The organism is Salinarimonas sp. (genome assembly GCF_040111675.1).
Lineage (GTDB): Bacteria > Pseudomonadota > Alphaproteobacteria > Rhizobiales > Beijerinckiaceae > Salinarimonas.
Genome location: NZ_CP157794.1, coordinates 170,745 through 225,089, shown reverse-complemented (window position 1 = coordinate 225,089; position 54,345 = coordinate 170,745). Strand labels below are relative to the sequence as shown.

Genomic DNA, 54,345 nt, shown 5'->3' with positions numbered 1-54,345 from the left:
GCGCCAATCCGGGCATGGTGTCCTGGTTCGTCAAGCAGGGGCTCGTCAACGTCGCCACCGATCTCGGCCTCGACTTCGCCGAGCCGACCAGCCGCGCCGAATGGGGCGACCTGATGCGCCGCGTCGGCGTCAAGGGCGTCCACATCGCCGAGCGAGACACCCAGCGCGCGCGCAACCCGAAGCCGCAGGGCGTGTTCATCAACACCTGGTCGGTCGAGGGTTTCGTCTCCGAGGGGCTGCAGCCCTCCGAGCTCGGCTGGGGCACGCACGAGACCTGGACGCCGGACAACGCCCGCACGCATACGAGCGGCTGCGGCGCGGCGATCTTCCTGCTCCAGCCCGGCGCGAACACCCGCGTGCGCTCCTGGACGCCGACCGCGCAGGCCCAGTACGGCTTCCTCGTCACGCACAACGAGTCGATCTCGATCGCGGACTATTTCACCGTGCGTGAGGGCGACGAGGTCGTCTACCGCCCGACCTGCCATTACGCCTACCACCCCGCCAACGACGCGGTGCTGTCGCTGCACGAGATGTTCGGCGCGGGCGGCGTGGCGCAGGAGACGTTCCACATCCTCGACGAGCACGAGATCGTCGACGGGATCGACGAGCTCGGCGTGCTGCTCTTCGGCCACGGCAAGAACGCCTATTGGTACGGCTCGCAGCTCTCCATCGAGGAGACGCGCCGGATCGCGCCCTACCAGAACGCGACGGGCCTGCAGGTCTCCTCGGCGGTCCTCGCCGGCATGGTCTGGGCGCTGGAGAACCCGAACGCCGGCATCGTCGAGGCGGACGAGATGGACTACAGGCGCTGCCTCGAGGTGCAGACGCCCTATCTCGGCCCCGTGGTCGGCGTCTACACCGACTGGACGCCGCTCGACGGCCGCCCGGGCCTCTTCCCCGAGGACATCGACACGAGCGATCCCTGGCAGTTCCGGAACATCCTGGTGCGCTGACGCGCATCCGGCGGACGGCGCGCGCCGCGCCTCGACGCGGGGCGCGCTTGCCCCGATAGTGCGCGGGAGAGACGGGCGCGACGAGGAGGGCCGGCCATGATGGAGCTTTGGGGACGCACGAACTCGGTCAACGTGCAGAAGGTGATCTGGCTGCTCGAGGAGCTCGCCCTGCCCTACCGGCGCATCGACGCCGGCGGCGCCTTCGGGGTCGTCGACACGCCGGCCTACCGCACGCTCAACCCGAACGGCAGGGTCCCGACCCTGGTCGACGGCGAGGTCGTGCTGTGGGAATCCAACGCGATCCTGCGCTATCTCGCCCTGAAGACGGCGGCGCACGGCCTCTACCCCGAGGATCCGGCCGATCGCGGCCGCATCGAGCGCTGGATGGACTGGACGCTCTCGACCGTCGGCGGCGCGATGCACGGGATGTTCTGGGGTCTCGTGCGCACGCCACCCGAGAAGCGCGACCCGGATGCGATCGAGCGCTCCCGCGCCGCGTCCGAGAGCTGCTGGCGGCTTCTCGACGCGCATCTGACCGGCCGCGAGCACCTGGAAGCCGGCCGCTTCACCCTCGCCGACATCCCGCTCGGGTGCTACGTCCACCGCTGGTACGCGATGCCGGAGATCGAGCGGCCCGACCTGCCCTACCTCCGCGCCTGGTACGAGGGCCTCCTCGCCCGGCCGGCCTATGCCCAGCACGTGGCGCAGCCGCTGACCTGAAGGGCGCGGGCGGCGCCACCCGTCTCCCCCCTTGCCCCCGGCCGCGCGTTTCGTCACAAGGCTCCCCAACGCAACGAACGAACCGGATCGACACGCCATGGCCACGCACAAGCTCCTCCTCCTCCCCGGCGACGGGATCGGCCCCGAGGTGATGGCGGAGGTCGAGAAGATCGTGGCGTGGTTCGGCCGCGCGGGCCTCGCCTCCTTCGAGACCGAGCGCGACCTCGTCGGCGGCGCCGCCTACGACGCCCACGGCAAGGCGATCTCCGAGGACGCCATGGCGCGCGCCCAGGCCGCGGACGCCGTCCTGTTCGGCGCGGTGGGCGGGCCGAAATGGGCGGACGTGCCCTACGAAGCCCGCCCAGAGGCGGGACTCCTGCGGCTTCGCAAGGATCTCGGCCTGTTCGCCAACCTGCGCCCGGCGATCTGCTACCCGGCGCTCGCCGATGCTTCGGCGCTCAAGCGCGAGCTCGTCGAGGGCCTCGACCTGATGATCGTGCGCGAGCTCACCGGCGGCGTCTATTTCGGCGAGCCGAAGGAGATCGTCACGCTCGAGAACGGCCAGAAGCGCGCCGTCGACACCCAGCTCTACACGACGGGCGAGATCGAGCGGATCGCGCGCGTCGCCTTCGAGCTGGCCAAGAAGCGCCGCAACAAGGTCTCCTCGGCCGAGAAGCACAACGTGATGAAGTCCGGCGTCCTCTGGAAGCAGGTCGTCACCGCCGTGCACAAGGCCGAGTATCCGGAGGTCGAGCTCGAGCACGTGCTCGCCGACAATTGTGCCATGCAGCTCGTACGCTTTCCGAAGCAGTACGACGTCATCGTCTGCGACAACCTGTTCGGCGACATCCTCTCCGACGTCGCGGCCATGCTGACGGGCTCGCTCGGCATGCTGCCCTCGGCGTCGCTCGGCGCCGAGGATCCCGCGACCGGCAAGCGCAAGGCGCTCTACGAGCCCGTGCACGGCTCGGCGCCGGACATCGCGGGCCGCGGCCTCGCCAACCCGCTCGCCATGATCGGCTCGCTCGCCATGTGCCTGCGCTATTCCTTCGGCCTCGGCGAGGCGGCGGATCGGCTCGAGGGCGCGATCACCGACGTGCTGGCGTCGGGCGTGCGCACCAAGGACCTCGCCGCCCCGGGCGCCAATGCCGTCTCCACCGCCGATATGGGCGACGCCATCGTGAGCGCCCTCGAACGGATGTGACATGCCGCATTTCGACCCGTTCTACGCCGACAAGCTGAGGGGCGCCCGCGGCGTCGCCGACGCCGATTCCGTGCTCGACCTGCGCCTCTCGACCCGCGACGCGGCGGAGCGCGCGGTGGCGGATCTCGTCGCGGCGGCGGGGACGGGCAAGCCCCGCTCGGTCGCCGTGCGGCTCGCCGCGCCGATCCCCGGCGCGGGCGAGACGGCGTTCCAGCCGGTGGGGCGGGCGCTGCTCGAGGCGAAGAAGGCGGGCGTGGTCGAGAGCCTCGCGCCGCTGCCGGGGCCGGACGGTCTCGGTTTCTTCGTGCAGCTCGGAGGCGGCCCGGCGCAGTGACGCGGGCTCAGGCGTCCTCGCTCCGCCAGGTCTTGAACGGCCCCGTTCCCGTTGCGTCGCGCCGCTTGGCGAGGCGCGCGCGGACCATGGCCGCGCCCTTGCGGCCGGCATGCTTCGTGCCCTTGGCCGCGCCGAAGGTGAGGAGCCACAGCAGAGCGAAACCGAGACCCGCGGCGAGGAGGCCCTCCGAGGTCACCGGCACGGCCGGCCTGTAGGCGAGGTAGGCGTTTCGGGCGATCTCCGCATCCGCCACGCGCATGAGGGTGATCACCCGATCGAAGTCTCCGGCCTCATCGAGCCGCGCCGCGTCGGCGCGCAGCCGCTCCAGCCGCGCGGCGGCGAGGCTCGCGCTCTCGCCCTGGCTGCGCACGAGACGCTCCGGGTTCTCGGCGAGGCGGGCCAGCGCCTCCTCGCGCGCGAGGCCGGCCTTGGCCGCGCTCTCGTCGAAGCGCGCGACCACGGTCTCGAGCTCGTCGATGGCGCCGCCGAGGCGCTGGGCGTATTGCTGCGCGAATTCCGGCCCCTGCGAGGCCGCGAGAGCGCCGGCGAGGCCCATGCCCATGGCGGCGATGCGCGCGAGCGCCATCAGCCCGGCTCCGCCGCCGCCGCGCGGATGTCCTGCGGCGTCACCTCCGCGAGCGGCTTTCCGATCTTGAGCGCCCGCGTGCGCCGCCCCGGCGCCATCACCAGGATCACGGTCTCGAGGCCAGGGCAGGCCGGGTCGGCGCAGACGATCTCGTTGGCGGCGAGGGCGACGTCGTCGGAGAGGGCGAGCGCCTCGCGCGCGAGCGTCTTGAGGCGCCCGTGCGCCTCGGGCTCCGGTCGGTCCCGCCCGAAGCGGCGGGCGAAGGCGGAGAGCAGTCCCGCCATGCCGGCCTCAGGGCAGCGCCAGGACGCCGCCGGCGCCGTCCTTGGCGCCGAAGGCGAGCTGCCGGCCCTTGGCGTCCCAGGCGAGCGCCGTGATCCCGGACCCCTTCACCGCCGGGCGCACCAGGAGCTCGGAGGCGTCCGAGAGCCGGATCAGCAGGATCGCCCCGTCCTGGAAGCCCGCCGCCACCACCGGCGCCTCGGGATGGCAGGCCACGCGGGAGACCTGGGCCGGGCGCACGCCGCATTCGCGCGGCTGCTTGCCGGTCGGGCCCTCCTTCGAATCGAAGGGCCAGAGGATCACGGCGTCGGCCCCGGAGGTGGCGAGCCACTTGCCGTCGTGCGTCCACGACAGCGAGCGCGTCTTGCCGGGATAGCCCGACATCCGCATGTGGCCCTTGTCCGGCTGCAACCGCCAGCCGTGCAGCGCGTTCTCCTGCATCGAGGTGACGACGAAGCGCCCGTCCGGCGACCAGACGACGTCGAGATGCGCGCCCTTCCATTCGAGCCTCTCGGGCGCGGTCTCCAGATTGGGAAACCAGAGCGTCGCGCCGTCGACATGCGCGACGGCGAGCCGGTAGCCCTTCGGCGCGAAGGCGAGGCCGCGCACGGTGGAGGGCGTCTCGAGCGTCTTCTCCTTGCCCTTCGGGTCGCGGGCGAAGACGCGTCTCCCCGCCGACCAGGCGACGCCGCCGTCCTTGTGCAGCGCGAGCGCGTCGATCCAGGCGAAGGCGCCGGCTTCGGCGAAGGTGCGCGTCGAGCCGTCCGGCCCGGTGACCGCGACGCGCCCGTCGTCGCCGCCGGTGACGAGGCGCTCGCCGTCGCAGGCCGCCGAGAGCACGGAGCCGTCCGGATGCGCCTCGACGCGGTGGCTCTCGCCCCCTCTCCAGAGATGCACGCCGCCGTCCCCCAGCGCGAAGGCGGCGACCTCGCCCAAAAAGGCGATTGCGGTGACGTGCGCGCCGGTCTCGACCGGCCGCACGAGATCGACGAGGGAGGGCGCGGCGTCTGTCATGGCCCCTGTGTAGGCGAGCGGGCGGCCGGGGGGAAGGGGTCTAGGGCCGCGCAGGGTGGAGGGAGACGACGCAGCGGGCGATGAGATCGCCGACGAGGTCCTTGTCGAGGTCGCTCTCGGCGGGGACGTTCGTCAGGAGCGCATGCGAGGGATCGGCCGGCCAGTCCCCCTCGGGCTCCAGCGGGTCGTGGACGACGTCGACGGGCCAGCCCGGCGGCCCGAACGCGGCGACCTCGCGGCGCACGCGGCCGGCGTTCAGCCGCGCGAGCCGATCCCTGCCGCCGTAACGGAGACGGGTGACCGCGCGCACGCCTGCGATCGCCGTCTCGACGTCGGCCGAGAGGACCTCCAGCCAGTTCACCGACGGCGAATTGTCTTCCATCGGACGGGAGATGAAGGCTGCGCCGATCACGACCTCGATCCCGTCCGCGCGCCGGTCGACATATCGAGCGCGCGCATGGCGGAGGACGTGATCCGCATCCGGGACTCGCGGTTTCGTCATCCCCGCAGCAGCGCACCCAGCCCGAGCGTTTCGATCAGCGGCATCATCCGGCCCGCCTCCTCCACGCCGTGGGATCGCACGAGATCGGCGCAGCCCTCCCGCTGTGCGAGGCAGACATAGGCGATGCGCCCGTCGGGCATGAAGCGCAGGCCCACCTGGTCCTCGCCCGACTGCCAGAGCGCACGCAGTTCCCCGCTGTCGAGCAGCGCGAGCGCCGGCCGAACGGTGACCCCCTCCCCGGCGAGAAAGCGCACGAGCCCTTCCTCGGATCGCGTCTCGATCGCGATCTCGTCCTCGGCCGCGAGTTCCCGCAGCTCGAAAAGACGCCCTCGGACGAGCGCGCGCGCACGGACGGCGCCACCGCCCTCCACCCTGATCCAAGGCGCTCCGTCCTCCCGCATGCCGTGCGGGCGCGTCGTCTCCGGCTCCTGCGGCGGCACCGGCCCCTCCCGTTTCCGGTTCGTACCTGAATTCAGCATATCCTCGCGCGCATGGCAAGCGGAAAAGCAATCCGAGTCGCGAAACCGTCGCCCGCCGACCTACACCGCCGTCCTTCGCTTCAGCGCCGCCGACAGCGTCCCCTCGTCGAGATAATCGAGCTCGCCGCCCACCGGCACGCCGTGGGCGAGGCGGGTGACCTTGACGGGCAGGCCGGAGAGCGCCTCGCCGAGGTAGTGCGCGGTCGTCTGCCCGTCGACGGTGGCGGGCAGCGCGATGATCACCTCGCGCACGGTCGCGTCCTGCGCGCGGGCGAGGAGGCCCGCGACGGTCAGCTGCTCCGGGCCGATCCCGTCCAGCGCCGAGAGCACGCCGCCGAGCACGTGGTATCGGGCGTGCAGCGCGCCGGCGCGCTCCAGCGCCCAGAGATCCGAGACGTCCTCCACCACCACGATGATGGACGGGTCGCGGCTGGGGTCGGCGCAGATGGCGCAGGGGTCGGTGGTGTCGATGTTGCCGCAGGTCGAGCAGGCGACGACGCGCTCGGCGGCGACGCGCATCGCCTCGGCGAGGGGCGCGAGGAGACCCTCGCGCTTCTGCAGGAGGCCGAGCGCGGCGCGGCGCGCCGACCGGGGCCCGAGCCCCGGCAGGCGTGCGAGAAGCTGGATCAGCCGCTCGATCTCGGGGCCGGCGACGCCACGGGCCATGATGTCGGACTAAGCTCCCGGCCTGCCTCAGAACAGCTTCATGCCGGGCGGCAGCGGCAGGCCCTTGGTGAGCTCGGACATGCGCTCCTGGGTCTCGCGCTCGGACTTGGCGCGGGCGTCGTTCGCCGCGGCGACGATGAGGTCCTCGAGGATCTCCTTCTCGTCGGGCACCATCAGCGAGGGGTCGATGGTCACGCCCTTGAGCGCGCCCTTGCCGGAGAGGCGCACGACGACGGCGCCGCCGCCAGCCTGCCCCTCGACCACCATTTCCTCCAGCTCGGCCTGCACGGCCTGCATCTTCTCCTGCATGGCCTGGGCCTGCTTCATGAGCCCCATCAGATCCTTCATGACGTCGTGTCCTCTCGCTCGCTCGCCTTTGCGTCGCGCCGGCGCTCGCGCGCGACGGCGTCGCGGATCGCCGCCTCCTCGGCGGCCTCCTCGTCCATGTGGCGACGCCGCAGCCGCCGCACCAGGAGGAGGATGCCGATCAGCACCAGCGGCACCGCGATCGCCGCGCCGACATACGGGTTCAGCCACGCGACGCCGCCTTCCTTCAAGCCCCGCAGGACGTAGAAGATCAGCCCGGTGATGTAGTACGTGATGGCCGCCGCGGACAGCCCCTCGACGGTCTGCTGGAGGCGCAGCTGGATGCGCGCGCGCTCGTTCATGGCGCGCAGGAGGTCGCGGTTCTGGCTCTCCAGCTCGATGTCGATGCGCGTGCGCAGCAGCTGCGCGGCGCGGGTGAGCTTGCGCGAGAGGTTGGCCTGGCGCTCCTCCATGGAGGAACAGGTGCGGATCGCCGGCTGCAGGCGCCGATCGAGGAATTCCGACCAGGAATCGAAGCCCGGCAGCGCCTTTTCCTCCAGCGCGGCGAGGCGGATGCGCACGAGCTCCGAATAGGCTCGCGTCGCGCCGAAGCGGAACAGCGCGCCGGCGGCGCCGGTCTCGAGCTCGGCCGCGAGCCGGGTGATCCGGTCGAGGAGCTGGCGGTTGTTCTCCAGCCCGTCCGAGCGCTCCATCGCGTCCATCACGCGCGGCAGCTCGGTCTCGATCCTGCGGACCGAGGGGCCGATCGCCTGCGCCTCCGGCAGGCCGAGCAGGGTGAGCGTGCGGTAGGTCTCGATTTCGAGCACGCGCTGGATGATCGCGCCGGCCTGGGCGCGCTCCATGCGGTCGTCGACGACGAGGATGCGCACGAAGCCGTGGGCGTCGGTGCGGAAGTCGGTCGCCACCGTGGCGACGCCGTTCTCCACGGTGGAGGCGGCGAGGTGCGTCTCGGCGAAGATCGCCTGCGGCCCGTTCGGGACACTGGCGGCCGGGACGAGATGCAGGTCGATCGAGACCATCAGGGGCCCCGGCTGGGGCACGAGGCTCATCACCCCCTGGAGGCCGTCCGCCGCGGGCCGGAAGGGCTGCGGCGTCGGCGCGTCGGAGACGCTCGCGTCGCCGAACTCCCAGGAATAGGTGGTGAACTCGGAATGGCTCTCCCAGCGCAGCAGCGTGCCTGAGAACGCCACCCGGTGGTGCTTGGCGTTGGCCGGCGGGCCCTCGAGCCCGAGCGAGGCGCAGAAGGCGGACAGCGCCTCGCGGTCGCGCTGCGCCGCCTCGCCGTCGGTCATGAAGGCGTAGTGCAGGATGCGCTTGGGGGTCTCGACGGGCGCGAACGGGCGCGCATGCACCTCCGCCAGCACCCGCGCGCGCAAGGGATGGGCCTCGAGCTCCCCGTTCATGCGCCCCATGCAAGCTCCTCTCGACCCGCGCCGCGCCGCACCCGCGCGACGGCGCGCCACGATGGTCGAAGCGAGGCCGCAGCGCAATGGGGAAGTCGCGAGACGCGGCGCGGGGACGGGCGGGGGAGGGGTGCGGCGAAAGTGCTGGACGGACGACGGCGGGCGCGCCAATTTAAGCGCCTGTTTGCGGATTTTCCGCAAAGTCGACCTGAAAACCGCATTCGGGGCATCCGAGGAGGAACGGGCCATGTTGATCCGCTTCGGCGTCGCCAACCACAAGTCGATCCGCGACTGGCAGGAGATCTCCTTCGTCGCCTCCTCCCTGAAGGGCGGCGCCAGCCAGACGATCGAGGCGCCCGGCCTGAAGCAGCGGCTCCTGCCCGCCGCCCTGATCTACGGCGCGAACGCCTCGGGGAAGTCGAACGTGCTCGACGCGCTCTCGGAGATGCGCCGGCACGTTGTGGACTCGTTCCGCAAGAACGAGCCGAACGGGAAGATCGCCCGCGCCCCCTTCGCGCTGACGGAGCGCAACGACGCGCCGACGACCTTCGAGGTGGATCTGCTGCTCGCGGGCGTGCGCTACACCTACGGCTTCGACGTCGGCGACCGCGCCTTCACCCGCGAATGGCTCCACGCCTACCCGCACGGCCACCGGCAGGTCTGGTTCGAGCGCGACGCCGAGGGGCCGATGCGCTTCGGCAAGGGGATGAAGGGCGCGAACCGGGCGATCGAGGGGTTCCTGCGGCCGAACGCGTTGTTCTTGTCGACGGCGGCGCAGCATGGGCATTGGCCCACCCTGAGCATCTCCGACTTCTTCCACGACCAGGTTGAGATCGACTTCAATGACGACGAGCCTGGGTGGCTCGACCATGGCCTCCGCAAAGACCAGGCTGAGCGGGTTATCGAGTTCCTCTCGCATGCGGACCTCGGCATCGACGGCTTCGAGAGCGCGCCGAATCCAAGCTTCGATCCAACTGTTGTTGGCTTGATGCCGCGCAAGGAGCTGATCAGGTTCTCGCACCGAGGGAGAGACGGGGCGCGTTTCGCTCTAGGACTTGACCAGGAGAGCCGAGGAACACGTCAGATGATCTCGCTCGGCTTGGACGCCCTCCGAGCCATTAAGCGAGGCTGCTTGATGGTCCTGGATGAGCTCGACGCCAGCCTCCACACCGACCTCGCGCTCCGCATCGTCTCGCTCTTCACCGATCCGCGCATCAACACGACGGGCGCCCAGCTCATCGCCACCACCCACGACACCAACCTTCTGTCCTCCGGCGTCCTGCGCCGCGACCAGGTCTGGTTCACCGAGAAGGACCGGGAGGGTGCGACGACGCTGTTCCCGCTGACCGACTTCCGCACGCGGCGGGAGGACAACATCGAGCGCGGCTATCTCGACGGCCGCTTCGGCGCGGTGCCCTATCTCGCGCCGCTGGAGGCCTTCGCCCGCGGACACGAGGAGGAGGCGGATGGCTAGGGGCGGCGCGCGCTCGCTGTCGCGTCGGCCGCCACGCCGCGAGCCGCGGGTCAAGATCATGATCTTCTGCGAGGGCGCGGTGACGGAGCCCGATTATCTCGGTCGATTCGCCGCGGAGGTCGGGATCAAGCTCCTGTTCGGGCAGAAGGGCGGCAAGCCCGCCGAGCTGGTCGAGGCGGCGATCGCGGCCCGCCGGGCGGCGCGAACCGACGGCTTCGCCGGCGCGCACGAGATCTGGGCCGTGTTCGACCGCGACGACCACCCGCACATCCCCGAGCTGCGCCGCCGGGCGGCGGAGAACGACGTCCGCGTCGCCTTTTCGGAGCCTTGCTTCGAGGTCTGGGCGCTGCTGCACTTCGTCGACGGCGCCGGGCCGATGACCTCGCCCGAGGCGATCGAGCGCATCTGCGCGCACCAGCCGAGCTATCGCCGGGAAAAGCGTCTCGACTACGACACGCTCCGCCCGAACCACGACGCCGCCGTCATCCGCGCCGAGCGCCTGCGCGCCGCCCGCGCGCAGGACGGCGGCACGAACCCCTACACAGATGTCGACGTCCTCCTCGATCTCATCCGCAAGAACGGCCGGCGCTGACCCGCCCCCGGGCAAACCGCCGCGCCCGGCTTGACGCGGGGCTCCCGCGGGGGAAGATGCGCGTCCCGCAGAGAGGACGTCGCGTATGCCCGCCGAGACCGCTCCCGCCGAGACGAAGCCCGCACCCAAGGCGAGGCCCGCGCGCCCGCCGCGGGTCGGCCTGTTCGCCACCTGCCTCGTCGACCTGATGCGGCCCTCCGTCGGCTTCGCGGCGGTGAAGCTCTTGGAGGACGCCGGCTGCACGGTGGAGGTTCCCTCCCAGACCTGCTGCGGCCAGCCGGCCTTCAATTCGGGCGATCGCGCCACGGCGCGGGCCCTGGCGGAGCAGACGATCCGGGAATTCGCGCGCTTCGACTACGTCGTCGCGCCGTCGGGCTCCTGCGCCGGGCAGATCAAGCGGCACTTCCCCGAGCTCTTCGCCGACGACCCGAACTGGGCGCCCAAGGCGCATGCGCTGGCGGCGAAGACGCACGAGCTCGTCTCCTTCCTCACCGACGTGATGTTCGTCTCGCAGGTCGACGCGACGTTCGAGGGCAAGGTGACCTATCACGACAGTTGCGCGGGCCTGCGCGAGCTCGGCGTGCGGGCTCAGCCCCGCAAGCTGCTCGCCAGCGTCGACGGCCTCGAGCTCGTCGAGATGGCCGAGACCGACGTCTGCTGCGGCTTCGGCGGCACCTTCGCGGTGAAGTACGGCGAGATCTCCGACGCCATCGTCGACAAGAAGGCGCAGAACATCGTCGCCTCGGGCGCGCCGACGCTGCTCGCCGGCGATCTCGGCTGCCTGATGAACATGGCGGGCAAGCTCCAGCGCGAGGGCCGGGAGGTGAAGGTCCGCCACGTCGCCGAGGTGCTCGCCGGCATGACCGACGAGCCCCCCATCGGCGAGCGCTGAGGCGCGGCCCGCGCGATCAGGCGCGGATGCGCTCGATCTGCGCGCCGCAGCGGCCGAGCTTGGTCTCCAGCGCCTCGAAGCCGCGGTCGAGGTGGTAGACGCGGTTGATCGTGGTCTCGCCCTCGGCGACGAGGCCGGCGATGACGAGGGAGACCGAGGCGCGCAGGTCGGTCGCCATCACCGGCGCGCCGCGCAGGCGCTCGACGCCCTCGACGGTCGCGAGGTCGCCGTCGAGGCGGATGCGGGCGCCGAGCCGCGCGAGCTCCTGGACATGCATGAAGCGGTTCTCGAAGATGGTCTCGCGAATGCGCGAGGAGCCCGTCGCCCGCGTCATCAGCGCCATCAGCTGCGCCTGGAGATCGGTGGGGAAGCCCGGGAAGGGCTCGGTCGTCACGTCGACGGGTGCGAGGCCGGCGCCGTTGCGGGCGATGCGCACGCCCGTATTCGTCGGCTCCACCGTGACGCCCGCCCGCACCAGCGTGTCGAGCGCGCTCTGCAGGAGCGGCGCGCGGGCGTTCTCGAGCAGCACGTCGCCGCCGGCCATGGCCACCGCCATGGCGTAGGTGCCGGTCTCGATGCGGTCGGGCACCACCTCGTGGCGGGCCCCGCCGAGGCGCGGCACGCCCTCCACCACGATCTGCGACGTGCCGTGGCCGGAGATCTTCGCGCCCATCTTGATCAGGCACTCGGCGACGTCGACGATTTCGGGCTCGCGCGCGGCGTTCTCGATCACCGTCGTGCCGTGGGCGAGCGTCGCCGCCATCAGCGCGACGTGGGTGCCGGACACGGTCACCTTCGGGAAGACGATCTCCGCGCCCTTCAGCCCCCTGGGCGTCTTCGCCACGACGTAGCCGGCCTCGATGTCGATCTGCGCGCCGAGCCGCTCCAGCGCCTCGATCAGCAGGTCCACCGGCCGCGTGCCGATGGCGCAGCCGCCCGGCAGCGAGACCCGCGCCTCGCCGAAGCGGGCGAGCAGCGGCGCGATCACCCAGAACGAGGCGCGCATCCGCGAGACCAGCTCGTAGGGCGCCGTCGTGTCGATGACGGTGGAGGCGCACAGGCGCAGCGTCTGCCCGGTCTCGGCGGTCTCGCCGGGGCGGCGGCCCACCACCGTGTGATCGACGCCGTGATTGCCGAGGATGCGCAGGAGCAGCTGCACGTCGGCGAGCCGCGGCACGTTGGCGAGCTCGAGCGTGTCTCCCGTCAGCAGGCTCGCGATCATCAGCGGCAGCGCGGCGTTCTTCGCCCCCGAGATCGGCAGGGTCCCGGAAAGCGGCGCGCCGCCTGTGATGAGGATGCGATCCATCGAACAATCCCTATGCGTACTCGCGCGGAGGGCGCGGCGTGCGAGACCCGGAGGCGGGCCGGTCGAGAGGTGGTACGCGAAACCGTGTCAGCTTTTGGACGGCGGCCCCGGCGCGTCGTCGGCGGCGGGCTCCGAGACGCCGTCGTCCGGGCGGTCCGCGACGGCGCGGCCGCGGCTCTGGGCCTTACGACGCTTGAGGTTCTCGCGCAAGGCCGCCTTCAGGCGGGCGGCGCGCAGATCGTCTGCCATGGATCTCCTCGGGGCTCCTCGGGCGTGATGCGGACGGGTCGGAACGCGGCCGCCGGCGGCGCCGTTCGCCCGGCATCCGTGCGCGACGCGTCGTCGCTCGTGCCGATTCCGGGCGGTCGTGGGCGTGCCTCGGCGCGCGCTGCGGCTATATTAGCGGTGGACGGTTTGATCAACGTCAAGGCAAAAAGCCGTTCGAACAGGCTCGATGCGCACGGGCGCGCCCCCGACGCCCGCATGTCCCCCGGTGAGGTCATGGACTACACACGCTATTTCGAGACGGCCGTCGAGGCCCTCAAGACCGAGCGGCGCTACCGCGTCTTCGCGGATCTCGAGCGCATCGCCGGCCGCTTCCCGCGGGCCACCTGGCACGGCGCGCCCGGCGGCCCGCGCGAGATCACGGTCTGGTGCTCCAACGACTATCTCGGCATGGGCCAGCACGCGGACGTGATCGCGGCGATGACCGCGACGGCCGAGCGCTGCGGCACCGGCGCCGGCGGCACCCGCAACATCTCCGGCAACAGCCACCCGATCGTGGAGCTCGAGCGCGAGCTCGCCGACCTCCACGGCAAGGAGGCGGCGCTGGTCTTCACCTCCGGCTACATCTCCAACCAGGCCGGCATCTCGACGATCGCCAAGCTGATCCCGAACTGCCTGATCCTGTCGGACGCGCTCAACCACAATTCCATGATCGAGGGCGTGCGCCAGTCCGGCTGCGAGAAGAAGATCTGGCGCCACAACGACCTCGCCCATCTGGAGGAGCTCCTCCGGGCGGCCGGGGACCGGCCCAAGCTGATCGTCTTCGAGAGCGTCTACTCGATGGACGGCGACGTCGCCCCGATCGGGCGCATCTGCGACCTCGCGGAGCGCTACGGCGCCATGACCTATCTCGACGAGGTGCATGCGGTGGGCATGTACGGCGCGCGCGGCGCCGGCATCGCCGAGCGCGACGGCGTGATGGGCCGCGTGGACGTGATCGAGGGGACGCTCGGCAAGGCCTTCGGCGTGCTCGGCGGCTACGTGACGGCGAAGAGCGCCGTGATCGACGCCGTGCGCTCCTACGCGCAGGGCTTCATCTTCACCACCGCCCTGCCGCCGGCGATCTGCGCCGCGGCGGCGGCCTCGGTGCGCCACCTGAAGCAGTCGCGCGTCGAGCGAGAGGGCCAGCAGCGCCAGGCGGCGCGTACGAAGGCGGTGCTGATGGCCGCCGGCATCCCGGTGATGCCGACGCCCACCCACATCGTCCCGGTGATGGTGCGCGACCCCGAGGCCTGCAAGGCCGCATCCGATCGGCTGCTGGAGCGCCACGGCATCTACATCCAGCCGATCAACTACCCCACCGTCCCGCGCGGGACGGAGCGGCTTCGCGTCACGCCCACCCCGCTGCATACGGAGGCCGACATCCAGCGCCTGCGCGACGCGCTGGTCGAGGTCTGGAGCACGCTGGGGCTGGCCTTCGAGCCGCAGGCGCAGGCCGCCGAATAGGCGCCGCGCCGCGCCGCCCGGGGGCGGGACGGAGCGGGCACATTTCGCCTTGCGTCCCCGCCCGCGATCCTCTATGCACCCGGTCACCGCGCGCCGCGCCCCTCGGGAACGCCGGCGCCCGCATCCGCTGCCGTAGCTCAGTGGTAGAGCACTCCCTTGGTAAGGGAGAGGTCGAGAGTTCAATCCTCTCCGGCAGCACCAGCCTGAAACCCTTCGTTCAGGCCAAATCCAAGCAGGACCTCGGCTTTCCACGCCGCCCTCCTCGGGCGTCTCACTACCTGTGACATCTATCATCGCTGCGCACCTTAGAAGGGGCGGGTCTGACGACTGAGGCCGCGGAGCGGCGCCGGAAAGCTCGGAAATAACGGTCACGGCGCGCCGGCGGAGGTCCGGCCGCACGCGCAAGATCCTGATCGACTGCGGCTCGGTGAAGACGGGGCGGAACGATTTGGACGACGTCGTCGGGCGGCTCATCGACGACTTCGGCGCGCCCGGCCGTCCGGTCGTCGAGGCCGGCGCCGACCTCGCACAGGACGTAGACGACGTCCTCGACGCCGCACCCGCCGACGCGATCGACGGCCCCGAGCCGCGGGACGTCGGGGCGGCGCGGCGCAGCCCCTACCTCGAGGACGTCTGCTCGCCCGACGAGCTCGGGCCCGGGGTTCGCCGGATCTTCGCCCTTCACGACGTCTGCACGGCGAAGATCCACGGCCGCCGTCCGCGCGCCTCGAGCCTCCGTGCGCTGCCGTCGGAGCTGCGCGCCTGGGCGCTGGCGCTGACGGTCGAGCAGGCCCGCACAGTGCTGGACGACGCACCGGACGTGATCCTCGCCCATGTGGACGGCGAGCGGGCGCATCCCCGCCTGCTGCCGATGACGCGGGCGGCGATCCGCGATCGCCGCGAGGAGATCCGCTACGCCATGCCGGCGGCGATGATCGCAGATCCGGCGTCCTCGGTCAGCGACGCGCCGCGGCTGCACTGAGCCGGAGGGCTCGCCGCAGCTTCGCATTCTCGGCCTCGATGCTCTCGATCCGGGCGCTCAGCGCCCGGGTCTTCTCGCGCTCGGCGGTAAGCGCGTCGACGAGGCGCTGGGTGGAACGCACGAGGCGCGGCGACGTCCGCACGATCGGCGCCTGCGCCTGCCGCTGGCGTGCGGCGAGGCCCACCGCCATGACCGCACCGAAGAGGCCGCCGGCCAGGTTCTGCGCGTGATTTGACATGGATCGCTCCCGTTCGTCCGAGCCGAGTCCTGTAGGCTAGAGCAGATCGCTTCCTGATGGAATCGCGCGGGGGATTCCCTTCGAGGCCAGTTCGTGATTCACGGTAGAGGCTGGCGGAGGAGGCCAGCCGCCATGACGAAGCCCCTCTCGATGGATCTGAGGCAGCGCGTCCTCGCTGCGGTCGATGCCGGCATGAGCCGCCGGGCCGCGGCGGACCGCTTCGGGATCGCGCCGTCCGCGGCGGTGAAGTGGTTCAACCTTCGGCGCGAGACGGGCTCGGTCGCGCCGCGGGCGCAAGGCGGCGACACGCGGTCCGGGCGGATCGAGGCGCTCGGCCCGGTCATCCTCGCGATGGTGGAGGAGGCGCCGGATCTCACCCTCGTCGAGATCGCCGAGCGGCTCGAGCGCGAGCACGGCGAGCGCTTCGCGCCCTCGACGGTGCACCGCTTCTTCGGCCGCCACGGCCTGACGTTCAAAAAAAGTCCGGCCACGCCAGCGAGTAGGACCGCGCCGACGTCGCCGCGGCCCGCGAGGCCTGGTTCGAGGAGCAGCCCGAGCTCGACCCGCAGCGGCTGATCTTCATCGACGAGACCTGGCTCAACACCAAGATGGCGCGGTTGCGGGGCCGCGCCCCCGAAGGCGAGCGCCTGCGCGCCGGCATCCCTCACGGCCATTGGCGCACCACGACCTTCGTGGCCGGGCTCAGGATCGGCGGGATCGACGCGCCGATGCTGATCGACGGCGCGATCAACGCGGCGAGCTTCCTCGCCTACGTCCAGCAGGTCCTGGTTCCGACGCTGAGCCCCGGCGACGTGGTGATCATGGACAACCTCGCCAGCCACAAGACCCCCGCCGTGCGCGAGGCCATCGAGGCGGCCGGAGCCGAGCTGCGCTTCCTGCCGCCCTACAGCCCGGACTTCAACCCCATCGAGAACGCCTTCGCCAAGCTGAAGGCCCTGCTCAGGAAGGTCGCCGCCCGGACGCGCGACGCCCTCTGGAGCGCCGTCGCCGACGCCATCGAAGCCTTCCCGCCAGAGGAATGCGCGAACTTCTTCACCGCAGCAGGATATGAACCCGAGTGGTGAGAATCTGCTCTAGGCCTCGACTCGACGCGCGGCGCCCTTCCGGGGGCCGGCGTTACGTATAGGGAGGATGATAATGACCGGCCTCGAGTTCGAGTTGCTGGCGATCCTGTTCGCGGTCGCGATCGGTGCAGCCGTCATCGATTCGATCGGCGGCGGCGGCGGGCTGGTCACCGTGCCCGTTCTGATGCTGGCCGGCCTCGATCCCCTGTCGGCGATCGCCACGAACAAGGTCCTCGCAACGGCGGCGACCGTCTCGTCCGCCTCCGCGTACGGCCGCAAGGGACTGATCGACTGGCGAAGGGCGGCCCCGGCCGCGGCGATCGCCGGGGCCGCGTCCCTGCTCGGCGCGCTATGCGCGACCCTTCTGCCGCGCGCGGCCCTGGAGGCCATCGTGCCCATCCTGTTGATCGCCATCGCGGTCTATTTCGGCTTCGCCCGGCGCATCGGCGATGCGGACGTGAAGGCGCGGATGTCGCAGCGGCGCTTCTCGGCGACGGTCGTGCCGGCGGTGGGCTTCTACGACGGCCTGTTCGGCCCCGGCGCAGGGTCGTTCTACATGGCGGGCTTCGTCGCCGCTCGCGGCTACGGGCTCGTGAAGGCGACCGCGCTGACCAAGACGGCCAACGCCGCGAGCAACTTCGCCGGGCTCGTCTTCTTCGTCGCGGCCGGCGCGGTCGTCTGGAGCGCCGGGCTCGTGATGGCGCTCGGATCCATCATCGGCGCGCAGATCGGCGCTCGTCTCGCGATGGCGCACGGCGCACGGCTGATTCGTCCGCTCATCGTCCTGACCTCCTGCGCCATGGCGCTGAGGCTCCTCGCCGACCCCTCGACGAGCGTCGGCGGCGCTATCGCGCGTGTCCTGTCGCCCTGACGCGCTGTTTTCCCGCGGCGCGCACGCCGACTTGACGCCGTGTTCCCGCCCATTTCCACGCGGACGTGAAAGCGTTCGCTCCGGACCTACCGTCCGCATGGGAGCTGAACGCAATGGAACAGACCGTCTTTCTCGGACTCGGGGCGGCGTGGATCGCCTTCGGCCTCGCCGCCTTGTCGCCGGGACCCAACATGGTCGCCGTCGCCTCGACCGCGCTGGGCGCGGGCCGCGGGCCGAGCCTCGCGGTGGCGTGCGGCATCGCCTTCGGGGCATTCTTCTGGTCGCTGAGCATGTCCTTCGGAATGGCCACGCTGTTCGACACCTATCCGCAAGCGCTGCGCGTCCTCAGCATCCTCGGCGGCATGTACCTCCTGTTCCTCGGCTACAAGAGCGTTCGGTCCGTGCTGAAGGCGGGGAGCGCCGACATCGCCGCGAGCGGCGATATCCGCAGCGGGCGTGCTTTTCTCAAGGGCCTCGCCGTAACGGCTACGAACCCGAAGGTGGCGCTCTTCTGGGCCTCGATCGCGACCTACGTCACCTCCGTGACGACCTCGAACCTGCTGCTGGTGCTCTTCGCGGTTGCGATCGCCCTTGAGGCGCTGCTCATCTACGGCGGATACGGGCTCGTCTTCTCCTCCGAGCATCCCCGCCGCTTCTACGGGCGGGCGCGCGTCGTCGTCGACGGCGGCTTCGGCCTCGTCTTCGCGGGGCTCGGTGCGGCCGTGCTCGGTCACGCCTTCTGAGGCTTCACGCGGGCTTCAATCGGGCAGCCCGAGCGCAGCGAGCGCCACGAGGTGGTCCTGGTCGCCCGCCACCAGCGCAGGGGGCAGGCAGCGGCGCAGGTCCGAGATCGTGACGGTCGGATGGTGCTGGCGGAAGCGGTCGACGGCTTCGCGCGCGCCATCCATGTCGCCCGCGCGACAGCAGAACGAGGCGAGCATTCGGTAGGCCCAGACAGCGCCGCGGCTCCGGTTGATGCCGCCTCGGACGAGGTCGGCGGCAGCCGCGAAATTGCCGGTCACGCTCTCGGCCATCGCGCGCCCGAAATAGCAGTTGAACAGGAACGGGTCGATCGGGCTGAGCGTCTGGGCGCGATCGATCGCGGCGATCGCCTCAGCCGGCTCCCGGGCGATGGCGTGCAGCCAGCCCTTTCGCATCCACCCCCAGGCATTGCAGGGATCTGCCTCCAGGCTAGAGGCGACGAAGAAGGCGGCCCGGTGGAGATCGGCAGAGGAGAGGGAATAGGTCGCTGCGAGAGCGGCGAGCGCCGTTGGATCGTCGTCGGCGTTTTGCGCCGCCCGGTCGGCCAGCTCGAGAGACGAGGCGCGTTCACGCTCCGGCTGACCCGACCAAAGATAGCAGACCTTCATCGCCAGGAGCCAGCTCTTCAGAGACAGCGCGAGACAATGGCCCGGATCGATCTCCAGCGCACGGTCGAGGAGCGAGAGCGCGCTCGCGTTGCCGTCGCGCCGATGTGTCCATAATTGAGGATAGGCGCGCAGCACCAGCCCATAAACGTCCAGATCGCCGAGCGGGCGCGCGCCGACGAGCTCGATCTCCCGGCGCCGAATTCCGGGCGCGAGCGCACCCGCAATCTGGCTCGCGACCGATTGCTGGAGATCGATCGCATTCGAGATGCGCTCGTCGTATCGTCTGCTCCAGATCACCACGGCGGAACGCGCGTCGACCAGCTGCACGTGGAGCCGCAGCACGGGACCCTCGAGATTGAGCGCGCCGTCGACGATGTAACCGACGCCGAGCTGTTGGCCGATCGTGCGCGCGTCGACGAAACGGTCCTTGTAGGCATAGGCTGACTGTCGCGCGATCACGTCGCAATTCCGCATCCGAGCGATCCCACAGGCGAGCTCCTCGACGATGCCGTGCGCGATCGCGAAAGCCTCGTCGTCGCCGCGCGCCTCGAACGGGAGGACGACGAGCGCCGGCCTGGCCGACACGTTCGGCGCGACGCCGTTCGGCCTCTTGGGGCCCGGCGCGGGGACGCCGGGCGGGGGTAAGTCCTCGTGTCGCGAAAGCGTCGGGCTCTCCGCCTCGGGAGCGCACGTCACATCGCGCGCCGGCGCTGCGCCGGCGCCGAGCGCACCCGCGAGCTCGAGGGTCTCGGGCTCCGGCTCGACGCCGAGCTCGACGCTCAGGAGTTCGCGGCATTGATCGAAGAGACGACGGGCCCGATTGCTGCGCCCGTCATGCAGCGCACATCGGATCAGAGCGCGGTGCGCCTCCTCGGCCACGGGATCGGTCGCGAGAAGCTTGCGGGCGAACGCTTCGCAGGGCGCGCCGGGGTTGGTCAGTCGGCTGTAGGCCTCGACGAGCCGCAGCGCCATCTGGTGCATTCGCTCGCGAGCGGCGGCGATCGCCTCCTCGGCGGGGCGAGCGCACAGGTGACCCGGCATCAGCTCCTCGCGGTAGAGATCCGCCACCGCCGCGAACCGCTCCGGCGGGCCGCTGCGCTCGATGAGGTCGGCGGCCTCGGGCTCGAACGCCCAGACGTCCACGCTGGACGCCTCGCCCTGCAGCTGCACCATTGAGACGCCCGCGACGAGAGTAAGGCTCGTCCCCTCGAGAACCCGCCTCAACGCCGTGAGCGCCTGCCGCAGGCTGGCGCGCGCATGTTCCTCGTCGCGGTCCGGCCAGAGCAGGGAGGCGAGCCTCTCGCGCCGCATCCCCGCCGCGCCAGCGACGACGAGGAGTCCGAGCAGCGTGGTGGTCTGCCGGCGCAAGGCGGGGGCGTTCGCCCGGCCGACGCCGCCTCGCAGACAGGGCTCACCGAAGAGGAACAACTCGACCATGCCGATCTCGACCGCACATTCTACAGGAACCATCGCATGCATTTCACGCAGTGCGCAACGCTCAAAAACACGAATTTCACGCCACGTTCACGTAACTTCGCGCCCCTCCGTGGCAACTGTTAGGCGCAATGACAAACAATTAGAAGCGGTCTCAGCGCTTCGGCGGAGCCACCGGGAGGAAAGGCATGACGCAGGCGAACGAACCCGTCCACACCTGCATCGGCGTCGGCGTCGGCCCAGCGAACCTGAGCTTGGCCTGCCTTCTCGAGCGGGCTGGGGTCGACGCGACATTCCTGGACGCGAAGCCGTCGTTCAGCTGGCACGACGGCATGCAGATCGAGGACGCGAGCCTTCAGGTCTCGCTGTTCAAGGACCTCGTGACCCTTCACGATCCGTCCAATCCCTATTCCTTCGTCAACTATCTGCATCAGGCCGGGCGCCTGTACCATTTCCTCAACGCGCGCTTCGAATCCGTCTCGCGCCGGGAGTTCGCCGACTACATGACCTGGGCGGCGGATCGGAACACGCTCGTTCGATTCGGCGAGCCGGTCGAGGAGATCGGGTTCGACGGCGACTTCACGGTGCGCACGAGCAAGCGTCTGCTGCGGGCGCGCTCCGTCTCGATCGGCATCGGCAAGACGCCGAAGGTTCCCGAGCAGCTCGCAGACAAGCTGGGAGATACGATCTATCATTGCAACAATCATCTCACGATTGGCGCCTCGCTTGCTGGCCGGCGTGTCGTGGTCGTCGGCGGCGGCCAGTCGGGAGCCGAGGTGGTTCTCGACCTGCTCACGCGACGCGGGTCGCAACGGCCCGCGCGGACCACCTGGATCTCGAGCCGGGAATGCTTCTGGCCGATCGACGACAGCCCGTTCACGAACGACCTCTTCATGCCCTGCCAGGTCGCGCTCTTCGCGTCGCGGCAGCTCGCCGACCGTGCGGACTTCGTGACGCGCAACATCCTCGCGAGCGACGGCATTTCCCCCGAGACCCTGAAGGCGATCTACCAGGCCTTGTACATGCGCCGGTTCGTGGACGGCGAGAGCGGTTTTGCGGCCCTTATGCCCGGGCGCCGCCTGAAGACGGTCGGCCGCGACGGCGGCGCCTGGCTCGCGGTAACGCGACACGTCGAGACCGACGAGACGGAGCTGGTCCACGCCGACGTGATCGTCCTGGCGACCGGCTATCGCTATCCCGACCTCGAGATGCTGTCGGGTCTCGCCCCGCGCCTGACGTGGGAGGGCGAGGAGATCGCGCTCGACGACACCTACGCCGCCCGTTGGGACGGCCCGCCGGACCGGCACATCTTCGTACAGAACCGGGCGATGCGCCAAAAGGGCCTCGCCGACCCCAACCTGAGCCTCCTCGCCTGGAGAAGCGGGCAAATCCTGTCGCGCCTGCTCGGCCGCCCCCGCGGCGTCGCGGCTCTCCCCTCGATGATCGACTGGCGGCCGCAGGTTCCCGACGCCCAGCTCCAGAGCGCGTGAGGTTCGTCATGCAAGAACGGCTTCGAACGGACGTCGTCGTGGTCGGCGGGGGCGTCGTCGGCTGGATGGTCGCCCACCGCCTCGCGGCGGCCGCCGACCTCGGCGTCACGGTAATCGATCGCGACCTCGTCGCCCTCGGCGCCTCGGCCCGCTCGGCGGGAATGCACTTCCCGACCGGGCGGACCGAGGTGGTCCGGGAGATGGCGCACGCGTCCCAGATCTTCTACGAGACCTTCGCCGCCGCCCGGCCGGCGCTGCGCTGGCGCCGGGTCCGCATGCGGGTGCACGCGCCGACGGCGGAGCCACGCTGGCTCGAGCGCTTCACCCGGCAGTCGCGAGTGAGGCCGGCCCGCGACGCCGGACCCGTCGTCCCGAGCCGGCCGGAGCGCTCCGCCTTCGACGTGGACGGGGCCAACCACGCCGATGTCGGGCAGCTCGCCCGCACGCTCGCCACGGAGCTTCACGGACGTGTGGCGCGCATCGAGGGCGTCGGCGTCGCGACGATCACCGAGCGCGACGACGGGATCGCCTTCGGGCTCACGACGGGCGACACCCTCCTCGCGCGGGCCGCCGTGCTCGCGCCCGGGCCCTGGGCTGCCTCGCCCCCCTTCGCCCCGCTGACGGAGCCGCTCGGGGTCCGCACCAAGCGGATCGTGGCGCTCCACGTCGCGGCGCCGGTCGCAGCGGAGGACGCGGCCGAGCTGCTGATCGCGGAGGACGCGTTCCTGCTGCCGATTCCGTGGCTCGGGGCCTGGCTGTTCTCCTACACGTGCGAGGATTGGGACGTCGATCCCGACGCCTGCGTCGGCGGCGTCGCGCCAGCGCACCTCGCGGAGGCGACCGCGCTGCTCCACGGTCTTGCGCCGTCCTTCGTCGATCGAGTTCGCGGCGGGCGGGTGTTCTGCGACGCCTACTCGCCCGATCGAGCCCCGCTCGTGGCCCCGGTGGGCGCCGGCGGCCGCATGCTGTTCGTCGGAGCCTGCAACGGCTCCGGATACCGCCTCGCCCCGGCGATCGCGCAGGCCGCGGTCGAGCGGCTCACCCACCTTCTTCCTTCGGAGATCGCGGCATGAGAGTTCAACGCCTGAAAGACGCATCCTTCGCGCCGAGCTTTGGGATCGCCATGGCTGCGGCCGGCCCCTTGGGTCGCGTCGACGCTCCCGCCGCGCACGCGTCCTGGGGACGGATCGCGCCCGGCGGCGAGACCCGCCCGCATCGGCACGACGAGGCCGAGACCTTCGTCATCCTGGCGGGCCGCGGCGTGGTCGAGACCGCAGACGGGCCGGTTCCCGTCCACGCCGGCGACGTGGTCGTCTTCGAGCCGTTCGAGGGTCACGTCCTGCGCAACGATTCCGACGAGGAGCTCGTCTTCTCGGACCTCTACTGGCGCGACCCGGGTCAGGCCGCCGAGGCTGCGGCCGCCGGCGACGCCGACGTGATTCGCGGGCGGCCGGTCTTCGTGTTCTCGACGCCTCCGACTCCGAACGGCGACCTCCATATCGGCCACCTCTCCGGCCCTTATCTCGCGGCGGATGTCTACACCCGCTTCCAGCGCATGAACGGTGCGGAGGCCTACCATGTCACCGGCAGCGACGACTTTCAGAGCTACGTCGTCGGGCGCGCCCGCGACGAGGGGACGACGCCCGAGGCCGTCGCCGCGCACTACGCCGCCGAGATCGAGGCGACGCTCGGCCTGATGGATGTCGCGCTCGACCAGTTCACGCTGACCCGCTCCGCTCCGGAATACCAGGAGGGACTGCGCGCCTTCTTCGGCCGGGTCCTGACGCATGCGGCCGTCACCGTCGGCGAGACGCCCGCCTTGTTCGACGGCGGCACCGGCGCGTACCTCTACGAGGTCGATGTCGGCGGGCGCTGCCCGCATTGCGGCTCCGGCTGCGGCGGCAACATCTGCGAGGAGTGCGGCATGCCGAACCTCGTGGTCGACCTGGACGAGCCGCGCTCGCGCCTTTCGGAAGCGCCGCCGCGCGTCGGCGCGCTCACGCGGCCGGCGATCGATCTCGGCCGCGCCGGAGAGGCGATCCGGGCGCATCAGGCGCGTGCGCGCGTTCCGGCGCGGATCCGCGCTCTCACCGACGCGGTGATCGCCGCCGCCCCGGCCGTGCCTCTCACCCACCCCGCCGCCTGGGGCGTCGCGCCCACGCAGGACGAAGAGGGACGGTTGGTGATCTGGGTCTGGCCGGAAATGGCCTACGGCTTCCTTTACGGCATCGAGGCCGTCGGACGACGGGCCGGTCGCGACTGGGACAAGCTCGCGCCGAAGGACGATTGGAAGATCGTGCACTTCTTCGGGTACGACAACAGCTTCTACCACGCCATCCTGTATCCCGCGCTGTACGCCGCCGCCTATCCGGATTGGACGCCGGACATCGACTATCACTACAACGAGTTCTACCTCCTCGACGGCCTGAAGTTCTCCACCAGCCGGCGGCACGCGATCTGGGGCAAGGAGATCCTCGACGAAAGCAGCGTCGACGCCGTGCGGCTCTACCTCTCGCTCACCCGTGGGGAGGTGTCGCGCACGAATTTCAGCCGCGCCGATTTCGATCGGTTCGTCTCGGAAACGCTCATCGGGAGCTGGCAGAGCTGGCTGCGCGACGTGGGCGCGATCGTCGAGCGGGACTTTGATGGGCGTGCGCCCGACGCGGGCGACTGGACGCCCGAGCAGACGGCCTTCCTCGGCGACCTCGAGGAGACCCGGCGCGCGCTCGGACGCCTGCTCGGGGCCCGAAGCTTCTCGCTCAACCGGGCTTGCGCCCGACTCGACGATCTCGTGACGACGTCCCGCCGCTACATGGACTCGCAGGCGCATCTGCGCGGCCGCCCCGCACAGGCGGACCGCTGGCGCACCGCCGTCGCGCTCCAGCTCGCCGCGGCGCGTCTCCTGGCCGACGCCGCCGCGGCCCTCGCGCCGCGCTTCTCTGCGGCGCTCGCGGAAGCGCTCGGCCTCGAGGGCGCGACGCGCTGGCCGGACGCAGCGCGGCTCGTCCCGTACGGGAGCGCAATCGCGCTCGCACGCGCGGCGTTCTTCATGCCGATCGGGGACGCCTCGCCCGTCTCCGTCGCGACTCGGACGCCGGAGGCTGCGGAATGAGCGCGCTCGACCGCACCGATCTCGAGGCGTGGCTTTCCGGCGCCCTCCACCGCGTCTTGCGTCTGCCGGACCCGCCTGCGCCCTCGGCCACGCTCGTGGCCGATCTCGGGCTCACCTCGCTCGCCGCCGTCACGCTGCAGTACCGGCTGCGCGCGGAGCTCGGGCTCAAGGTGGGCTTCGAGGCCCTCATGACCGACCGCAGCATAGCCGCGCTGTCGGACAGCCTGCTCGAAACCTCGGTCCATGGAGGCCCGTGATGGCTCCGCTCGCCGATCTGCTCGACCATCTCGCCGCAGCCGGCCTGCGGCTCTGCCTGGAAGGCGACGACCTGAAGCTGGAGGGGTCGCGCGAACGCCTCACTCCGGAGCTGGTCGGCGCGGTGCGCGCCCGCAAGCCGGACCTGGTCGCGCATTTGCGGGCGCTCGCGGAAGCGCCGGTTCATCCCCTCTCCGCCATGCAGGCGGCCTATCTCGTCGGGCGCGAGGAGGGCATGCCGCTCGGCGGCGTCTCCGCGCACGTCTATCACGAGTTCGACGGCGTCTGGGACGTCGCGCGCTTGCGCGACGCCGTCCGCGCCGTGGTGGACCGGCACGATGCCCTGCGCATGCGGGTTTGCGCGGACGGCGCGCGCTTCCTGCCGCCGGGAGGCGTCGAGCCGGACTTCGACGTCCTCGATCTCGCCCAGGCTGGCGCGCAGGAGCGGGAGGAGGCGCTGGCCACGCTGCGCGATCGGCTGTCCCACCGCGTCGCGCCGCTCGCGAGCGCCACGCTGCTCACCGTGCGGCTGAGCCTGCTCGGCCCGGACCGGATGCGGCTGCATCTCTCCCACGACGGTCTCGCCGTCGACGGGCTGAGCATGTTCCTGCTCGTGCGCGACCTCTGCGACGCCTACGACGATCCGGCGGCTTTCGCCTCCGCCCCGTCGAGCTGCTTCGCGGATTGCCTCGAGGCGCTCGCGCGCGAGGTCCCCGACGCCGACGATCTCGCCTTTTGGCGCGAGGCCGCCGCGACGTTGCCGCCCGGGCCGGCCTTGCCGACCCGAAAGGACCCGAACGGACTGAGCGGAGCGCGCTCGGCGCGCCGCCTGGTTCGTCTGAGCCCACGCGACTGGTCGCGCCTCCAGGCCGCGGCGCGCGATCGCGGGCTGTCGGCGCCGGTGGCTCTCGCGAGCGCTTTCTGCGAGACGCTCTCGTGCTGGTGCGGCGGCGAGGACTTCTCGCTCAACGTGACCCTGGCCGATCGTCCGCCGACGGTTCCCGAGGTCGAGGCGGTGGTCGGCGTCTTCACGCGGCCGCTCCCGGCGCCGTTCCGGCACGAGCCGGCGACGGTGGAGGCGCGTGCGGCGGCCCTGCGCGGCGGGCTCGCCGCCGCGCTCGACCATCGCAGCGTCTCGGGCCTGGAGATCATGCGCGGATTCGGCAGGCCCGGCGGAGCGCCGCTGCCGCTGCCCGTGACCTTCAACTGCGCGATCGGCGCGCCTGGAGCGGACGGGCGCGCCCTCGCGCGGCTCGGGCGGCGCATCTACGCCGTTTCGCAGACGCCGCAGGTCTGGCTCAACGCTTTCGTCTTGGAGACCGATCAGGGGCTCGAGATCGAGCTGGACGTGGTGGAGGCACTCTTCGCCAAGGGCTTCGCGGACGCCTTCGCCGACTCATTCGGCGCCTTCCTGCGCAAGCTCGCCTACGGCGGCGGGTGGAGCGAGGCCCGTCCCGACCTGCTGCCGCCGGAGCAGCGCGCCCGCCGCGCGGCCGTCAACGCGACGGAAGATGCAATTCCGGATGGCATGGTGCAGGACGCGTTCCTGCGGCTCGCGGCGGAGCGTCCCGACGCCGTAGCGATCGTCGCGCCGGAAGAGACGATCTCCTACGGCGCGCTCGCCGCCCGCGCGTCCGCGATCGCCGCCTGGCTCACGGAGCGCGGCCTGCAGCGCGACGAGCTCGTCGCTGTCGTCATGACGAAGGGTTGGGAGCAGGTGGCCGCCGCGCTCGGCGTGCTGATGGCGGGCGGCGCCTACCTTCCCGTCGCGGCCGATCTGCCGCGCGACAGGATCCACGCGCTCCTCGCTCTCGGCGAAGCGCGCCTCGCGCTGGCGCAGCCGGTGCTGCCCGCGCACGCCGAGGAGGCGCTGGCGGGAACCGCGCGCCTCGGCGTCGATGCGAGCCTGTGCGGCGACCCGATCGCCTTCGCGTACAACCGGCGCGAACGGCGCGCCCAGGACGATCTCGCATACGTCCTGTTCACCTCCGGATCGACGGGCGTGCCCAAGGGCGTGATGATCAGCCACTGCTCGGTGCTCAACCTCGTGCACGACATCAACCAGCGCTTTCAGGCTGGGCCGACCGACAGGCTGTTCGGGATCTCGGCCTTCAACTTCGACCTGTCCGTATACGACATCTTCGGGGCGCTCTCCTGCGGAGCGGCGCTGGTCCTGCCGCGCGCGGACGAGATACTCGAGCCGCAGGCCTGGGCGGAGCGGGCGCGCGCGGCCGGGGTGACGATCTGGAACTCGGTGCCGCAGATCGTTCGGCTCCTGCTCGACGCCGGCCTGCCGCCGAGCCTGAGGCTCGTCATGATGTCGGGCGACAAGATCCCCGTGCCGCTGACGGTGGATCTCGCGCGGGCGCGGCCGGATCTCGCCGTCTACGGGCTCGGAGGCCCGACGGAGACCACGGTCTGGAACATCGTGCATCCGATCGAGAACTCGGATCCGCAGGCGACCCTCGTTCCCTACGGCGTCCCCACGACGAACAATCTCTACTACGTGCTCGACCGATACCTGCGCGAGTGCCCCGACGACGTCACCGGCGAGCTCCACGCGGCCGGAACGGGGCTGGCGCGCGGCTACTGGCGTGACCCGGAACGAACGCAGCGCGCCTTCTTCACGCACGCGCCGACGGGGGAGCGCCTCTACGCCACCGGGGACCTCGGGCGGTACCGCGCCGACGGCGTGATCGAGATTCTCGGCCGGAGCGACTTTCAGGTGAAGATCAACGGGAACCGGGTGGAGCTCGAGGAGATCGAGGCCTGCCTCGGCGGGCACCCGGACGTGCGCGAGGCGGCCGCCGTCGCCGCCCGCGGCCCCTCGGGAGACGTTCTCGTCGCCTACGTCTCGCCCGCTTCCGGCGCCGCGCTCGACGCCGAAGCCCTGCGCGCGCACGTGGCGGCGCGCCTTCCGGGGTACATGGTCCCGGAGCGGTTCGTCGCGCTTCCGGCGATTCCTCTCAGCGCCAACGGCAAGGTGGATCGCCAGGCGCTCGCGAGCCGTGCGCTCGCACCGGAGGCCGCGACCGGGCGAGAAGCCGTCCGCGGTCCGGCCGACGACCGGGAGCGCGTCGTCGCCGGGATCTTCGCCGACGTTCTCGGTGCGCCGGTGGAGGACGTGGAGGCCCGCTTCGGCGAGCTGGGCGGAACCTCGCTCGCGGCCGTGCGCGTGATCCTGGAAATCGCTCGCCGCACCGGCGTGCGGATCGCCATGCGCGACTTCCTGCGCCTCGGCAGCATTCGCGCGATCGGCGCCCACCTGAACGAGACGGCGCCCGTCTCGACGGCTGCGGAGTGACGCCGATGACCGCCACCGCCGCACCGATGCCGCGCGACTTCGTCCAGCCGGACGATCCCGCGCACCTCATGGACCGCCTGTGCGCGCTAGAGCCGGCGCGGGATCGCTTCGTCGAGGTGATCCGTCCGGGCACGCGCCTGCGTCTCAGCCACACGGAGGTCTCGACGCTCGCCGGGCGCGCGGCCGCGCGGCTCGCCCGGCTCGGCGTCCGCGCCGGCGACGCCGTCGGGATCTGCGCGCCGAATGGCCTCGCATGGATCGTGCTCGATCTCGCGTGCCTGCGCCTCGGCGCCGTCGTCGCGGGCTTCGAGCCCGACAAGTTCGAGGCCTCCGCGGCCCTGGCCGCGCGCTATGGGCTCGCCGCCCTTTTCGCGACGACGGGCGCGGAGGGCACTCTCGACCCGGACGCATTCCTGCACGCGCTGGAGACGGAGGAGGTCGGCGCCGCCGCCCCGCCGTGGGCGTCGCGCCGCCCGGAAGACGACGCCGCCCTCAAGTTCACGTCCGGCAGTACCGGCGAGGCGAAGGGCCTCGCGGCGAGCCGGGCCTCGATCGGCGCCGGCATCCACGCGACGCAGCTTCTGTTCGACCACGGCCCTGCGGACCGCCTGTTCGTCTTCCTGCCCCTGTCCCTCCTCCAGCAGCGATACTGGATCTACACGGCGCTCCTCTATGGTTGCGATCTCGTCGTGACCACGCCCACGCTCGCGCTCGGGACGTTGGCCGAGAGCGCACCGACGGTGGTGATGGGCGTCCCCGCCTTCTTCGAAAGCCTTCGCGGGCTGATCGAGGCGGAGGCCGCTCTGACGGGCTGCGATCACCGCACGGCCGCGCGGACCGTCACCGGCGCGCGCATCCGCTACCTCTGGACCGGATCCGCCCCCATCCGGCGCGAGACCCTGGACTTCCTCCACGAGGCCTGCCGACTGCCGATCTACGAAGGCTACGGCATGAACGAGACCTGCATCGTGACGAAGAACCATCCCGGCGCCCATCGTCCGGGAAGCGCCGGGCGGCCGGTCTGGGGAAAGGAGGTCTGGATCGACGAGAACGGCGTCGTTTTCGTGCGCAGCCGCCATCCCGTCGGCTCCGCCTACCGCTTCGCGCCCGAGGGCGCGTCGGAGCGCATCTTCCGCGGCGAGGACGTCGTCTGCACCGGCGATCTCGGCCGCATCGACGCCGACGGCTTCCTGTGGATCCTGGGGCGGTCCGACGACGTGATCGTGCTCGAGGACGGCCGCAACGTTATGGGGCGACCGATCGAGGAAGCCGCTCTCGCGCTGCCGGAAATCGCGCAATGCGTCCTCGCCGGCTCCGGGCGCCCGCACCTCCTCGCGCTGATCGCGCTCGCGGAGGGGGCCGACCCCGAGGAGGCTCGCCGACGCGTGCGCGCCTTGCGCGTCCCGCACGGCGCCCGAATCGGCGACGCGATCGTCGTGCCGCCCTTCACGGAAGAGAACGGGCTCTTGACCTCCCAGGGCAAGCCCCGCCGACCCTCCATCCTCGCACGCCATCGCGAGGCCATCGACGCCGCATACGGAGACGAGACCCATGGACGACATTGAGACGAAGCTGCGCGCCTGCGTCGCGCGACTGATGCCGGCGGTCGGCCCCGAGCTGGACCTCGACGCCCACCTCACCGAGGAGATCGGCCTCACGTCGATGAAGCTGGTGATGCTGGTCACCGCCCTTTGCCGCGAGCTGGGAGTCGGCCTCTCGAGCCTCACGGAAGCCGATATCGCCGGGATGACCACCGGGCGCGGCGTGGTCGAGCGACTGGACCGCGTTCGTCGAGCGGAGGCTGCCTGACATGACCTGGTCCGACGAACTCGCCGATGCGCGGCTCGAGAACGAGACCGTGCTGCTTCGACCCCTTCAGGCGCACGATCGCGACGCTCTCGCGCAGATCGCCTTCGAATCCGACATCTGGACGTACTTCACCACCCGGATCGACGCCGAGGCCGATCTCGACGCCTTCATGACCACCGGCCTCGCCGATATCGCGGCCGGGCGCCGCTACGTTTTCTCGGTGATCGAGAAGGCGAGCGGCCGCGTCGCGGGCTCGATGTCGTTCGGCAACCTCGCCGAGGCGGACCGCCGCATCGAGATCGGCTGGTCGTGGCTCGGACGCGATTTCAGGGGGCGCGGGGTCAACGCCGCGGCCAAGCACGTCCTTCTGCGCCACGCCTTCGAGCGCCTGGGCTGCGAGCGGGTGGAGTTCAAGACCGACGTGCTGAACGACCGGGCCCGGCGCGGCCTGCGCAACATCGGCGCCGTCGAGGAGGGCGTGCTGCGAAGCTTCAACTACATGCCCGGCGGGCGGCGGCGGGACGCAATCTTCTATTCCGTTCTCCGCGCCGAATGGCCTGCCGTCTCGGAGCGGTTGCAGGCGCATCTGGAGCTCGCCTGATGCGACGCGTCCCGGTCATCGCCTTGCGCGGGCCGCCACGGCTGCGCGGCGAAGCGCACGGTCGCGCCGCAGGCGACCGCATCCGCGGCTTCCTCCACGACGGGCACGCCTGGCTCGATCGTCTGTCCGCGCGACAGCCGTTCGACCGGGCGCGCGCCTCGGAGGATCTCGCCGGGATCGCGCGCGCGATCGCGCACCACACGCCCGATCTCTGGAGCGAGATCGAGGGGCTCGCGATCGGCGCGGGCGTCCCGCTCGAGGACGCCGTCCTGCTGCAGGCGCGGCGCGAGCTGATGGGCTACAGCCGTTTCGACACGCTGGGCGACTGCACCACGATCGCGGTTGCGGAGAACGGACGCTCCGTCCTCGCCCAGACCGTGGATCTGGCGGGCCCGATGGACGAGCAGCTCCACGTCCTCGAGACGAGCGGCGAAGGCATCGCGGGCGGGCGCGCCGTGATCGTCACCTTCACGGGTCTTCTCGGCTATCTAGGCATGAACGCGGCGGGTCTCGCGGTCGGCCTCAACCTGGTCCTCGCCGGCGAATGGGGCGCGGGGGTGCCGCCCTACCTCGTCATCCGCCACCTGATCGATCGCGCGCGCGACGTTCCCGAGGCCCTCGCCATGCTGGAGACGCTGCCGCTCGCCTCGTCGCGCAGCTTCATGCTCTGCGACCCGCGCCGCGTCGCCTGCGTCGAGGCGGCGCCGGGACGGCTGCGCGTGATCGAGGGTGCGCGCCTCGCCCATGCGAACCATTTCGAGCACCCCGACCACCTCGCGGACGACACCCTCAACATCTTCGCACGCAACGGCTCGACAGCGCGTCGACGGGCGGCTGCGTCGCTGATCGACGCCTTGCCGGACGACGCCGAAGCGATCCTCGACGCGCTGGCGCAGCCCCCCGTCAACGTGCGTCCGCCCGCCGGCTTCTCGCGGGAGCGGACCGTCGCGGCGGTGGTTCTCGAGCCGGCGGCGGGGCGCATCACTCTGCGTGGCGGCGATCCGCGGCGCGGCCCCGGCCTCGTCCTGAGCGCACGAGCCCAATATCCCAATGCGGAGGCCCTGCCATGAACGCGTCGGACCATCTCGACGCCGCGCCGCTGTTCGATCCCGCCGTGCTGGCGCTGCCGCTGCTCGAGGAGCGGCATCGACGGCTGGCCGAATCTCTTCAGGGGTGGGTCCGGGACTCCCGCGACGAGGTGCGCCGCATCGCCGGCTTGGCGCCGGAGGCGGCCGCACGGGGCTTCGTCGCGCTCCTCGCCCGGGACGGCTGGCTCGCGGCCGCGATCCCCGCGGAGCCGGGCGCGCCCTGGGACCTGCGGGCCGTCTGCCTGTGCCGCCACGCCTTCGCCTGGCTCGAGGACCTCCTTGATTTCTCCTTCTCGATCCAGGCGCTGAGCGCCTTCGCGATCGGGCTCGGAGGCCACGCCCATGCGGGCGCGGTGAGGGCTCTTCGCGAGGGTCGTGTGATCGGCGCGTTCGCGCTCACGGAGCCGAGCGTCGGGTCCGACCTCGCCCGGATCGCCACCACGGCGCGGGCGGAGGGGGACCGCTTCCAAATCGACGGCGAGAAGGCGTGGATCGCGCATGCCGGCGTCGCCGACCTGTACTGCGTCCTGGCGCGGACGGGCGTCCCGGGACCGCTCGGGCTCAGCCTCGTCGTCGTCGACGCCCGCGCTGCGAGCGGCCTCGCCACGGAGCCGGTGGCGCTGGTCGCGCCGCGAGCGATCGGTCACCTGCGGCTCTCGGGGTGCGAGACGCCGCGCGCGGCTCTCGTCGGGGAGGAGGGCCTGGGGCTGATGCTCGCGGGAGAGACGCTCGATGCGTTCCGCCTGACCGTGGCCGCAGCCGCCTCCGGGTTCGCACGGCGTGCGCTGCAGGTCGCGCTCGGGCATGCGCGCGAGCGGATCGTGAAGGCGGGCCCGCTCGCGCGCACGCAGCTCGGCGCGACGCGCCTCGCGCGCATGGCGTGCGCCGGGAACGGGGTGACGCTCGTCGCGCTGCAGGCGGCCTGGGAGGCCGACTCGGGCCAGCCGAGCGCAGCGGTGCGTTCCTGCATGGCCAAGGTCGTCGGCACCGAAGCGGCGCAGACGATCGTGGACGACGCGTTGCAGCTGTGCGGCGCAGCCGGCTGCGCGCTCGGCAGCGAAACGGAGCGGCTCTACCGCGAGATCCGGGCGCTGCGGATCTACGAGGGCACGACGGAGATACAGCTTCTCGCCATCGGCGATGCGCTCGCCGACGGCGTGCTGACCTGAGAAAGCGCGCTCCATGACCCTCTTCAACGAGCTCTTCTGCGAGAAGGGCCGCTGCGCGCCCCGTGCGCGGCTCGTCTGCTTTCCGCATGCGGGCGGCACCTCCGACGCCTTCCAGCCGTTTCGCGCGCGTCTCGATCCGGACGTGGAGCTCCTGGTTGCGCGCTATCCGCACGAAGCGGGAGCCGGGCAGGCCGACGCCATACCGAGCCTCGCGGCGAGCCTCGCCGACGCACTCGGCGCGCTCGAGCCAGCGCCCACCGCCTTCTTCGGCCACAGCCTCGGCGCGCTCCTGGCCTTCGAGGTCGCGCGCCGTCTCGGCGAGGCGCATACGCCGGCGCGCCTGTTCCTCTCGGGATGCCGGGAACCGAGCCTCGTCCCGTCGCCCTTCGTCCGCCGCGCCGTGACGCTGCCGGATGCCGATTTCGTCGAGGCGGTGGCGGAGCTCGGCGGTCTTCCTGAGGACGCGCTCGCCGACGCCGACGTGCGCGCCTATCTCGCGGCCATGCTGCGCGCGGACTTCGCTCTCGTCGCGTCCTACCGCCTCGCGCCGGAGCCGATCCTCGACGTGCCCTTCACGCTTCTCGCCGGCGCGGAGGACATGCACGTGCCGATCGACTCCGTTCGCGGATGGGAGCGTGTCACGCGTGCGCCTGTGCGCATGCAGGTGTTCCAGGGAGGGCACTTCTTCCCGTTCCTGACCGAGAATTGCCCCACTATAGTGGCCGAGATCGAAGGCTGCTTCGCGGACGATGCGCTCTCGCTGACGATCTGATCGGAGACGACCCCGCGATGCCCCGAGCCGAGCCCGAAGCGCCCGCCCACCCGACCCATGCCGTCGGCATGGCCGATCCCTATCCCTACTACGCCGGCCTGCGCGCCCGCGGTCCGGTGCTGCGCGACGAGGCGAGCGGGCTCATCCTCGCCACCACGAGCGCCGCCGTGCGAGCCGTCCTGGCGGCGCCGCAGGCGCGCGTGCGCCCCCCGGGGCAGCCGGTGCCGCCGGCCATCGAGGGCTCGCCCGCCGGCGCCGTGTTCGGGCGGCTGGTACGGATGACCGACGGCCAGGCGCAGGCCCAGCGCAAGACGGCGATCGTCGCGGCGATCGCCGGCTGCGATCCGGAGGCGATCGCCGCGGACGCGCGATCGCGGACGCGGGCCGCGGTCGAGGCGTCGTCCAAGGACTCCTCCGCGCCGCCGACGCCGACCGACCTCGCCTTCCGCATTCCGGTCGAGACCGTCGCCGCGCTCTGCGGCTATCCCGCGGAGCGCGCGAGCGCCTTCGCAGCCCTGGTCGGGCGCTTCGTCGGCGCGATCTCGCCCATTGCGACGCCGGCCGAGGTCGAGGACGCGAAGCGCGCCGCCGCTGCGCTGCTGGACGAGACGCGCGCCTTGTGGCGGCGGCCGGGACACGGCCTGGCGCACGCCGTCGCCGACGAGCTCGACCGCGCGCGGCCCGGCGACGAGGAGGCGCGCGACGCCAACGTGATCGGGCTCATGTCGCAGACCTACGACGCGACGGCGGGCCTCGTCGGCAACGCGCTCGTCGCGCTCGCCCGTCATCCGGACGTCGCGGCGCGCCTCGGAGCCGATCCCGGGCTCGCGGCCGGCGTCGTACGCGAGGCCGCGCGGCACGACGCGGCCATCCAGAACACTCGTCGCGTGCTGGCGGACGCGGCCGAGATCGCCGGGGTGGCGCTCGCGCCGGGCGACACGGTGCTGCTGCTGCTCGCGAGCGCCAACCGGGACGAGGCGGCGAACCCCGAGCCCGACGTGTTCGATCCCGCGCGCCGCGACCCCGTCCTGCACACCTTCTCGGAGGGCGCGCACCGCTGTCCCGGCGCGGGGATCGCGGTGGCGATCGCGACGGGCATGATCGCCGGGCTGTCCGAGATCGGCTTCTCGCCGGCGCGGATCGCGCTCGACCGGCTCGCCTATCTTCCCTCGGCGAACGCCCGAATTCCCGTCATATCCGGAGGGTGGTAGTCGCCGGCCTCGGGGCGATTTCCACGCGGGTACGGAGCGAGCGCGCCACGATGCAGCGGGCGTGGGCGCGCGCGTGCAGGTCCACGAGCGCGTCGTCGCCGAGCATCGCCTCGAAGTCGACGCTCGGCGACAGACGCGCCCAGGCGAGGCTCATCCCGCCGTCCGCGTCGGTCGCGAGCCTACCCTCCGCGGCGTCCTCGTAGATGCGCACCACGAGGCCCTCCTGCGAGGCCAGATGAAGAAAGAACAGCATGTGGCAGCTCGCCAGCGCCCCGAGGAGCGCCTCTTCTGGGTCGAGGGCGAGGGGATCGGCATGCGGAATCGGCACCAGGTGCGGTGACGCCGAGGCCTTGATCGCGTGGCCTCCATCCGGCATCCAGAGGTGCCCGCGGGAATAGGCGCCGTCCATCCGGGTCTCGCCGGTCCAGACGATGCGCGTTCGGATCGCGCTCCGGCTCGTCATAGGATCAGCACGTCGAGCGCGCCGTCGGGCTCGGCCGTCGGCATTCCGGCCGGAGCGTCGGGAAGCGGTATCCGCCCCGCCTCGACGAAGCGCGCGAAGCTGCAATAGCCCGTCCAGACGCGCTCCCACGCCGCATGCATCTCCGCCTCGCCGAAGCTGCGGCGCACGTCGTCGAGGTAGGTGATCACGATCTCGGCCGATTGCCGCGCATGGCCCGAGGATGCGTTGTCGATGGACAGGTGCGCCTCCTCGTAGATGGCGTCGAAGCCGTGCGCCTTCAGCTTCTGGATCTCGTGGAGCCGCAGCTCGCCCAGGCCGAACATCTCGATGGCGAGATTGTAGCCGACGATCTCCGGGTAGAATGTGTCCGGGAACAGCGCCAGCGACAGCTGGTGAAGCGCGAATCCGTAGAGCTCGTCCGCAAACTCCGTCTCGTTCCGGAACTCCGGATCGGCGATGTGCGGAAGGCTCACGCCCATGCCGGCGAGGACGCGGCAGATCAGCGTGATGTGGTTCTTGCGCGTGTCGCCCAGGCCCATTTCGTCGGCGTGGATCGCGAAAAGTCGCCCATCGCTCGGGCGCTCGAAGGCGCTCACGGCGCCGATGCGCCAGGACCAGCTTCCGTCGATCAGGTTGCCGAGCGCGAAGGCTTTCTGCTGAGCGATGACCTCGTCACGACTCGGGACCGCCTCGAGCGGCGTGTAGGGCGTGACGAGCTTGTCCCAGTAGATCGCATCGACGCGGGCGAGCAGCGCGTCGGGGGAATAGGGGAAGAACGAGCCGTCTGTGTAACGGCCCTGAGCGCCGGCCTCGAACAGGAACCGAGCGGTCTCCAGGTTGGCCGCCGCGATGGAGCGCGCCGGGGCGAGCACGTGCGGATGGAGTTCCACGTTCACGAGGCGGTGGAACGTCTCCCGCGGATCCTCGAGCTCGGCGTCCGCGATCGCGATCTCTGCGAGCCGGCCGGCCTGCAGGACGGCGAGATCGGCCAGACCCGCGGGATCTTCCGGTCTAGGCTCGCTCAGGTCGATGGGCCCGTCGGCCGTCTCGCGCGCCGTGCGGGACCACAGCGCGAACAGCTCCGCCTCCTCGGCATCGAAGATCCCGAACATCGGCCCGCCGAATTTCAGCGCCTGTACGAAACGGCACGAGCCGCCGGAGGTGGTTCGCAGATGCGAAGACGCCTTGAAGGCGCGCATGAACGCCTCGATGTCGACATCGGGACGCGAGAACGTCTCCGACATGGCGACCCCGCCGACGCGGACGCGCCGGTGCTGGGAGCCGGCCATCGGCGCATGGCGTCGCACAAGCGCCGCGACCCGCGAATCGAGGCTCTGGCCGGCCGTGCGCGTCGCGAGCTCCGCCAGCAGAGCTGCATGGCGGCGCTCGATGGAGAGCGCCGCGGCGGCCCCGTGAAGGACGCGCCGCGCCGTCTCGTCCGCGTCCGCCCGACCCGCCTCGGCCATGATCGTCTCGAGAAGGAAGCGCCCGTCTTCCGCCGTCGGCGCGTCCGGAGCGTCGAGAAGCGCCTGATCGAGGCCGATCGCGTGGAAGGCCACCTCGAAGCCGACGACCTCCGGCAAGTAGGTCAGCGAGAACCGGCCGAGCGCGAGCATGAAGGACGCCGCGAGCGACGTGGTGGGGCTCGCCTGGACCGCGTCGACGAAGGTCGTGGCCGCGCACGAGGGCAGAACGACGCCGCGCCGCTCGAGCCCGCGGCGGCGCTGCGCAGGCGCGGAGCGCTCGGGAATCCCTTCGCCGAGCCAGTGCCAATGCCTGCCGAAGGCGGCGTTTGCGGTCTCGCCCGGCTGGGCGGCCGGCTGGCTCGTTCCATCGAGCCAGCCGCCGGCGAGAAGGGCCAGCGGCGCGCGCTCGCGCAGGACCGCCGCATGGACCCGTGTCTCGGCGCCCGCGAGCGCGTCGCTCACCGTGCGCGCACAGGCCACACCCTGCTCGACGGCGTAGGCGATGAGCGCATCCGCATCGAGCCGCCCCGGCGCGGGAAGCGTCGCGGCGACCAGATCCGCGTCCGGCGCCAAGCTTTCGAGCCGCGCGGCGACGACGCGGCGCGCGACGTAGAAGCTCGCCTCACTCTCGCGGTCGCGGAGAAGCCGCCGCAGAACCTCCGCGGCCCCGAGCCCGATCACGGCCTCGCCTTCCTCGATCGCGCCGGCGCTGAAAACCACCTTCTTGCGGCGCGTGCGCCAGGATTGTGAGAGCGCGAGCATGGGGTCCTCCCTTGAACTCCCTGATGGCGACCGGCGAAATGAGCCGATGCATTTGCTCGATAGCCTACGACCGGAACGCGAGACGTCGCCTGATCGTGAAAGCACCGTGAATTCGCGCCCGCCGCGGTTTACGGCCGCGCGTGCGGCGGCGTGACGGGCGCGCCGCGCCGTTGGCCTAAAGGTTAGGCGAGCGCGGACGGCTGTTCGACCGCGCGGCGGCGTTCTGGCGAGGTGACCCGTGCCGACACGAACGGACAGGATCGACGAGCCCATTGCGCGAGACGGGGTCGCGCGCGCGCATCTTCACGGACTCGCGTATCGGCTCGGGGGAATCGAGCGTCGGTGCGCCGAGACGCCCGGCATGGAGGCGCTGTTCACGGGCTGCGACCTGCCCTACGATCCCGATCTCCTAGGGCTCGACCGGTACTTCGTCGCGGACGAACCGCTGGCGCGCACCGCTGCGCTGAGCGCCGGCGAAAGCCTCGCCGCGTCCGATCTCGATCCGCACGAGATCGACGCTCTTCTCCTGTGCGCGACCCGGATCGCCGGCGAGCCCGCGGATCACGCCCGGCTGATCGGCGACATCGCGCGCACGGTCGGCGTGTCGGACGCCTGGGCCGCCGGGGTGACCGCCGCGCGCTGCGCCGGTCTGATGGCGGGGCTGAGGATGGCGGAGGGCCTCGTGGCCAGCGGACACCGCCACGTTCTCCTGGTCGCCGCAGACGCGGCGCATGGACCGCAGGATCGCCTGCGGCCTTTCGCCTTGTTCTCGGACGGCGCGGCGAGCTGCGTTCTGAGCGCCCGCGACGCGCGCCGGGCTGGCTCGGGTTTCGACCTCATCGCGATGTCCGGCGGCGGCGACGTCGCCCGGATGGACGAGGGCGCCCGCCTGAGCGCGGAGCTCAACGCACGCGTCGACGACATGCTCCTGCGCCGCAGCGGCACGCCGCGCGGCGGGGTGCGCGCCGTCATGCCGACGAACGTGTTCCGCCCGGTGCTCGCCATGTCCGAGATCCAGGGCGGCTGGGCGCCCGAGCAGCTCTATCTCGACAACGTGGCGCGCTGCGCGCACTGTTTCGCGGCGGATCCGATCGTCAACCTCGCCGACTACGCGCGTGCCGAGACGCTCGCGCCGGGAGACCGGATCGTGCTCGCGGGCTCGGTGCCCGGTCTGCGCATCTCGGCGATGCTCGCCGCCGCGACGGGCGCGGTCTGATCTCGAAGCCGTCCTATCCGATGCGTTCGGAGGAGCCAGACATGACTGCACGCGTCCCGCACGATCCCGGACCCGCCTTTCGCGCGCTGCACAGACGCGGCGATCCCTTCGTTCTCGCCAACGCCTGGGACGTCGGGTCGGCGCGGATCATGGCCGCGCTCGGCGCCCCGGCCATCGGGACGAGCTCGGCCGGATACGCGGCGACCCTCGGGCTGCCGGATTTCGGGCCGGATGCCCCGGGCCGCGACCGCATGCTCGCGCATGTCGAGGATCTGGTGCGCGCGACGCCGCTTCCCGTCTCCGCCGATCTCGCCGACGGTTACGGAGAGGCTCCGGACGCGGTCGCCGAGAGCGTTCGGCTCGCCTGCGAAGCGGGCGTCGCGGGGATCTCGATCGAGGACGTCGATCGTACGGGTCTCGCGTACTCCGCGGACCTCGCGACCGAGCGCATTCGGGCCGCGGTGGCGGCGGTACGCGCGGCGCCGCGCGATCTGGTGCTCGTCGCACGGGCCGACGGGCTCTTCGCCCGCTGCTACGATCTGGAGGAAGGTCTGTCGCGACTGCGAGCCTTCGAGGCGGCCGGCGCCGATTGCCTGTACCTGCCCGCGCCTCCGGATTTCGAGTCCCTCGCCCGCATCTGCGCCGGAACCGCCCTGCCCGTGAACGCGCTCGTCTCCGGCTCCTTCGCCCAGCTGCCGCGCACGGCATTCGCGGAGATCGGCGTCGCGCGCCTGTCGCTCGGCTCGGCCTTGGCGCGAAGCGTCCTCGGCGCGCTCGTCTCGACCCTAGGCGATATCGTTGCGAAGGGCGACTTCAAGCGTCTGTCCGCGGCCCTGCCGCAGGCCGAGCTGGAAACGTTGCTTGCGCGCGGGACCGTGTGAGCCGTTCTCGTGCACGCGGCATGTGCTCCGGACGATCAGCGAGTACTTGCCGGTGGTCCACCGCGGTGGTACACACGCTGACGGCAAGCGGCGCTGAAAGCCTTGCTCTGCTTGGGTTCTACCCGCAAGCTGGGGAGTTCAATCCTCTCCGGCAGCACCAGCCTGAAACCCTACGTTCAGGCCAAATCCAAGCAGGACCTCGGCTTTCCACCTCGCCTTTGGTGCACGAAGGTGGTCCACATGGTCCTGTTCATGACCCGCCCGAGAAAGCACCCGAAGACCGGCGTCTACGAGTTCCGCAAGCGCGTTCCCGAGCGGCTCCGCGCCCTCGTCGGCAAGAGCGAGGTCAAGCGCTCGCTCAGGACCAAGGACCCGGCGCTCGCCCGCGAACGCCACGGGTTCGTGGCCGCCGAGGGGGCCGGCGCCTGGGCCGCGCTCGAGCGCGCCGAGGGCGTCTCCGAAGCGAGGGCTCCCGCGCCGCTGCGCCGCACACACAAGCAGATCGTCGCGCTCGCGGGAGAGTTCTATCGAGCGGCGCTGGCTCGGCGAAGGCGGCATTCGCCGTGGCGCCCGGCTGGGCGGCGACGGCGCGCGGATGGACGAGGGCGCCCGCCTGAGCGCGGGCTCGACGCCCGCGTCGACGACATGCTCGTGCGCCGCAGCGGCATGCCGCGCGCTGGGGCGCGCGCCGTCATGCCGACGAACGTGTTCCCTCCGGTGCTCGCCATACAGGCAATCACACGTCGAGGTTCGACACGCTCAGCGCGTTGTCCTGGATGAACTCGCGCCGCGGCTCCACCACGTCGCCCATCAGCTTGACGAACAGGTCGTCCGCATCGGCCACGTCCTTGACCTTCACCTGGAGCAGCGAGCGCACCTCGCGGTCGAGCGTCGTCTCCCAGAGCTGGTCCGGGTTCATCTCGCCCAGCCCCTTGTAGCGCTGGAGCGTGATGCCTTTCTGGCCCACCGCCATCGCCGCCTCGAACAGGGCCATCGGCCCGTAGAGAACACGCGTGTCGGACTTGCGCACCAGCTCGACCGGACGATCGTAGATGTCCTGCAGCTTGCCGGCGCGCTCGTCCAGGCGCTGGGCGTCCTGGCTCTCGAGCAGGGCCGCGTCGAGCGCCTCGACCTGGGTGACGCCCCGCAGCGTCCGGGTGAAGACGAAGCCGCTCTCGCGGACCTCCCCCGTCCAGCCGCGCTCGGTCTCCTCGGAGATCGCGTCGAGGCGCCGGGCGACGTAGTCCGCGGCCTTCTGCGCCGCCTCCGGATCGTCGACGAGCTGCGGGCGCAGCACGCCGGCGATGGCCGCCTGCTCGACGATGAAGCGCCGGTAGCGGCTGTGCAGCCCGTTGATGATGTTGCGGACGGTGCGGGCCTCGTCGACGAGCGCCTTGAGCTGCTCGCCCTGGAAGGTCACGCCGGTCGCGAGCTTGAGCTGCGCGTCGGCCATGCCGGTCTCGATGAGGTAGTCCTCGAGCGCCCGCTCGTCCTTGGCGTAGATCGAGCTCTTGCCGCGGCCGACCTTGTAGAGCGGCGGCTGCGCGATGTAGAGGTGCCCGCGCTCGATGAGCTCGGGCATCTGCCGGAAGAAGAACGTCAAGAGAAGGGTGCGGATGTGGGAGCCGTCCACGTCCGCGTCCGTCATGATGATGATCTTGTGGTAGCGCAGCTTGTCCGGGTTGAATTCCTCACGCCCGATGCCGGTGCCGAGCGCGGTGATCAGCGTGCCGATTTCCTGGGAGGAGAGCATCTTGTCGAAGCGCGCGCGCTCGACGTTGAGGATCTTGCCGCGCAGCGGCAGCACCGCCTGGTACTCGCGCGCGCGGCCCTGCTTGGCCGAGCCGCCGGCGGAATCGCCCTCCACGATGAAGAGCTCGGACTTGGCCGGGTCGCGCTCCTGGCAGTCGGCGAGCTTGCCGGGCAGCGAGGCGACGTCGAGCGCGCCCTTGCGGCGGGTGAGCTCGCGGGCCTTGCGCGCCGCCTCGCGGGCGGCGGCGGCCTCGACCACCTTGGAGGCGATGGTCTTGCCCTCGGCGGGATGCGTCTCCAGCCAGTCGCGCAGCGCCTCGTTGACGACGTTCTCGACCGCCGGGCGCACCTCGGAGGAGACGAGCTTGTCCTTGGTCTGCGAGGAGAACTTCGGGTCCGGCACCTTCACGGAGACGACCGCGGTCAGCCCCTCGCGGCAATCGTCGCCGGTGAGGGAGACCTTCTCCTTCTTGGTGAGACCCGTCGACTCGGCGTAGCTCGTGATCTGGCGCGTGAGCGCGGCGCGAAAGCCCGCGAGGTGGGTGCCGCCGTCGCGCTGCGGGATGTTGTTGGTGAAGCACAGCACGTTCTCGTGGTAGCTGTCGTTCCACCACAGAGCGACCTCGACCGCGATGCCCTCGCGCTCGGACTTGAGCATGATCGGCTGCTGCACGAGCGGGGACTTGGCGCGGTCGAGATAGCGCACGAAGGCTTCCGTGCCGCCCTCGTACATCAGCTCCTCGCGCCTCTTCTCCGCATGGCGATTGTCGGAGAGGATGATGCGCACGCCAGAGTTCAGGAAGGCGAGCTCGCGCAGGCGGTGCTCCAGCGTGCCGTAATCGAACTCTACCATGGTGAAGGTCTGCTGCGAGGGCATGAACGACACCTCCGTGCCGCGCTGCCCGTTCGCGTCCCCCACGACCGCGAGCGGCGCCACCGGCACGCCGTCGCGGAACTCCATGAAGTGCTCCTTGCCATTGCGCCAGATGCGCAGGCGCAGCCAGGTCGAGAGCGCGTTCACGACCGAGACGCCCACCCCGTGCAGGCCGCCGGAGACCTTGTAGGAGTTCTGGTCGAACTTTCCGCCCGCGTGCAGCTGGGTCATGATGACCTCGGCCGCCGAGACGCCCTCGCCGGAATGGATGTCGGTGGGGATGCCGCGGCCGTTGTCCGAGACCGTCACCGAGCCGTCGGCGTTGAGCGTCACGTTCACCGCCGTGGCGTGGCCGGCGAGCGCCTCGTCGATGGCGTTGTCGACGACCTCGTAGACCATGTGGTGCAGGCCCGAGCCGTCGTCCGTATCGCCGATATACATGCCCGGGCGCTTGCGGACGGCGTCGAGGCCCTTCAGCACCTTGATGGATTCGGCGCCGTAGGCGTCGGTGTCGAGATTGGTCGCAGGCTCTGCCATGAACGGGTCCCTGAGGCGCGCCGCGGACATGCGGCGGGAGCGCCCCCTCACGAGTTCGATTCGTCTCAGTTATGTAGGCGCTGCGGCTTGATTTTTCACCCTCCGCGCGACACGCGCGCGCGCCCGGGTGCCTTCTATACACGGGTTTTTGGGGGGATGCACGTGGGTGTCCGGGGTCAGCACATATGAGACGCGGCGGGGCTCCCGGCAGCTGGTTTGGAGAGGTACGCGGCGGGTGGTCGTCCGGCAAGGGCTCCATGCGGTCTGTGGTGGTTGTAGAGGTGCTGGAAGGCGTCGATATGGGGATTGAGGGCCTCGACGCCGGCGGGGAGGTCGTAGACGGCGTAGAATTCGTAGCGCCAGGCGGCGTTGCAGCGCTCGACGCCGCCGTTGAGCTTGGGGCTCTTGGGCGGGAGCTCGTAGAGGACGAGGTTCTTGTCGGCGCAGGCCTGCTCGAACTCGGCCTTGAACTCGGAGCCGCCGTCGACCTGGATCGCCTTCACCGGGAAGGGCATCTCGGCGAGGACCTTGTCGAGGAAGAGGGCGGCGGCCTTGGCGGTGGCGCGCCGGAAAGCCTTTGCGACGGTCCATTTGGCGACGGGGCAATAGGCGGTGAAGTGCTTGACGTGGCACTCTGGCGCGATCTGGACGTAGACGGTGTCGATCTGGACGATGGCGCCGGGCGCGTCGGCCTTCAGTCCCTTGGGCAGTCGCAGGGCATGACGGCGCCTGGCGGTCCAGCGCTTGGTCTTGGCGGCCTTGCGGGCGATCGGGACGGGCTGGGCGCGTCCGCGTGCGACCAGGTGGGCGATGATGCGCCCCACCGTCCTGTCGGAGACGGCGAAGCCTTCGAGGCGCACGAGCGGCCCGATCTTGGCGCGTCCCCACATCGGGTAGTCGTCGCGCAGGCGCTCGACGGCGCGGACCAGCTCGGACGTCCAGGACTTGGCTCGCATCCGGTGCGGGCGACGGCTGCGCGGCCGAGGGTCCTTCTCCCAGCGATACAGCGTCGAGCGCGGCACGCCGACGGCCTGCGCGGCCTCCTCGGCCCCGAGCCCGGCGCGCATCGCACGACGCCAGCGCATCACCGCGTCGCGTCTCATCGTCGCTGCGATATCGAAGGTCTTCGCGCCGATGAGACGCGACGCGACCCGACCGTTTCTGATAACCTGACGGGGCAGGCCGAAAACCTGCATCGGGGATCTCCTGAAGCTCGTGTTGTCGCAAACCCAAGCTTCCGGGATCCCCGATCCCGTTCAAGGCCTCAGCGTCTCACTTCTGTCCGACCCTACACAGGGGGGGGGGCTTCGGGGTGGCTCACGCGCCAGCCACTCCGGCGCCGCCTACCTGTGCCCGCCGGGATGCGAGCTGGAACGCGAGGATGCCGAGCGTGGCTGCCCCGGCCGAGAGCGGCAGGGCCATCGTGCCCAGATGCGGGATCAATGCAGCCACGACCGGGGCCGTCACCAGGATGCCGGCATTGCCGAGCTGCGTGTAGCACCCGCTCAAGCGGGCCACGTGCCCGGAATAGCGAGGGCGATGAGGACGATGACGCATCCTGCGACGAGCGCCGTCGTTGCACTCGAGCGTCGGAGGACCGCGCTCGCTCCGAGGGTCGCGATCAGCCAGACCACTGGCAGCGACACCGAGAGCAAGGCGACAGCTTCGGGGCGTAAGCCGTAACGCAGAGCTGCTTCACCGGGGAACAGCGTCAGAAGCGCCGTCGTCGTCCCCGAATGGCAGGCGAAGGACAGGGCGGCGAGGCCCCCCGCATCGAGGCGTATCGGCACGTAGGCGGCGAGCGGAGGCAGGCCCCTTCCGATCGATCGATCACGGCGCTCGTCGCGCAAGGCTCCTCTCAGCGGCGCAAGTGCCAGCGCGAGGATGAAGGGGACGAAGAGGATCACATGGACGCGAAGGAAGGTGGCGGGCGCGGCCGAGGCGAATCCGGTAGCGGCGAGAGCCTGGCTCGCGACGAAGGCGACGCCGAAGAAGCTCGCCCATATCGCCAGGACGGTGGTTCTGTGCTCGGCGGGTGCGATACGCGACATGAGGCCCGGCGCCGCCGTCACGACAACGAGATGCGCCGTGCTTTCCAGCACCCGGATCGCGCCTAGAGCCGGGAAAGTCGGTGCGAACGTCAGCGCGAGACCGGCCGCGAGGGCGACGAAGGCCGCCGCCGCAAGTGAACGTGCGAGCCCGGCGCGGACGACGAGATCGCCGACGACCATTCCGAAGACGAGCCCGCCGGCACCGATTACCGAGACGAGGAGCGTCGCTGCGGGAAGGGTAACGTCGTACCACTCCTGGACGGCGCCCAGGACCGGGATGAGCTTGGAGATCTGTGCCGCCGCGCCGACCCCGGCACAATAGATCGCTGCCAGCACTAGAATACGGTTCAGGGTCATTCGATGCGATCCGTGCGAACCGTCGAGGCTTCCGCCGCCTCCGCGCCCGGGCGGTAAACGGCGACCCGGTCGACCGCCTTGAGGCGTTCGGCGATCGCGAGCGCGATCGCGACAGCAGCCGCGCACATCAGCGCGCCCGCGAGCGCCCAGTTGCCGGCGACCGTCCAGAGGGAGTGCTCGATCGCGAGCATTGCCGCGAGCCCGAGCCCTGCGGCGACGCCTACGGCCTCGACCGTGGCGAGGCGCCCGAAGCCTCCGCCGAGCGTGGTGGTCGCCGTTTCGGCGACGATGGTGTCGAGCGCGGGGACCGTGACGGCCTCGCTGGCGGCGATGATCAGGGCGACGACGAGGGCGATGGCGAGGCCGGCTCCGGCGGGCGCGACCCCGAGCAGGAGAAGCCCGAGCGGGACGCCTATCGCGGTCGCTCCGAACAGGTTCGTCCTGGCGAAGAGGTCGACGCGCGCCAGCGCCACGCCGGCGACGACAAGGAGGACCGCAGACAGCAGGGACTGGACGACGAGGAAGGTGGCGGCCGCGCGCAGGTCGGCATGGTGCACGGCGTACAACGTCGCAAGCCCGACCGTTATCGCATTGAGACCCGTCCAGACCAGGATCCACATCGCCGCGATCAGCGCCGGGACCCCCTTCGGCAGCGCCGCCCCTTTCGCCGGATGGCCCGCTCGCCCGACCGGTGCCTCCGGACGACCGGGCTCGGTCGTCATCGGGACGAGAAACAAGATCAGCGTCAGGGAGGCCAGCGCGGTCCCGACGACGACGATCCAGGCGTCCGGGGCGAAGAAGAGCCCGACGACCGCCGGGCCGGCGGCGATTCCGAGCGTCTTCGCGCTTCCGAGCAGCCCGAACGCCTGGGCGCGTCTCCGCGGCCGATTGCGCCTCGCGACGAGCACCCGCAGGGCGACGTTAGCCGTTGGATTCAGCGTCGCGAGGGCGAGCAGGAAGGCGAGGGCGCTCGCCCCGGACGGCGCCGCGAAAGCCCATGCTCCAGCGCCCCCGGTTGCAGCTGCAGTTGACCAGAGTATCGAGCCTGCACCCAGCCGGTCCGTCAGCCGGCCGATCGGCCACGACAGCAAGCGTCCCCCGAGTGCCGCGATCGCGACGAGCCCGAGGCTCCCCGCAGGTGCGAGGCCGAGCATCGGGCTCACGGCGACCGCCGCGAACGGCATCACCGCATAGAAGGACATCGAGACCAGCGCGCGAGCGGCGAGCAGGCGTGAGTTGTCCATCAACGCTTTCCGAAGCGGCACGAGCCAGGTTCGCGGTCTTCTCGGAAAGCGCGCGGTCATTTCGCGGCGGCCGGAGGCGTCAGCCCGTACGCATCGACGACGCACCGCGCCGCGTCCCGGACCGCCGGCGGATAGGTGAATCCGCCGGTCTCCTCGAAGACGGCGAGCGCCGTTATCGCATTGAGCACGTCCGGATCCCTGAGGTTCTGCAGGCTGAAAGCCGGCACGCCGGGTCCCCCGAGACCGGCCCCGTGTGCCGCGGCGATCAGCTCGGCTATTCCGGGCAGATCATGAACCACGATCCGATGCAGCAACGGGTCGCGAAAATAGGCGGATCGCATGCCGCTCCAGGAGTGGTCGAGAAAGCGCATCCGCAGGTCCGCCGCCTGGGATTCCAGGATGTTGACCGTCCCGCACGCGTGGATCTCGAGATCGATTCTCCGGTTGGTCACCGTCAAGCGTGCGGAGAACGGGCGCCCTACGTTGCGGCCGTCGTGGTTCATAGAGGCGAGCGTCTCGCGCTCCGCCGAAGGAAGCGCGAGGCCGCGGCTCGCGAGGACGGCGAGGCTTCCGCGGTTCTCGAGCACGAAGCCCTTCCATTCGCAAAGGACCCGCCGGCCGGAGCGCAGCGTCATCCAGCCGCTCCCCTTCGCCGACCGCTCGAGGCTCGCGCCGAGCCGCGCAGCCAAGCGTTCGATGCTGCCGTCCCCCTCGACGCGAATCCCGCGCAGCGACAGACGCCATTCGGGTGCGAGACGCTCCTGGTCCTGGATCCACCGCACGACGTGCTCGAGGCCGACTCGCTCCTCGTGAAACGCATCGACGCTGAGCCGCACGGCGAGCGGTGTCGCCGCACCGGCGTGCGCCGCGCGCAATGCCGCGATCGCATCCGCCGGCGACGTCGCGTGGAGGAGCGAGATCCCGGCGGTGTACAGTTCCACCGGCAGGGCGCGCTCGGCGCATCGGCGCAGAGCCTCCTGTACGAAGGCAGGCTCGTCGAGCGGCTCGCCGCCGCCGCAGATCACGAGACGTCGCGCCTTCGCCGCGATCAGCCAATCGACCAGGTCCACCGGATGCTCCGCGACGAGCCGGGCCTCCGAGGGGCCGCGTTTCCGAGCTCCGAAGCTGCAATGGGCGCAGCCGATGGAGCATAGCCGCGTCGGCCAGGCGAAGGCGGTGTGGGGTGCGGACGGGAGCGGCTGCGCTTGCGGATCGATGAGCGGCAGGATGCGCGCCCGCAAGGACCGCAGCGCCGTTGCACCGTCAACCTGCATGGCGCAGCTCGATCACGGAGTAGACCTCGTAGCCCACGTCGCGCGCAAATGCCGTCCGGGAGACCAGTCCCGCAGCGCGGGCGAGGGCCTCGAGATCGTTGCCGACGCGGGCGAACACGTCGGATAGGAACAGGTAGGCGCGTCCGTTCGCAGCGAGAACGCGGGAGAGATCCGCGATGAAGCGGTGCGTCGCCCCGAGCCGCTCGTCGAAGAGCGCGCCTTCGAGCGGGTGCTTCGGTCGGCCCGGCAGGAGAGGCGGACAGGCGGTCACGACGTCGAACGGCCCTTCGTCGATCACCCCAGAGAGGCCATCGCCCAGGACGAAGCTGGCGCGGTCGGCGAGATCGTTGGCGGCCGCGTTGTGCTGCGCGCATCGTACTGCGGCGGGCAGGATGTCGACGCCGAGCGCACGGCATCCTCGCTTGGCGAGATACAGGGCGAAGACGCCCGAGCCGGTGAACACGTCGAGTGCCCGCGCTTCTCGCGGAAGCTCGATCTCCTCCAGGCACGCCAGCATGATCGCCGACGTCTTCGTATGCTGCGGGCAGAAGAAGACGTTCTCGTCGATGCGCAGGTCCAGCCCGGCGAACGCGACCTGGTAGGGATGCGCACGCTTGCGCAGGCGCGACAAGAGCTGCTCGGCCGGCGCAAGATCGAAGGAAGTTGCTTTTGAAGTCGCATGGCGACTCCTCCCGGCTGCACAGCCGGTTAATGTACAGAGCTGACGCGGGATCATACTACAATCCGAACACGCGCTAGATGCAATAAGGAAAAACTATTTGATCAAGGTTGCGATTTAGAAGGCTCCATGATACCGAACCGAAGGTTGAAAGGAGATAAGTATGTCCGACCGTTTGGTGACAGTCATATCCGGATCTTTCCGCAAACATCTTAGTCAGCTCTACATCCTTCGGGATGAGCTGGAAGCGAGGCGCGTCGACGTCCTGTCTCCGATCGGTAGCGCAGCTATCAACGAGGGCGAGGAGTTCATAATTCTTGATAATGACCCTATTGAAGATCACCGAACTTTGCAAGATGCTGTATTTGCAAAAATTAGACGATCATCATTCCTGACCGTGTGCAATATAGATGGTTACATCGGTAAAGCCGCCACTCTCGAAATCGGCTACGCGATCGCGCATGGTCTCCAGGTGTTGACGTGGGAGCCGGCAGACGATCCGAATATCGCTGCATATTCTCGAACTCTGGAGCAAGTTTTTGGGCCGGAGCTCATTGAAGCAGTCAAGACGAGGTATCATCATGCCCACCATCGTTGATTTCGGAAGTCGGTCGATAAAGATCTTCATTTCAGATTGCAGCAATCTTAGATCGCAAATTGCCTCGATCAATTGGTGTCCCTTGGAACCGACTACCAGTAGCACCGACATCGAAGCCGCGCTGGAGGACCTGGGTCGACGGATGCTGGGGGCGCCAGAGCCGTTCCTGGCCATCGGTACCGCGTTCGCGCGTCGCTCTCCTCGGCTGCGGGCGCAGATCGAGGAGTTTTGTGCGGCACGTCGCTGGCGCTACGAGACGGTGACCCAGGAGCGCGAGCTGGATCTGATCGCCCGTGCCTTCGCCGGCTCGACAACGGGGCGCGACGTCTTCAACGCCGGAGGCGGGAGCATTCAGATCGCTGCCGCGGACGGTGCGCATACGATGCTCGACTTCGGCATCTCGGACCTGAACGCACGCTTCGGCCTCAACCTGGCGGTCGCGGAGCGGCGCATGGACGCATGCGTCTCCTGGCTCGCCGATCGCATGCCCCGCGCGCAGGCGCCCTTCGTCTATACGGGCGGTGAGGCGACCTACCTCACCGCGCTGGGAGTTCGGCTCGACGCCGATGGGCGCTGTGACGCCACCGTGTTCCGACGGCTGGCCACACGTCTCGCCGGAACGGAGCCGGAGGCGCTCGAGCAGCTGTCGCCCTTCGGGCCGCGTTGGATGACCGGCGCGGTCGCCTCGAACTGCATCGTTCTCGCCGCCCTCCGAGTGCGCGAGCTGGATCATTTCTTTGCGAGCGACGCAAACGTCGCAGACGGGCTCGCGCTCGCCTACGCGGAGGAAAGCCGTGGCCGCTGACCCCTTGATCTTCGACGCGGACGACACTCTCTGGGACGAGCAGGCGACGCTCCAGGCCTTCGAGCGGGAGATCGCCGCAATCGTGACCCGGATCGCCGGGCCGCAAAGCGACTTCATCGCCCGCTTCCTGGAAGCGGAGGAGCGCAACATTCCCCATATCGGCTATGGCTTCGCGAGCTATACCTACAGCCTCGCAGAGACGCTCTCGGCATTTCCCGAGTACCCGCATCTACGCGAGGATGTGCTCGGGGCCTACCGCGGTCTCTACGATCGTCTTGCCAACGAGCCGCCCCCGCTCTTCCCGGGCGTGCAGGAGACGCTCGGGGAGCTGCACAGGCGCGGCCACAGGCTGTTCGTGCTCACGCGCGGTATCCCGGGCGAGCAGAAGCACAAGCTCGACCTTTCGGGCCTCGCGTCGTTCTTCGAGGACGTCCGCATCGTTCAACGCAAGGACGCAAGAGCGTTCTACGGCCTGTGCCACGATCACGGCCTCGACCCTGCGCGAACGACGATGATCGGCAACAGCTTGCGATCGGACATACACCCGGCGCTGAAAGCCGGTCTGTCCGCGATCTGGATTCCCGCCGAGACGCCCTGGCAGCATGATGCGGCTGCGGAGCCGCCCCCGGCGGGCGCACAGCGGATCACACGCTTTGCCGATCTCGTGAAGGCCCTCGCTCCAGCCTGACGCTTCCTCTTCAAACGCGAATGCCGATCGTTCGCCGTACGCCGATGCCGCTTCCCGTGTGCATGGCCGAGCCCTCGGGGCCGATCGGCCGCGGCCATCTGCCCCGGCCGACCCTTCCGCCGTCTCGCGCGTTGTCCCGCTTTCACGGTGCCAACGGACGAGGAGCCCCCCATGCCCGAGAAGGGAACCGCTCAGGCGCAGGCCGATCCGCAGAACCCGCCGCCGCTGTCGGACAAGGCGCTCGCCGTGTTCGCCTTCGCGGCCTATCACCAGCTCGAGAGCGGGGAGCCCGTCACCGGCGTGGTGCGCCGCGACGGGGCCGGGCACAAGGCCGACGAGGAGGCGATCGCGGAGCTGCGCGAGGCCGGGCTCGTCAAGGTCGAGGAGAACCGGGTGTTCTTCTCCGATCAGGGCGAGGCGGTGCTCGGGGCCCTGATCGGGGCCCTGCGCACCGTCGGCGGGACCTCCTGAGCCGCGCCCAGCCGCGTCGCGACGGTCCACCAGCCGGGTCGCGCCGTCGCGAGGCGCGCGGCGGCGGACGCCGCCGCGGCGTCGGTCTCGAAGAGGCCGAAGACGGTCGCGCCCGAGCCCGACATCCGGGCGAGCCGGCAGCCGGGCGTCTTCGCCACGGCGTCGATCGTGCGGGCGATGGCGGGGGCGAGGCGCGTGGCCGGCGCTTCGAGGTCGTTGCCGGCCTCGCGCAGGCGCGCGATCAGGTCGCGCGGCGTGTCCCCGGCCGACGGCGTCGGTGCGGGCGGGCGCGACAGCGTCTCGCCCGGCGGGAGAGCGAGATCGCGGAACACCGCGCGCGTCTCGACCGGAACGCCCGGATTGACCAGCACCGCCGACAGCGCCGGGCAGGGCAGCGCCGGCCCGAGCGCCTCGCCGACCCCCTCCATCACGCACACCCGCCCCGCGAGGCAGACGGGGACGTCCGCGCCGGTGTCCCGCGCCGCGTCGACGACGCGCGGGTCGTCCGGGGCGAGCCCGTTCGCCCGCGCGAGAAGGCGCAAGGCCGCCGCCGCGTCGGCGGAGCCGCCGCCGATGCCCGACGCGACGGGCAGGCGCTTGGTCAGGCGAAAGGCGCCGAGCGTGAGGCCGGGGACGCGCGCGGCCAGCGCGCGGGCGGCCTTCGTCACCAGGTTGTCGGGGTCGCCGGCGAGCGCCCGCGCGCCCGGGCCGTCGACGACGAGCGAGAGCGCGCCGCCCGGCGTCAGTACGAGGTCGTCGCCGATCTCGGCGAAGGCGACGAGGCTCGAGAGCAGGTGGTAGCCGTCGTCCCGCCGCCCCAGCACGGCGAGCGTCAGGTTCACCTTGGCCGGGGCGAAGGCGGCGAGGACGTCCTGCGAGACCGGCGCGGCCACGGCGGGATCAACCGCCGTCGGCCCCGCCGCCGCCGGGCGCTTCCGCGGCGGCCGGCGCGGGCGCGTCCTCGAGGCCGACGTCCAGCTTGCGCAGGATCGTCTCGCGCTCCTCCTCGTCGGGATCGTTGTCGAGCGCGTGCTGCCACTGGAAGCGCGCCTCGAGCCGCCGCCCCACCCGCCAATAGGCGTCGCCCAGGTGGTCGTTGATCACCGGGTCCTCGGGCTTGAGCTCCACGGCCCGCTCGAGCTCGCGCACGGCGTCCTCGTAGCGGCCCAGCCGATAATAGGCCCAGCCGAGGCTGTCGATGATCATCCCGTCCCGCGGCGAGAGCGCGACGGCCTCCTGCAGCATCTCGAAGGCCTCCTCGATGTTCATCCCCATGTCGACCCAGGAATAGCCGAGGTAGTTCAAGACCTGGGCGCGCCCGACGGGCGACGAATCGGGGACGAGATCGAGCGCCTGCTTCAGGTCCGCTTCGGCCTTCGGCCACTCCTTGGCGCGCTCGTAGGAGGCGCCGCGGAAGTAGAACAGCGTCCAGTGCGCCGCGGTGGGCTCGCCGATCATCTCGATGGCGGTCGTGTAGTATCGCGCGGCGGTGCGCCAGTCCTGACGCACGCGCAGGATGTTCGCCAGCGCGGTGACGACCTCGAGATCGTCCGGCTGCTCGGCCATCAGCCGGCGCAGGCGGCTCTCCGCCTCGGCGTTGCGCTCCAGCCGCTCCAGGGCGTGGGCGATCTCGATCTCGGCGGTGACGTGGAGCGGCGAGCCGCGCGGCACCTCCTCGTAGAGCGCGATGGCGGAGTCGCGCCGGTCCATGCGCTCGAACACGTCGGCGAGGGTGATCAGCGTCATCGCGTGCTCGGGCGCGAGATGCAGCGCGAGCCGGAGATAGATGATCGCCGGCATCTCGTCGCCCTGCATGTTGCCGGCGGAGCCGAGCGCGTAGAGCACCTCCGCCGCGCCCTCGGCGATCGAGGGCGCCGGGCGCTCGGGCCGCTCTCCGGCGCGCAGGGACGCGATGCGGGCCTCCGCCAGCGGGTGGCGGGGCACCTGCTCGAGGAAGGTCTCGTAGATGCCGATCGCCTCCTCGGTCCGGCCCCGCCGGGAGACGTGGCGGGCATAGGCGTCGACGACGGAGAGGGCGGTCGGCTGCATCTCGTAGGCGGCGGAGAGCCGCGCCTCCGCCTCGTCGGGCTGGCCCAGGAAGGAGGCGAGGAGCCCGCCGTGATAGAGCCGGAAGATCTCGAAGGCGGGCTCGCCGGCGAGCGCGTCCACCGCCTCGAGCGCGGCCGCGTCCTCGCGGGCGCCGGCATGGGCCCAGGCGGCGAGCAGCGTCGCGGTGAGGTCCGCGGCGCGGGCGCCGGACGCGTCCTCGAAGCGGCCGAGCGCATCGTCCCAGCGCGCGGCCTTGAGGTCGCGCACGCCGAGCGCGAGCCGCGCGAGGCCGTTGTCCGGATCGTCCTCGAGCATCCGCGTCGCGACGCGGAAGGCGTCGTCCATGGCGCCGTCTGCGAGGAAGGCGACGAATCCGCGCTCGCGCAGCTCGGGGTTCTCCGGGTCCTCCAGCATCGCCTCGCGCAGGAAGGTCGCCGCCGCCGCGGGATCGCGGGCGAGGCCGGCGATGTAGCCGGCGAGGTAGTTGCCCTCCAGCGTGCGCGCGGGCTCCACCGCGCCGCCTTCGCGCGCCTGCGCGGGGGCGAGGCCGCCGGCGAGGAGCGTGGTCGCGACGAGCGCCGCGGCGAGCGTCCGCAGGCCGGGGCGGCGGGAACGTCCGTTCAGGAAAGCGAGCAAGGGCAATGGCTCCGCTGTCGCGCGCCGTCGCGAAAGGACATGGGGCGCGCGGGGTCCTCGATCACGCGCGACCATGGACCGTTCGCGCGGCGGGAGCAAGGCGGGATGAGGTCGCGGGGCTCACGCGCCCCGCGCCGCCGCAAAGGCCCGCGCCATCGCGACGAACCCGTCGACCCCCACCTCCTCCGCCCGCGCCGTCGGCGGCACGCCGGCGGCCTCCACGAGCCCCGCCGGGTCGACGCCCAGCGCCTTGAGGCTCTGGCGCAGCATCTTGCGGCGCTGGCCG

General features: G+C 70.9%; 56 protein-coding genes and 1 tRNA gene (2 of these 57 running past the window's edge). 33 read left to right on the top strand and 24 right to left on the bottom strand.

What is annotated here, in order from left to right; genetic code table 11:
* The 4 genes from ABL310_RS01025 to ABL310_RS01010 form a co-directional block, all read left to right on the top strand.
* Positions 1-953: the 3' portion of a homospermidine synthase gene (locus tag ABL310_RS01025; protein WP_349369866.1), read on the top strand. The gene continues 481 nt to the left of window position 1, outside the view; the window shows 953 of its 1,434 coding nt (coding positions 482-1,434); its start codon lies beyond the left edge, outside the window; the stop codon is at positions 951-953.
* Between the two features lie 96 nt (positions 954-1,049).
* The gene (locus ABL310_RS01020; protein ID WP_349369865.1) at positions 1,050-1,673 is read left to right on the top strand and encodes a glutathione S-transferase; all 624 of its coding nucleotides are present in this window, start codon (positions 1,050-1,052) and stop codon (positions 1,671-1,673) included.
* A 97-nt stretch (positions 1,674-1,770) separates the two neighbouring features.
* Complete coding sequence (leuB, locus tag ABL310_RS01015) at positions 1,771-2,877, top strand: 3-isopropylmalate dehydrogenase (RefSeq protein WP_349369864.1); 1,107 nt, start codon at positions 1,771-1,773, stop codon at positions 2,875-2,877.
* A gap of 1 nt (position 2,878) precedes the next feature.
* Complete coding sequence (locus ABL310_RS01010) at positions 2,879-3,211, top strand: hypothetical protein (RefSeq protein WP_349369863.1); 333 nt, start codon at positions 2,879-2,881, stop codon at positions 3,209-3,211.
* 7 nt (positions 3,212-3,218) lie between these two features.
* Here the strand turns inward: ABL310_RS01010 and ABL310_RS01005 are convergent, their stop codons facing one another.
* From ABL310_RS01005 to ABL310_RS00970, 8 genes are all read right to left on the bottom strand, one after another.
* Complete coding sequence (locus ABL310_RS01005; RefSeq protein ID WP_349369862.1) at positions 3,219-3,797, bottom strand: DUF2937 family protein; 579 nt, start codon at positions 3,795-3,797, stop codon at positions 3,219-3,221.
* Entirely contained in the window at positions 3,797-4,081 is a 285-nt protein-coding gene (locus tag ABL310_RS01000; protein WP_349369861.1) for a hypothetical protein, read from the bottom strand. The genes ABL310_RS01005 and ABL310_RS01000 overlap by 1 nt, the downstream gene beginning before the upstream one ends.
* 7 nt (positions 4,082-4,088) lie before the next feature.
* The gene (locus ABL310_RS00995) at positions 4,089-5,093 is read right to left on the bottom strand and encodes a WD40 repeat domain-containing protein (protein ID WP_349369860.1); all 1,005 of its coding nucleotides are present in this window, start codon (positions 5,091-5,093) and stop codon (positions 4,089-4,091) included.
* 40 nt (positions 5,094-5,133) lie between these two features.
* Positions 5,134-5,505 (bottom strand): hypothetical protein, encoded by a 372-nt coding sequence (locus ABL310_RS00990; RefSeq protein WP_349369859.1) that lies wholly within the window; start codon positions 5,503-5,505, stop codon positions 5,134-5,136.
* 86 nt (positions 5,506-5,591) lie between these two features.
* Positions 5,592-6,035: a hypothetical protein gene (locus ABL310_RS00985; RefSeq protein WP_349369858.1), complete on the bottom strand. Its 444-nt coding sequence runs from the start codon at positions 6,033-6,035 to the stop codon at positions 5,592-5,594.
* Between the two features lie 99 nt (positions 6,036-6,134).
* Positions 6,135-6,740, bottom strand: a complete 606-nt coding sequence (recR, locus tag ABL310_RS00980; protein ID WP_349369857.1) for a recombination mediator RecR — start codon at positions 6,738-6,740, stop codon at positions 6,135-6,137.
* Between the two features lie 27 nt (positions 6,741-6,767).
* Positions 6,768-7,088, bottom strand: a complete 321-nt coding sequence (locus ABL310_RS00975) for a YbaB/EbfC family nucleoid-associated protein (protein ID WP_349369856.1) — start codon at positions 7,086-7,088, stop codon at positions 6,768-6,770.
* On the bottom strand, positions 7,085-8,479 hold the full coding sequence (locus ABL310_RS00970; RefSeq protein ID WP_349369855.1) for a DUF3422 domain-containing protein: 1,395 nt from the start codon (positions 8,477-8,479) through the stop codon (positions 7,085-7,087). The genes ABL310_RS00975 and ABL310_RS00970 overlap by 4 nt, the downstream gene beginning before the upstream one ends.
* Here ABL310_RS00970 and ABL310_RS00965 point away from each other — a divergent pair.
* The 3 genes from ABL310_RS00965 (at position 8,469) to ABL310_RS00955 (ending at position 11,428) form a co-directional block, all read left to right on the top strand.
* The gene (locus ABL310_RS00965; RefSeq protein WP_349369854.1) at positions 8,469-9,944 is read left to right on the top strand and encodes an ATP-binding protein; all 1,476 of its coding nucleotides are present in this window, start codon (positions 8,469-8,471) and stop codon (positions 9,942-9,944) included. The genes ABL310_RS00970 and ABL310_RS00965 overlap by 11 nt on opposite strands.
* On the top strand, positions 9,937-10,536 hold the full coding sequence (locus ABL310_RS00960; protein WP_349369853.1) for an RloB family protein: 600 nt from the start codon (positions 9,937-9,939) through the stop codon (positions 10,534-10,536). Before ABL310_RS00965 ends, ABL310_RS00960 begins: the two co-directional genes overlap by 8 nt.
* 85 nt (positions 10,537-10,621) lie before the next feature.
* The gene (locus tag ABL310_RS00955) at positions 10,622-11,428 is read left to right on the top strand and encodes a (Fe-S)-binding protein (protein WP_349369852.1); all 807 of its coding nucleotides are present in this window, start codon (positions 10,622-10,624) and stop codon (positions 11,426-11,428) included.
* 16 nt (positions 11,429-11,444) lie between these two features.
* Here the strand turns inward: ABL310_RS00955 and murA are convergent, their stop codons facing one another.
* Both murA and ABL310_RS00945 read right to left on the bottom strand, forming a co-directional pair.
* Positions 11,445-12,734, bottom strand: coding sequence for a UDP-N-acetylglucosamine 1-carboxyvinyltransferase (murA, locus tag ABL310_RS00950; protein WP_349369851.1), 1,290 nt, complete (start codon positions 12,732-12,734; stop codon positions 11,445-11,447).
* A gap of 87 nt (positions 12,735-12,821) precedes the next feature.
* Complete coding sequence (locus ABL310_RS00945; protein WP_349369850.1) at positions 12,822-12,983, bottom strand: hypothetical protein; 162 nt, start codon at positions 12,981-12,983, stop codon at positions 12,822-12,824.
* Positions 12,984-13,235: 252 nt separating this feature from the next.
* Between ABL310_RS00945 and hemA the strand changes: the two genes are divergently transcribed.
* The 3 genes from hemA (at position 13,236) to ABL310_RS00930 (ending at position 15,447) form a co-directional block, all read left to right on the top strand.
* A complete protein-coding gene (gene hemA / locus ABL310_RS00940; RefSeq protein ID WP_349369849.1) occupies positions 13,236-14,465 on the top strand; it encodes a 5-aminolevulinate synthase in 1,230 nt (409 codons plus the stop codon).
* 126 nt (positions 14,466-14,591) lie between these two features.
* A tRNA-Thr gene (locus ABL310_RS00935) sits at positions 14,592-14,666 on the top strand.
* Positions 14,667-14,913: 247 nt separating this feature from the next.
* Entirely contained in the window at positions 14,914-15,447 is a 534-nt protein-coding gene (locus tag ABL310_RS00930) for a hypothetical protein (RefSeq protein ID WP_349369848.1), read from the top strand.
* Here the strand turns inward: ABL310_RS00930 and ABL310_RS00925 are convergent.
* The gene (locus ABL310_RS00925; RefSeq protein ID WP_349369847.1) at positions 15,422-15,685 is read right to left on the bottom strand and encodes a hypothetical protein; all 264 of its coding nucleotides are present in this window, start codon (positions 15,683-15,685) and stop codon (positions 15,422-15,424) included. The genes ABL310_RS00930 and ABL310_RS00925 overlap by 26 nt on opposite strands.
* A 132-nt stretch (positions 15,686-15,817) precedes the next feature.
* Here ABL310_RS00925 and ABL310_RS00920 point away from each other — a divergent pair.
* The 3 genes from ABL310_RS00920 (at position 15,818) to ABL310_RS00910 (ending at position 18,384) form a co-directional block, all read left to right on the top strand.
* Positions 15,818-16,770 (top strand): IS630 family transposase gene (locus ABL310_RS00920; protein ID WP_374730359.1). Its coding sequence is split into 2 segments (ribosomal slippage): positions 15,818-16,187 and positions 16,187-16,770, totalling 954 coding nucleotides; the frame shifts between segments, so codons are not numbered across the junction.
* A gap of 73 nt (positions 16,771-16,843) precedes the next feature.
* Positions 16,844-17,641, top strand: coding sequence for a TSUP family transporter (locus ABL310_RS00915; protein WP_349369846.1), 798 nt, complete (start codon positions 16,844-16,846; stop codon positions 17,639-17,641).
* A gap of 113 nt (positions 17,642-17,754) precedes the next feature.
* Positions 17,755-18,384 (top strand): LysE family translocator, encoded by a 630-nt coding sequence (locus ABL310_RS00910; RefSeq protein WP_349369845.1) that lies wholly within the window; start codon positions 17,755-17,757, stop codon positions 18,382-18,384.
* A gap of 15 nt (positions 18,385-18,399) precedes the next feature.
* Here ABL310_RS00910 and ABL310_RS00905 read toward each other — a convergent pair whose 3' ends face one another.
* On the bottom strand, positions 18,400-20,184 hold the full coding sequence (locus ABL310_RS00905; protein WP_349372135.1) for a BTAD domain-containing putative transcriptional regulator: 1,785 nt from the start codon (positions 20,182-20,184) through the stop codon (positions 18,400-18,402).
* Positions 20,185-20,268: 84 nt separating this feature from the next.
* On the opposite strand from ABL310_RS00905, the gene ABL310_RS00900 reads away from it, so the two are divergent.
* The 13 genes from ABL310_RS00900 (at position 20,269) to ABL310_RS00840 (ending at position 35,256) form a co-directional block, all read left to right on the top strand.
* The gene (locus tag ABL310_RS00900) at positions 20,269-20,571 is read left to right on the top strand and encodes a hypothetical protein (RefSeq protein WP_349372146.1); all 303 of its coding nucleotides are present in this window, start codon (positions 20,269-20,271) and stop codon (positions 20,569-20,571) included.
* A 62-nt stretch (positions 20,572-20,633) separates the two neighbouring features.
* Entirely contained in the window at positions 20,634-21,935 is a 1,302-nt protein-coding gene (locus tag ABL310_RS00895) for a SidA/IucD/PvdA family monooxygenase (RefSeq protein WP_349369844.1), read from the top strand.
* Between the two features lie 8 nt (positions 21,936-21,943).
* Complete coding sequence (locus tag ABL310_RS00890) at positions 21,944-23,008, top strand: FAD-dependent oxidoreductase (RefSeq protein WP_349369843.1); 1,065 nt, start codon at positions 21,944-21,946, stop codon at positions 23,006-23,008.
* The gene (locus tag ABL310_RS00885) at positions 23,005-25,047 is read left to right on the top strand and encodes a class I tRNA ligase family protein (RefSeq protein WP_349369842.1); all 2,043 of its coding nucleotides are present in this window, start codon (positions 23,005-23,007) and stop codon (positions 25,045-25,047) included. The genes ABL310_RS00890 and ABL310_RS00885 overlap by 4 nt, the downstream gene beginning before the upstream one ends.
* The gene (locus tag ABL310_RS00880; protein WP_349369841.1) at positions 25,044-25,304 is read left to right on the top strand and encodes an acyl carrier protein; all 261 of its coding nucleotides are present in this window, start codon (positions 25,044-25,046) and stop codon (positions 25,302-25,304) included. Before ABL310_RS00885 ends, ABL310_RS00880 begins: the two co-directional genes overlap by 4 nt.
* On the top strand, positions 25,304-28,606 hold the full coding sequence (locus ABL310_RS00875; protein WP_349369840.1) for an amino acid adenylation domain-containing protein: 3,303 nt from the start codon (positions 25,304-25,306) through the stop codon (positions 28,604-28,606). Before ABL310_RS00880 ends, ABL310_RS00875 begins: the two co-directional genes overlap by 1 nt.
* 5 nt (positions 28,607-28,611) lie before the next feature.
* Entirely contained in the window at positions 28,612-30,171 is a 1,560-nt protein-coding gene (locus tag ABL310_RS00870) for an AMP-binding protein (RefSeq protein ID WP_349369839.1), read from the top strand.
* Entirely contained in the window at positions 30,158-30,415 is a 258-nt protein-coding gene (locus ABL310_RS00865; protein ID WP_349369838.1) for an acyl carrier protein, read from the top strand. The genes ABL310_RS00870 and ABL310_RS00865 overlap by 14 nt, the downstream gene beginning before the upstream one ends.
* Before the next feature lies 1 nt (position 30,416).
* Positions 30,417-31,016: a GNAT family protein gene (locus ABL310_RS00860; protein WP_349369837.1), complete on the top strand. Its 600-nt coding sequence runs from the start codon at positions 30,417-30,419 to the stop codon at positions 31,014-31,016.
* Positions 31,016-32,086 (top strand): C45 family peptidase, encoded by a 1,071-nt coding sequence (locus ABL310_RS00855; RefSeq protein ID WP_349369836.1) that lies wholly within the window; start codon positions 31,016-31,018, stop codon positions 32,084-32,086. The genes ABL310_RS00860 and ABL310_RS00855 overlap by 1 nt, the downstream gene beginning before the upstream one ends.
* Positions 32,083-33,273: an acyl-CoA dehydrogenase gene (locus ABL310_RS00850; RefSeq protein WP_349369835.1), complete on the top strand. Its 1,191-nt coding sequence runs from the start codon at positions 32,083-32,085 to the stop codon at positions 33,271-33,273. The genes ABL310_RS00855 and ABL310_RS00850 overlap by 4 nt, the downstream gene beginning before the upstream one ends.
* A 13-nt stretch (positions 33,274-33,286) precedes the next feature.
* On the top strand, positions 33,287-34,045 hold the full coding sequence (locus tag ABL310_RS00845) for an alpha/beta fold hydrolase (protein ID WP_349369834.1): 759 nt from the start codon (positions 33,287-33,289) through the stop codon (positions 34,043-34,045).
* A gap of 17 nt (positions 34,046-34,062) precedes the next feature.
* On the top strand, positions 34,063-35,256 hold the full coding sequence (locus tag ABL310_RS00840; RefSeq protein WP_349369833.1) for a cytochrome P450: 1,194 nt from the start codon (positions 34,063-34,065) through the stop codon (positions 35,254-35,256).
* On the opposite strand, the gene ABL310_RS00835 is transcribed toward ABL310_RS00840, so the two are convergent.
* Both ABL310_RS00835 and ABL310_RS00830 read right to left on the bottom strand, forming a co-directional pair.
* Positions 35,237-35,719, bottom strand: coding sequence for an OsmC family protein (locus tag ABL310_RS00835; RefSeq protein ID WP_349369832.1), 483 nt, complete (start codon positions 35,717-35,719; stop codon positions 35,237-35,239). The two genes, ABL310_RS00840 and ABL310_RS00835, sit on opposite strands and share 20 nt — an antisense overlap.
* Positions 35,716-37,947: an iron-containing redox enzyme family protein gene (locus ABL310_RS00830; protein WP_349369831.1), complete on the bottom strand. Its 2,232-nt coding sequence runs from the start codon at positions 37,945-37,947 to the stop codon at positions 35,716-35,718. Before ABL310_RS00830 ends, ABL310_RS00835 begins: the two co-directional genes overlap by 4 nt.
* A 361-nt stretch (positions 37,948-38,308) precedes the next feature.
* On the opposite strand from ABL310_RS00830, the gene ABL310_RS00825 reads away from it, so the two are divergent.
* From ABL310_RS00825 to ABL310_RS00815, 3 genes are all read left to right on the top strand, one after another.
* A complete protein-coding gene (locus tag ABL310_RS00825; RefSeq protein WP_349369830.1) occupies positions 38,309-39,163 on the top strand; it encodes a 3-oxoacyl-[acyl-carrier-protein] synthase III C-terminal domain-containing protein in 855 nt (284 codons plus the stop codon).
* Between the two features lie 41 nt (positions 39,164-39,204).
* Positions 39,205-40,044, top strand: coding sequence for an isocitrate lyase/phosphoenolpyruvate mutase family protein (locus ABL310_RS00820; protein ID WP_349369829.1), 840 nt, complete (start codon positions 39,205-39,207; stop codon positions 40,042-40,044).
* A gap of 240 nt (positions 40,045-40,284) precedes the next feature.
* On the top strand, positions 40,285-40,824 hold the full coding sequence (locus ABL310_RS00815; protein ID WP_349369828.1) for a DUF6538 domain-containing protein: 540 nt from the start codon (positions 40,285-40,287) through the stop codon (positions 40,822-40,824).
* Here the strand turns inward: ABL310_RS00815 and gyrB are convergent.
* From gyrB to ABL310_RS00780, 7 genes are all read right to left on the bottom strand, one after another.
* Positions 40,781-43,207 carry a DNA topoisomerase (ATP-hydrolyzing) subunit B gene (gene gyrB / locus ABL310_RS00810; protein ID WP_349369827.1) on the bottom strand — a complete coding sequence of 809 codons (2,427 nt, stop codon included), beginning with the start codon at positions 43,205-43,207 and terminating at the stop codon, positions 40,781-40,783. The genes ABL310_RS00815 and gyrB overlap by 44 nt on opposite strands.
* Positions 43,208-43,383: 176 nt before the next feature.
* Positions 43,384-44,310, bottom strand: coding sequence for an integrase core domain-containing protein (locus ABL310_RS00805; RefSeq protein ID WP_349369216.1), 927 nt, complete (start codon positions 44,308-44,310; stop codon positions 43,384-43,386).
* A 214-nt stretch (positions 44,311-44,524) separates the two neighbouring features.
* Positions 44,525-44,716, bottom strand: a complete 192-nt coding sequence (locus ABL310_RS00800; RefSeq protein WP_349369826.1) for a hypothetical protein — start codon at positions 44,714-44,716, stop codon at positions 44,525-44,527.
* The gene (locus ABL310_RS00795) at positions 44,713-45,615 is read right to left on the bottom strand and encodes an MFS transporter (protein WP_349369825.1); all 903 of its coding nucleotides are present in this window, start codon (positions 45,613-45,615) and stop codon (positions 44,713-44,715) included. Before ABL310_RS00795 ends, ABL310_RS00800 begins: the two co-directional genes overlap by 4 nt.
* Complete coding sequence (locus ABL310_RS00790) at positions 45,612-46,859, bottom strand: MFS transporter (protein WP_349369824.1); 1,248 nt, start codon at positions 46,857-46,859, stop codon at positions 45,612-45,614. The genes ABL310_RS00795 and ABL310_RS00790 overlap by 4 nt, the downstream gene beginning before the upstream one ends.
* Positions 46,860-46,915: 56 nt before the next feature.
* Entirely contained in the window at positions 46,916-48,133 is a 1,218-nt protein-coding gene (locus tag ABL310_RS00785) for a radical SAM protein (protein ID WP_349369823.1), read from the bottom strand.
* Positions 48,123-48,869: a methyltransferase domain-containing protein gene (locus tag ABL310_RS00780; RefSeq protein ID WP_349369822.1), complete on the bottom strand. Its 747-nt coding sequence runs from the start codon at positions 48,867-48,869 to the stop codon at positions 48,123-48,125. The genes ABL310_RS00785 and ABL310_RS00780 overlap by 11 nt, the downstream gene beginning before the upstream one ends.
* Before the next feature lie 106 nt (positions 48,870-48,975).
* Here ABL310_RS00780 and ABL310_RS00775 point away from each other — a divergent pair, with 106 nt between their 5' ends.
* From ABL310_RS00775 to ABL310_RS00760, 4 genes are all read left to right on the top strand, one after another.
* A complete protein-coding gene (locus tag ABL310_RS00775; protein WP_349369821.1) occupies positions 48,976-49,410 on the top strand; it encodes a hypothetical protein in 435 nt (144 codons plus the stop codon).
* Positions 49,394-50,215: a hypothetical protein gene (locus tag ABL310_RS00770; RefSeq protein WP_349369820.1), complete on the top strand. Its 822-nt coding sequence runs from the start codon at positions 49,394-49,396 to the stop codon at positions 50,213-50,215. The genes ABL310_RS00775 and ABL310_RS00770 overlap by 17 nt, the downstream gene beginning before the upstream one ends.
* Positions 50,205-50,903: an HAD family hydrolase gene (locus tag ABL310_RS00765; protein ID WP_349369819.1), complete on the top strand. Its 699-nt coding sequence runs from the start codon at positions 50,205-50,207 to the stop codon at positions 50,901-50,903. Before ABL310_RS00770 ends, ABL310_RS00765 begins: the two co-directional genes overlap by 11 nt.
* 171 nt (positions 50,904-51,074) lie before the next feature.
* Complete coding sequence (locus tag ABL310_RS00760) at positions 51,075-51,374, top strand: hypothetical protein (RefSeq protein WP_349369818.1); 300 nt, start codon at positions 51,075-51,077, stop codon at positions 51,372-51,374.
* On the opposite strand, the gene ABL310_RS00755 is transcribed toward ABL310_RS00760, so the two are convergent.
* The 3 genes from ABL310_RS00755 to rsmA all read right to left on the bottom strand — a co-directional run.
* On the bottom strand, positions 51,311-52,267 hold the full coding sequence (locus tag ABL310_RS00755) for a 4-(cytidine 5'-diphospho)-2-C-methyl-D-erythritol kinase (protein WP_349369817.1): 957 nt from the start codon (positions 52,265-52,267) through the stop codon (positions 51,311-51,313). The genes ABL310_RS00760 and ABL310_RS00755 overlap by 64 nt on opposite strands.
* Positions 52,268-52,274: 7 nt before the next feature.
* Positions 52,275-54,059: a tetratricopeptide repeat protein gene (locus tag ABL310_RS00750; RefSeq protein WP_349369816.1), complete on the bottom strand. Its 1,785-nt coding sequence runs from the start codon at positions 54,057-54,059 to the stop codon at positions 52,275-52,277.
* Positions 54,060-54,179: 120 nt separating this feature from the next.
* A protein-coding gene (gene rsmA / locus ABL310_RS00745) for a 16S rRNA (adenine(1518)-N(6)/adenine(1519)-N(6))-dimethyltransferase RsmA (protein ID WP_349369815.1) crosses the window boundary here: on the bottom strand, positions 54,180-54,345 show its 3' end. Its footprint extends 701 nt past the window's final position; only the last 166 of its 867 coding nucleotides appear in the window; the start codon falls outside the window, past its right edge; its stop codon occupies positions 54,180-54,182.

Excerpts from the sequence above, each read along its gene's own strand:
- ABL310_RS00925 (WP_349369847.1), bottom strand. The coding sequence starts at position 15,685 with ATGTCAAATCACGCGCAGAACCTGGCCGGCGGCCTCTTCGGTGCGGTC.
- ABL310_RS01020 (WP_349369865.1), top strand. The coding sequence starts at position 1,050 with ATGATGGAGCTTTGGGGACGCACGAACTCGGTCAACGTGCAGAAGGTG.
- ABL310_RS00870 (WP_349369839.1), top strand. The coding sequence starts at position 28,612 with ATGACCGCCACCGCCGCACCGATGCCGCGCGACTTCGTCCAGCCGGAC.
- ABL310_RS00830 (WP_349369831.1), bottom strand. The coding sequence starts at position 37,947 with ATGCTCGCGCTCTCACAATCCTGGCGCACGCGCCGCAAGAAGGTGGTT.
- ABL310_RS00960 (WP_349369853.1), top strand. The coding sequence starts at position 9,937 with ATGGCTAGGGGCGGCGCGCGCTCGCTGTCGCGTCGGCCGCCACGCCGC.
- ABL310_RS00900 (WP_349372146.1), top strand. The coding sequence starts at position 20,269 with ATGTTCCTCGTCGCGGTCCGGCCAGAGCAGGGAGGCGAGCCTCTCGCG.
- ABL310_RS00995 (WP_349369860.1), bottom strand. The coding sequence starts at position 5,093 with ATGACAGACGCCGCGCCCTCCCTCGTCGATCTCGTGCGGCCGGTCGAG.
- ABL310_RS00835 (WP_349369832.1), bottom strand. The coding sequence starts at position 35,719 with ATGACGAGCCGGAGCGCGATCCGAACGCGCATCGTCTGGACCGGCGAG.
- ABL310_RS00955 (WP_349369852.1), top strand. The coding sequence starts at position 10,622 with ATGCCCGCCGAGACCGCTCCCGCCGAGACGAAGCCCGCACCCAAGGCG.
- ABL310_RS00760 (WP_349369818.1), top strand. The coding sequence starts at position 51,075 with ATGCCCGAGAAGGGAACCGCTCAGGCGCAGGCCGATCCGCAGAACCCG.
- ABL310_RS00865 (WP_349369838.1), top strand. The coding sequence starts at position 30,158 with ATGGACGACATTGAGACGAAGCTGCGCGCCTGCGTCGCGCGACTGATG.
- ABL310_RS00975 (WP_349369856.1), bottom strand. The coding sequence starts at position 7,088 with ATGAAGGATCTGATGGGGCTCATGAAGCAGGCCCAGGCCATGCAGGAG.
- ABL310_RS00780 (WP_349369822.1), bottom strand. The coding sequence starts at position 48,869 with ATGATCCCGCGTCAGCTCTGTACATTAACCGGCTGTGCAGCCGGGAGG.
- ABL310_RS00850 (WP_349369835.1), top strand. The coding sequence starts at position 32,083 with ATGAACGCGTCGGACCATCTCGACGCCGCGCCGCTGTTCGATCCCGCC.
- ABL310_RS00805 (WP_349369216.1), bottom strand. The coding sequence starts at position 44,310 with ATGAGACGCGACGCGGTGATGCGCTGGCGTCGTGCGATGCGCGCCGGG.
- ABL310_RS00945 (WP_349369850.1), bottom strand. The coding sequence starts at position 12,983 with ATGGCAGACGATCTGCGCGCCGCCCGCCTGAAGGCGGCCTTGCGCGAG.
- ABL310_RS00795 (WP_349369825.1), bottom strand. The coding sequence starts at position 45,615 with ATGACCCTGAACCGTATTCTAGTGCTGGCAGCGATCTATTGTGCCGGG.
- ABL310_RS00895 (WP_349369844.1), top strand. The coding sequence starts at position 20,634 with ATGACGCAGGCGAACGAACCCGTCCACACCTGCATCGGCGTCGGCGTC.
- ABL310_RS01000 (WP_349369861.1), bottom strand. The coding sequence starts at position 4,081 with ATGGCGGGACTGCTCTCCGCCTTCGCCCGCCGCTTCGGGCGGGACCGA.
- ABL310_RS00840 (WP_349369833.1), top strand. The coding sequence starts at position 34,063 with ATGCCCCGAGCCGAGCCCGAAGCGCCCGCCCACCCGACCCATGCCGTC.
- ABL310_RS00770 (WP_349369820.1), top strand. The coding sequence starts at position 49,394 with ATGCCCACCATCGTTGATTTCGGAAGTCGGTCGATAAAGATCTTCATT.
- ABL310_RS00890 (WP_349369843.1), top strand. The coding sequence starts at position 21,944 with ATGCAAGAACGGCTTCGAACGGACGTCGTCGTGGTCGGCGGGGGCGTC.
- ABL310_RS00785 (WP_349369823.1), bottom strand. The coding sequence starts at position 48,133 with ATGCAGGTTGACGGTGCAACGGCGCTGCGGTCCTTGCGGGCGCGCATC.
- ABL310_RS00880 (WP_349369841.1), top strand. The coding sequence starts at position 25,044 with ATGAGCGCGCTCGACCGCACCGATCTCGAGGCGTGGCTTTCCGGCGCC.
- ABL310_RS00820 (WP_349369829.1), top strand. The coding sequence starts at position 39,205 with ATGACTGCACGCGTCCCGCACGATCCCGGACCCGCCTTTCGCGCGCTG.
- recR (WP_349369857.1), bottom strand. The coding sequence starts at position 6,740 with ATGGCCCGTGGCGTCGCCGGCCCCGAGATCGAGCGGCTGATCCAGCTT.
- ABL310_RS01010 (WP_349369863.1), top strand. The coding sequence starts at position 2,879 with ATGCCGCATTTCGACCCGTTCTACGCCGACAAGCTGAGGGGCGCCCGC.
- ABL310_RS00790 (WP_349369824.1), bottom strand. The coding sequence starts at position 46,859 with ATGGACAACTCACGCCTGCTCGCCGCTCGCGCGCTGGTCTCGATGTCC.
- hemA (WP_349369849.1), top strand. The coding sequence starts at position 13,236 with ATGGACTACACACGCTATTTCGAGACGGCCGTCGAGGCCCTCAAGACC.
- ABL310_RS00815 (WP_349369828.1), top strand. The coding sequence starts at position 40,285 with ATGGTCCTGTTCATGACCCGCCCGAGAAAGCACCCGAAGACCGGCGTC.
- ABL310_RS00965 (WP_349369854.1), top strand. The coding sequence starts at position 8,469 with ATGCGCCCCATGCAAGCTCCTCTCGACCCGCGCCGCGCCGCACCCGCG.
- ABL310_RS00775 (WP_349369821.1), top strand. The coding sequence starts at position 48,976 with ATGTCCGACCGTTTGGTGACAGTCATATCCGGATCTTTCCGCAAACAT.
- leuB (WP_349369864.1), top strand. The coding sequence starts at position 1,771 with ATGGCCACGCACAAGCTCCTCCTCCTCCCCGGCGACGGGATCGGCCCC.
- ABL310_RS00910 (WP_349369845.1), top strand. The coding sequence starts at position 17,755 with ATGGAACAGACCGTCTTTCTCGGACTCGGGGCGGCGTGGATCGCCTTC.
- ABL310_RS00825 (WP_349369830.1), top strand. The coding sequence starts at position 38,309 with ATGGAGGCGCTGTTCACGGGCTGCGACCTGCCCTACGATCCCGATCTC.
- ABL310_RS00970 (WP_349369855.1), bottom strand. The coding sequence starts at position 8,479 with ATGGGGCGCATGAACGGGGAGCTCGAGGCCCATCCCTTGCGCGCGCGG.
- ABL310_RS01005 (WP_349369862.1), bottom strand. The coding sequence starts at position 3,797 with ATGGCGCTCGCGCGCATCGCCGCCATGGGCATGGGCCTCGCCGGCGCT.
- ABL310_RS00855 (WP_349369836.1), top strand. The coding sequence starts at position 31,016 with ATGCGACGCGTCCCGGTCATCGCCTTGCGCGGGCCGCCACGGCTGCGC.
- ABL310_RS00860 (WP_349369837.1), top strand. The coding sequence starts at position 30,417 with ATGACCTGGTCCGACGAACTCGCCGATGCGCGGCTCGAGAACGAGACC.
- ABL310_RS00915 (WP_349369846.1), top strand. The coding sequence starts at position 16,844 with ATGACCGGCCTCGAGTTCGAGTTGCTGGCGATCCTGTTCGCGGTCGCG.
- ABL310_RS00875 (WP_349369840.1), top strand. The coding sequence starts at position 25,304 with ATGGCTCCGCTCGCCGATCTGCTCGACCATCTCGCCGCAGCCGGCCTG.
- ABL310_RS00885 (WP_349369842.1), top strand. The coding sequence starts at position 23,005 with ATGAGAGTTCAACGCCTGAAAGACGCATCCTTCGCGCCGAGCTTTGGG.
- gyrB (WP_349369827.1), bottom strand. The coding sequence starts at position 43,207 with ATGGCAGAGCCTGCGACCAATCTCGACACCGACGCCTACGGCGCCGAA.
- ABL310_RS00905 (WP_349372135.1), bottom strand. The coding sequence starts at position 20,184 with ATGGTGCAGCTGCAGGGCGAGGCGTCCAGCGTGGACGTCTGGGCGTTC.
- ABL310_RS00845 (WP_349369834.1), top strand. The coding sequence starts at position 33,287 with ATGACCCTCTTCAACGAGCTCTTCTGCGAGAAGGGCCGCTGCGCGCCC.
- murA (WP_349369851.1), bottom strand. The coding sequence starts at position 12,734 with ATGGATCGCATCCTCATCACAGGCGGCGCGCCGCTTTCCGGGACCCTG.